The sequence below is a fragment of the Bacillus sp. SM2101 genome, assembly GCF_018588585.1.
In the GTDB taxonomy this organism is placed as follows: domain Bacteria; phylum Bacillota; class Bacilli; order Bacillales; family SM2101; genus Nanhaiella; species Nanhaiella sioensis.
The window spans coordinates 1-57,671 of the sequence record NZ_JAEUFG010000001.1 but is presented as its reverse complement, the minus strand read 5'-3'; the positions used below and the strand labels follow the sequence as shown (position 1 = coordinate 57,671).

General features: G+C 34.1%; 62 protein-coding genes (1 of these 62 running past the window's edge). 51 read left to right on the top strand and 11 right to left on the bottom strand.

Annotation, left to right across the window (positions count from 1 at the left end):
* The 22 genes from spoIVA to JM172_RS00205 form a co-directional block, all read left to right on the top strand.
* Positions 1 to 336 carry the 3' portion of a stage IV sporulation protein A gene (gene spoIVA / locus JM172_RS00310; RefSeq protein WP_214480050.1) on the top strand. It extends 1,143 nt beyond the left edge of the window, so the window shows 336 of its 1,479 coding nt (coding positions 1,144-1,479); the start codon falls outside the window, past its left edge; the stop codon is at positions 334 to 336.
* Between the two features lie 340 nt (positions 337 to 676).
* The gene (locus tag JM172_RS00305) at positions 677 to 949 is read left to right on the top strand and encodes an HU family DNA-binding protein (RefSeq protein WP_214480049.1); all 273 of its coding nucleotides are present in this window, start codon (positions 677 to 679) and stop codon (positions 947 to 949) included.
* A gap of 259 nt (positions 950 to 1,208) precedes the next feature.
* Positions 1,209 to 1,775, top strand: a complete 567-nt coding sequence (folE, locus tag JM172_RS00300; protein WP_214480048.1) for a GTP cyclohydrolase I FolE — start codon at positions 1,209 to 1,211, stop codon at positions 1,773 to 1,775.
* Between the two features lie 89 nt (positions 1,776 to 1,864).
* Positions 1,865 to 2,110: a trp RNA-binding attenuation protein MtrB gene (mtrB, locus tag JM172_RS00295; protein WP_214480047.1), complete on the top strand. Its 246-nt coding sequence runs from the start codon at positions 1,865 to 1,867 to the stop codon at positions 2,108 to 2,110.
* 423 nt (positions 2,111 to 2,533) lie between these two features.
* A complete protein-coding gene (locus JM172_RS00290; RefSeq protein ID WP_214480046.1) occupies positions 2,534 to 3,358 on the top strand; it encodes a heptaprenyl diphosphate synthase component 1 in 825 nt (274 codons plus the stop codon).
* 4 nt (positions 3,359 to 3,362) lie between these two features.
* Positions 3,363 to 4,064: a demethylmenaquinone methyltransferase gene (locus tag JM172_RS00285; RefSeq protein ID WP_214480045.1), complete on the top strand. Its 702-nt coding sequence runs from the start codon at positions 3,363 to 3,365 to the stop codon at positions 4,062 to 4,064.
* Positions 4,065 to 4,132: 68 nt separating this feature from the next.
* Positions 4,133 to 5,095 (top strand): heptaprenyl diphosphate synthase component II, encoded by a 963-nt coding sequence (gene hepT / locus JM172_RS00280; protein ID WP_214480044.1) that lies wholly within the window; start codon positions 4,133 to 4,135, stop codon positions 5,093 to 5,095.
* A gap of 102 nt (positions 5,096 to 5,197) precedes the next feature.
* The gene (gene ndk, locus JM172_RS00275) at positions 5,198 to 5,644 is read left to right on the top strand and encodes a nucleoside-diphosphate kinase (protein ID WP_214480043.1); all 447 of its coding nucleotides are present in this window, start codon (positions 5,198 to 5,200) and stop codon (positions 5,642 to 5,644) included.
* A 169-nt stretch (positions 5,645 to 5,813) separates the two neighbouring features.
* On the top strand, positions 5,814 to 6,587 hold the full coding sequence (locus JM172_RS00270) for a CheR family methyltransferase (RefSeq protein ID WP_214480042.1): 774 nt from the start codon (positions 5,814 to 5,816) through the stop codon (positions 6,585 to 6,587).
* A gap of 316 nt (positions 6,588 to 6,903) precedes the next feature.
* The gene (gene aroC / locus JM172_RS00265) at positions 6,904 to 8,076 is read left to right on the top strand and encodes a chorismate synthase (RefSeq protein ID WP_214480041.1); all 1,173 of its coding nucleotides are present in this window, start codon (positions 6,904 to 6,906) and stop codon (positions 8,074 to 8,076) included.
* A gap of 1 nt (position 8,077) precedes the next feature.
* Positions 8,078 to 9,163: a 3-dehydroquinate synthase gene (gene aroB / locus JM172_RS00260; protein ID WP_214480040.1), complete on the top strand. Its 1,086-nt coding sequence runs from the start codon at positions 8,078 to 8,080 to the stop codon at positions 9,161 to 9,163.
* Positions 9,164 to 9,165: 2 nt separating this feature from the next.
* Positions 9,166 to 9,534: a chorismate mutase gene (gene aroH, locus JM172_RS00255; RefSeq protein ID WP_214480039.1), complete on the top strand. Its 369-nt coding sequence runs from the start codon at positions 9,166 to 9,168 to the stop codon at positions 9,532 to 9,534.
* Positions 9,535 to 9,703: 169 nt separating this feature from the next.
* Positions 9,704 to 10,807: a histidinol-phosphate transaminase gene (hisC, locus tag JM172_RS00250; RefSeq protein ID WP_214480038.1), complete on the top strand. Its 1,104-nt coding sequence runs from the start codon at positions 9,704 to 9,706 to the stop codon at positions 10,805 to 10,807.
* A gap of 16 nt (positions 10,808 to 10,823) precedes the next feature.
* Positions 10,824 to 11,927: a prephenate dehydrogenase gene (locus tag JM172_RS00245; protein ID WP_214480037.1), complete on the top strand. Its 1,104-nt coding sequence runs from the start codon at positions 10,824 to 10,826 to the stop codon at positions 11,925 to 11,927.
* 23 nt (positions 11,928 to 11,950) lie between these two features.
* Positions 11,951 to 13,228: a 3-phosphoshikimate 1-carboxyvinyltransferase gene (gene aroA / locus JM172_RS00240; protein WP_214480425.1), complete on the top strand. Its 1,278-nt coding sequence runs from the start codon at positions 11,951 to 11,953 to the stop codon at positions 13,226 to 13,228.
* A 613-nt stretch (positions 13,229 to 13,841) separates the two neighbouring features.
* Complete coding sequence (locus tag JM172_RS00235) at positions 13,842 to 14,753, top strand: hypothetical protein (RefSeq protein ID WP_214480036.1); 912 nt, start codon at positions 13,842 to 13,844, stop codon at positions 14,751 to 14,753.
* A gap of 241 nt (positions 14,754 to 14,994) precedes the next feature.
* Entirely contained in the window at positions 14,995 to 16,251 is a 1,257-nt protein-coding gene (locus JM172_RS00230; protein WP_214480035.1) for a tetratricopeptide repeat protein, read from the top strand.
* 86 nt (positions 16,252 to 16,337) lie between these two features.
* A complete protein-coding gene (locus tag JM172_RS00225) occupies positions 16,338 to 16,874 on the top strand; it encodes a ReoY family proteolytic degradation factor (protein ID WP_214480034.1) in 537 nt (178 codons plus the stop codon).
* A 152-nt stretch (positions 16,875 to 17,026) separates the two neighbouring features.
* Positions 17,027 to 17,494, top strand: coding sequence for a YpiF family protein (locus JM172_RS00220; protein WP_214480033.1), 468 nt, complete (start codon positions 17,027 to 17,029; stop codon positions 17,492 to 17,494).
* A gap of 152 nt (positions 17,495 to 17,646) precedes the next feature.
* Positions 17,647 to 18,156 carry a Rieske (2Fe-2S) protein gene (locus JM172_RS00215; RefSeq protein WP_214480032.1) on the top strand — a complete coding sequence of 170 codons (510 nt, stop codon included), beginning with the start codon at positions 17,647 to 17,649 and terminating at the stop codon, positions 18,154 to 18,156.
* 3 nt (positions 18,157 to 18,159) lie between these two features.
* A complete protein-coding gene (qcrB, locus tag JM172_RS00210; RefSeq protein WP_214480031.1) occupies positions 18,160 to 18,834 on the top strand; it encodes a menaquinol-cytochrome c reductase cytochrome b subunit in 675 nt (224 codons plus the stop codon).
* A 49-nt stretch (positions 18,835 to 18,883) separates the two neighbouring features.
* Positions 18,884 to 19,660: a menaquinol-cytochrome c reductase cytochrome b/c subunit gene (locus tag JM172_RS00205; protein WP_214480424.1), complete on the top strand. Its 777-nt coding sequence runs from the start codon at positions 18,884 to 18,886 to the stop codon at positions 19,658 to 19,660.
* Between the two features lie 280 nt (positions 19,661 to 19,940).
* Here the strand turns inward: JM172_RS00205 and JM172_RS00200 are convergent, their stop codons facing one another.
* Both JM172_RS00200 and JM172_RS00195 read right to left on the bottom strand, forming a co-directional pair.
* Positions 19,941 to 20,408 carry a YkyB family protein gene (locus JM172_RS00200; RefSeq protein ID WP_214480030.1) on the bottom strand — a complete coding sequence of 156 codons (468 nt, stop codon included), beginning with the start codon at positions 20,406 to 20,408 and terminating at the stop codon, positions 19,941 to 19,943.
* 513 nt (positions 20,409 to 20,921) lie between these two features.
* A complete protein-coding gene (locus tag JM172_RS00195) occupies positions 20,922 to 21,140 on the bottom strand; it encodes a hypothetical protein (RefSeq protein ID WP_214480029.1) in 219 nt (72 codons plus the stop codon).
* A gap of 141 nt (positions 21,141 to 21,281) precedes the next feature.
* Here JM172_RS00195 and JM172_RS00190 point away from each other — a divergent pair, with 141 nt between their 5' ends.
* Both JM172_RS00190 and crcB read left to right on the top strand, forming a co-directional pair.
* Complete coding sequence (locus tag JM172_RS00190; RefSeq protein WP_214480028.1) at positions 21,282 to 21,662, top strand: fluoride efflux transporter FluC; 381 nt, start codon at positions 21,282 to 21,284, stop codon at positions 21,660 to 21,662.
* Positions 21,663 to 21,681: 19 nt separating this feature from the next.
* Complete coding sequence (gene crcB / locus JM172_RS00185) at positions 21,682 to 22,041, top strand: fluoride efflux transporter CrcB (protein WP_352222558.1); 360 nt, start codon at positions 21,682 to 21,684, stop codon at positions 22,039 to 22,041.
* A 119-nt stretch (positions 22,042 to 22,160) separates the two neighbouring features.
* Here crcB and JM172_RS00180 read toward each other — a convergent pair whose 3' ends face one another.
* A complete protein-coding gene (locus JM172_RS00180; RefSeq protein ID WP_214480027.1) occupies positions 22,161 to 23,024 on the bottom strand; it encodes a metallophosphoesterase in 864 nt (287 codons plus the stop codon).
* 204 nt (positions 23,025 to 23,228) lie between these two features.
* Here JM172_RS00180 and fadH point away from each other — a divergent pair, with 204 nt between their 5' ends.
* The 3 genes from fadH (at position 23,229) to JM172_RS00165 (ending at position 25,440) form a co-directional block, all read left to right on the top strand.
* A complete protein-coding gene (gene fadH / locus JM172_RS00175; protein ID WP_214480026.1) occupies positions 23,229 to 23,993 on the top strand; it encodes a 2,4-dienoyl-CoA reductase in 765 nt (254 codons plus the stop codon).
* Positions 23,994 to 24,155: 162 nt separating this feature from the next.
* On the top strand, positions 24,156 to 24,395 hold the full coding sequence (locus JM172_RS00170) for a hypothetical protein (protein WP_214480025.1): 240 nt from the start codon (positions 24,156 to 24,158) through the stop codon (positions 24,393 to 24,395).
* 520 nt (positions 24,396 to 24,915) lie between these two features.
* On the top strand, positions 24,916 to 25,440 hold the full coding sequence (locus JM172_RS00165; protein ID WP_214480024.1) for a DUF3993 domain-containing protein: 525 nt from the start codon (positions 24,916 to 24,918) through the stop codon (positions 25,438 to 25,440).
* 50 nt (positions 25,441 to 25,490) lie between these two features.
* On the opposite strand, the gene JM172_RS00160 is transcribed toward JM172_RS00165, so the two are convergent.
* Both JM172_RS00160 and JM172_RS00155 read right to left on the bottom strand, forming a co-directional pair.
* Positions 25,491 to 25,730 (bottom strand): glutaredoxin domain-containing protein, encoded by a 240-nt coding sequence (locus JM172_RS00160; RefSeq protein ID WP_214480023.1) that lies wholly within the window; start codon positions 25,728 to 25,730, stop codon positions 25,491 to 25,493.
* A gap of 186 nt (positions 25,731 to 25,916) precedes the next feature.
* Positions 25,917 to 26,888, bottom strand: coding sequence for an MBL fold metallo-hydrolase (locus JM172_RS00155; protein ID WP_214480022.1), 972 nt, complete (start codon positions 26,886 to 26,888; stop codon positions 25,917 to 25,919).
* A 177-nt stretch (positions 26,889 to 27,065) separates the two neighbouring features.
* Between JM172_RS00155 and JM172_RS00150 the strand changes: the two genes are divergently transcribed.
* From JM172_RS00150 to JM172_RS00085, 14 genes are all read left to right on the top strand, one after another.
* Positions 27,066 to 27,302 carry a YkuJ family protein gene (locus tag JM172_RS00150; RefSeq protein WP_214480021.1) on the top strand — a complete coding sequence of 79 codons (237 nt, stop codon included), beginning with the start codon at positions 27,066 to 27,068 and terminating at the stop codon, positions 27,300 to 27,302.
* 41 nt (positions 27,303 to 27,343) lie between these two features.
* Entirely contained in the window at positions 27,344 to 27,493 is a 150-nt protein-coding gene (locus JM172_RS00145) for a hypothetical protein (RefSeq protein ID WP_214480020.1), read from the top strand.
* Between the two features lie 323 nt (positions 27,494 to 27,816).
* Positions 27,817 to 28,335 (top strand): ribonuclease H-like YkuK family protein, encoded by a 519-nt coding sequence (locus JM172_RS00140; protein WP_214480019.1) that lies wholly within the window; start codon positions 27,817 to 27,819, stop codon positions 28,333 to 28,335.
* A gap of 87 nt (positions 28,336 to 28,422) precedes the next feature.
* On the top strand, positions 28,423 to 28,866 hold the full coding sequence (cbpB, locus tag JM172_RS00135) for a cyclic-di-AMP-binding protein CbpB (RefSeq protein ID WP_214480018.1): 444 nt from the start codon (positions 28,423 to 28,425) through the stop codon (positions 28,864 to 28,866).
* A 61-nt stretch (positions 28,867 to 28,927) separates the two neighbouring features.
* Entirely contained in the window at positions 28,928 to 29,794 is an 867-nt protein-coding gene (locus JM172_RS00130; protein WP_214480017.1) for a transcriptional regulator CcpC, read from the top strand.
* A gap of 97 nt (positions 29,795 to 29,891) precedes the next feature.
* Positions 29,892 to 30,602 (top strand): 2,3,4,5-tetrahydropyridine-2,6-dicarboxylate N-acetyltransferase, encoded by a 711-nt coding sequence (gene dapD, locus JM172_RS00125; RefSeq protein ID WP_214480016.1) that lies wholly within the window; start codon positions 29,892 to 29,894, stop codon positions 30,600 to 30,602.
* A 220-nt stretch (positions 30,603 to 30,822) separates the two neighbouring features.
* Positions 30,823 to 31,965 carry an N-acetyldiaminopimelate deacetylase gene (locus JM172_RS00120; protein ID WP_483297231.1) on the top strand — a complete coding sequence of 381 codons (1,143 nt, stop codon included), beginning with the start codon at positions 30,823 to 30,825 and terminating at the stop codon, positions 31,963 to 31,965.
* A gap of 78 nt (positions 31,966 to 32,043) precedes the next feature.
* Positions 32,044 to 32,286: a YkuS family protein gene (locus JM172_RS00115; RefSeq protein WP_214480014.1), complete on the top strand. Its 243-nt coding sequence runs from the start codon at positions 32,044 to 32,046 to the stop codon at positions 32,284 to 32,286.
* A 337-nt stretch (positions 32,287 to 32,623) separates the two neighbouring features.
* Entirely contained in the window at positions 32,624 to 33,166 is a 543-nt protein-coding gene (locus JM172_RS00110; protein WP_214480013.1) for a peroxiredoxin, read from the top strand.
* 322 nt (positions 33,167 to 33,488) lie between these two features.
* Positions 33,489 to 33,944 (top strand): TlpA family protein disulfide reductase, encoded by a 456-nt coding sequence (locus JM172_RS00105; protein WP_214480012.1) that lies wholly within the window; start codon positions 33,489 to 33,491, stop codon positions 33,942 to 33,944.
* Between the two features lie 200 nt (positions 33,945 to 34,144).
* Positions 34,145 to 35,899, top strand: a complete 1,755-nt coding sequence (locus JM172_RS00100; protein WP_214480011.1) for an ABC transporter ATP-binding protein — start codon at positions 34,145 to 34,147, stop codon at positions 35,897 to 35,899.
* Between the two features lie 12 nt (positions 35,900 to 35,911).
* Positions 35,912 to 37,732, top strand: coding sequence for an ABC transporter ATP-binding protein (locus tag JM172_RS00095; protein WP_214480010.1), 1,821 nt, complete (start codon positions 35,912 to 35,914; stop codon positions 37,730 to 37,732).
* A gap of 1,143 nt (positions 37,733 to 38,875) precedes the next feature.
* Positions 38,876 to 40,366, top strand: a complete 1,491-nt coding sequence (locus JM172_RS00090) for a S8 family peptidase (protein WP_214480009.1) — start codon at positions 38,876 to 38,878, stop codon at positions 40,364 to 40,366.
* Between the two features lie 302 nt (positions 40,367 to 40,668).
* Complete coding sequence (locus JM172_RS00085; RefSeq protein ID WP_214480008.1) at positions 40,669 to 41,325, top strand: potassium channel family protein; 657 nt, start codon at positions 40,669 to 40,671, stop codon at positions 41,323 to 41,325.
* Positions 41,326 to 41,410: 85 nt separating this feature from the next.
* Here JM172_RS00085 and rnjA read toward each other — a convergent pair whose 3' ends face one another.
* The 3 genes from rnjA to def all read right to left on the bottom strand — a co-directional run bounded on the left by rnjA (position 41,411) and on the right by def (position 44,604).
* Complete coding sequence (rnjA, locus tag JM172_RS00080; RefSeq protein WP_214480007.1) at positions 41,411 to 43,078, bottom strand: ribonuclease J1; 1,668 nt, start codon at positions 43,076 to 43,078, stop codon at positions 41,411 to 41,413.
* Positions 43,079 to 43,084: 6 nt separating this feature from the next.
* The gene (locus tag JM172_RS00075; protein ID WP_214480006.1) at positions 43,085 to 43,294 is read right to left on the bottom strand and encodes a DNA-dependent RNA polymerase subunit epsilon; all 210 of its coding nucleotides are present in this window, start codon (positions 43,292 to 43,294) and stop codon (positions 43,085 to 43,087) included.
* 755 nt (positions 43,295 to 44,049) lie between these two features.
* Positions 44,050 to 44,604 carry a peptide deformylase gene (gene def, locus JM172_RS00070; RefSeq protein WP_214480005.1) on the bottom strand — a complete coding sequence of 185 codons (555 nt, stop codon included), beginning with the start codon at positions 44,602 to 44,604 and terminating at the stop codon, positions 44,050 to 44,052.
* Between the two features lie 521 nt (positions 44,605 to 45,125).
* Here def and JM172_RS00065 point away from each other — a divergent pair.
* From JM172_RS00065 to lpdA, 5 genes are all read left to right on the top strand, one after another.
* A complete protein-coding gene (locus JM172_RS00065) occupies positions 45,126 to 45,812 on the top strand; it encodes a YkyA family protein (RefSeq protein WP_214480004.1) in 687 nt (228 codons plus the stop codon).
* 681 nt (positions 45,813 to 46,493) lie between these two features.
* Positions 46,494 to 47,600 (top strand): pyruvate dehydrogenase (acetyl-transferring) E1 component subunit alpha, encoded by a 1,107-nt coding sequence (gene pdhA, locus JM172_RS00060; RefSeq protein ID WP_214480003.1) that lies wholly within the window; start codon positions 46,494 to 46,496, stop codon positions 47,598 to 47,600.
* Between the two features lie 3 nt (positions 47,601 to 47,603).
* Positions 47,604 to 48,581 carry an alpha-ketoacid dehydrogenase subunit beta gene (locus tag JM172_RS00055; RefSeq protein WP_214480002.1) on the top strand — a complete coding sequence of 326 codons (978 nt, stop codon included), beginning with the start codon at positions 47,604 to 47,606 and terminating at the stop codon, positions 48,579 to 48,581.
* A gap of 53 nt (positions 48,582 to 48,634) precedes the next feature.
* Positions 48,635 to 49,930 carry a dihydrolipoamide acetyltransferase family protein gene (locus JM172_RS00050; RefSeq protein WP_214480001.1) on the top strand — a complete coding sequence of 432 codons (1,296 nt, stop codon included), beginning with the start codon at positions 48,635 to 48,637 and terminating at the stop codon, positions 49,928 to 49,930.
* A 3-nt stretch (positions 49,931 to 49,933) separates the two neighbouring features.
* Complete coding sequence (lpdA, locus tag JM172_RS00045; RefSeq protein ID WP_214480000.1) at positions 49,934 to 51,343, top strand: dihydrolipoyl dehydrogenase; 1,410 nt, start codon at positions 49,934 to 49,936, stop codon at positions 51,341 to 51,343.
* A 131-nt stretch (positions 51,344 to 51,474) separates the two neighbouring features.
* Here the strand turns inward: lpdA and JM172_RS00040 are convergent, their stop codons facing one another.
* Positions 51,475 to 51,873 carry a hypothetical protein gene (locus tag JM172_RS00040; protein WP_214479999.1) on the bottom strand — a complete coding sequence of 133 codons (399 nt, stop codon included), beginning with the start codon at positions 51,871 to 51,873 and terminating at the stop codon, positions 51,475 to 51,477.
* A 175-nt stretch (positions 51,874 to 52,048) separates the two neighbouring features.
* On the opposite strand from JM172_RS00040, the gene JM172_RS00035 reads away from it, so the two are divergent.
* Positions 52,049 to 52,297, top strand: a complete 249-nt coding sequence (locus JM172_RS00035; RefSeq protein ID WP_214479998.1) for a hypothetical protein — start codon at positions 52,049 to 52,051, stop codon at positions 52,295 to 52,297.
* Here JM172_RS00035 and JM172_RS00030 read toward each other — a convergent pair.
* Positions 52,268 to 53,353, bottom strand: coding sequence for an FUSC family protein (locus JM172_RS00030; RefSeq protein ID WP_214479997.1), 1,086 nt, complete (start codon positions 53,351 to 53,353; stop codon positions 52,268 to 52,270). The genes JM172_RS00035 and JM172_RS00030 overlap by 30 nt on opposite strands.
* A gap of 510 nt (positions 53,354 to 53,863) precedes the next feature.
* Here JM172_RS00030 and JM172_RS00025 point away from each other — a divergent pair.
* The gene (locus JM172_RS00025; RefSeq protein ID WP_214479996.1) at positions 53,864 to 54,733 is read left to right on the top strand and encodes a polysaccharide deacetylase family protein; all 870 of its coding nucleotides are present in this window, start codon (positions 53,864 to 53,866) and stop codon (positions 54,731 to 54,733) included.
* 183 nt (positions 54,734 to 54,916) lie between these two features.
* Here the strand turns inward: JM172_RS00025 and JM172_RS00020 are convergent, their stop codons facing one another.
* A complete protein-coding gene (locus JM172_RS00020) occupies positions 54,917 to 55,345 on the bottom strand; it encodes a DUF1885 family protein (protein WP_214479995.1) in 429 nt (142 codons plus the stop codon).
* A gap of 160 nt (positions 55,346 to 55,505) precedes the next feature.
* Here JM172_RS00020 and JM172_RS00015 point away from each other — a divergent pair, with 160 nt between their 5' ends.
* From JM172_RS00015 to JM172_RS00005, 3 genes are all read left to right on the top strand, one after another.
* A complete protein-coding gene (locus tag JM172_RS00015; protein ID WP_214479994.1) occupies positions 55,506 to 55,805 on the top strand; it encodes a DUF3055 domain-containing protein in 300 nt (99 codons plus the stop codon).
* 376 nt (positions 55,806 to 56,181) lie between these two features.
* Positions 56,182 to 56,301, top strand: a complete 120-nt coding sequence (locus JM172_RS00010) for a GapA-binding peptide SR1P (protein ID WP_214479993.1) — start codon at positions 56,182 to 56,184, stop codon at positions 56,299 to 56,301.
* 350 nt (positions 56,302 to 56,651) lie between these two features.
* Complete coding sequence (locus JM172_RS00005; RefSeq protein WP_214480422.1) at positions 56,652 to 57,431, top strand: alpha/beta fold hydrolase; 780 nt, start codon at positions 56,652 to 56,654, stop codon at positions 57,429 to 57,431.
* The last annotated feature ends 240 nt before the right edge of the window (positions 57,432 to 57,671 follow it).

Here is a 57,671-nt window from a genome sequence, read left to right as displayed (position 1 = left end):
ATCATTAGACAAGGGTCGAGATTTGGAGTAAGATTGAAAGCTGTAGCTCCTTCGATCCATATGATTAAAGTAGATGTCGAATCTGAATTTGCTCCAATCATAGGTACTGAAAAACAAAGTGAAGAGCTTGTTCGATATCTAATGCAGGATTTTGAAGAAGATCCATTATCAATTTGGAATTCTGATATATTCGGTAGGTCGTTAAGTTCATTAGTGAGAGAAGGGATTCAAGCGAAGCTTTCTTTAATGCCTGAGAATGCAAGATATAAATTACAAGAAACATTAGAAAGAATCATTAATGAAGGATCAGGTGGATTAATAGCCATTATTCTATAATTCAAAGACTCCATAAGGGGTCTTTTTTATTGTTGCTATTTGAAAATATGAAACAACCTAATTATTGGGAATGACTGAAATAGGTGGTCTTTAAGCTAAAATATGCTTGCTATGACTGTTCCAGTGTGATAATCTTTTAACAGTAAAGGCGCATTTTAATAGTGATTGTCTATCTAAAGATTATTAGTCAAACATATTGAATTCTGTCAATTTTTCATATAACATTATGCATGGTAAGAAAATGCTATTATTAAGATGTATAGAATTAGTTTAAAATGTGAAAAAATGTTGACAAGATAGCTTTTTATATAACATACATCTTTGGGAGGAGGTGAATGTCATGAATAAAGCAGAATTAATTAATACTGTAGCTGAATCAAGTGAACTTTCAAAGAAGGATGCAACAAAAGCTGTAGATGCTGTTTTTGATACAATCTTAGAGACACTTAAAACTGGTGACAAAGTACAACTAATTGGTTTTGGTAACTTTGAAGTACGTGAGCGTGCTGCTCGTAAAGGACGTAATCCTCAAACTGGTGAGGAAATCGAAATCCCAGCAAGTAAAGTACCTGCATTCAAACCAGGGAAAGCACTTAAAGACGCTGTAAAATAATATTTACATAGTTGGTAGAATCAATATAGCACACACAAAGAGGAACGACTGTTATGTAGTTCCTCTTTTCGTATGTCGTAAGATAAGAATCTGCTCTAAGGATGCCAAGTAGATTTGATAATGAATGTTAGCATCTAAAACAGTCGTTAGAGTAAGCACTTATTTTTTTGCGCTGGTTGCGCAATCCTTTACTTTAATGTTGTCGTTATGCTAGAATCTGATTACGACGATAGTATACAATCGTAGGAGGATTTATTGAATGGCAAATATTAATTATGAACAACTAGAACATGCAATGAAATTAATTATAGAAGCTGTTGGAGAAGACCCAAATAGAGAGGGATTACTCGATACTCCAAAGCGTGTAGCGAAAATGTATGCAGAGGTTTTTGCTGGCTTAAATGAAGATCCAAAAGAGCATTTTCAAACAATTTTTAGTGAGGATCATGAAGAGCTAGTACTTGTCAAAGATATACCGTTTTATTCAATGTGTGAGCATCATTTTGTACCTTTTTTCGGAAAGGCTCATGTTGCGTACCTACCTAGGGGAGGGAAGGTAACTGGGTTAAGTAAATTAGCTCGAGCGGTTGAAGCTGTTGCTAAAAGACCACAACTTCAAGAGAGAATTACTTCCACAATTGCAGATTCAATCATGGAAACCTTAGAACCATACGGTGCAATGGTTGTAGTTGAAGCCGAACATATGTGTATGACCATGCGTGGGGTAAAAAAGCCAGGATCTCAAACAATAACAACTGCTGCAAGAGGCAGATACGAAAACGATCATATTGCTAGAAATGAAGTATTATCACTTATTAAATCATAATAAGAAATGATGACTTTCTAAAAATTACTAACCATTCAAACGAGTAGTTTTATGTTATATAACATATAGAAAGTTCAGGAGGTTGTATTGTGAATAAAAATAACAATGGTGATTATATTGTGATTAAAGCCATTGAAGATGGTGTGAATGTGATCGGACTTACCCGTGGTACTGACACGCGTTTTCATCATTCAGAGAAGCTGGATAATGGAGAAGTTATGATTGCTCAATTTACCGAACATACATCTGCAATTAAAATTAGAGGAAATGCTATTGTTCAAACACAACATGGCGAAATGAAATCAGAGCCAACACGCAAAAACAGACAAGAATAATAAATGTATGTAGGAAATTACTATATAACATTATCCTTCTTGCTAGTTTTTTTGATAAGGCTCATTTTTGTTACTTATGTTAACAATTAGCTCAACTAGATTAGCTTAATTATGAGTGTCATCGTTATAAAGAGAAAGGTGCTTCGAACTAATGATAAATGTTTTTTTCATAGTTAGAAGAACACAATCAATAACGAAATAACTAAATTAAGCTGTTACCAAGTACATATTACAAAACATGTCGCTTCGCTGCTTCCTAGAAAGAACGATCTCTTTTTGGGAAAAAGGCGAAGCGATTGTCAATAAAGTCTATGTATAACTGTTTCGAAGAAAATAGTTATTTCTTTAAAAGTTATGTTATAATGGTCACTGGAATTTAGTAATTAGCACGGTGTAAATATATGGGAAACAAGGGTGATTTAATTGGAAGACATCTGGGGAAAAGTTGCATTATTTAAAGAAGAAATTACAGATATGATACACTATCCTTTTCTATTTAAGCATATTAATGCACCTATAATTGACGAGGATAAAATGTTGCTTCTATATTCAGTACTTCAAGAATTAGAATTATCTAATAAAACAGTTTCTGAATATATGATAGCAATCATGCTTGTACAAATTTCCCTTGATACCCATGATACGGTTACAAATGTAGAAGAAAAACATAGTGACCATCTTACTGAACGACAGCTAACAATTTTGGCTGGTGATTATTATAGTGGATTATATTACAAGATTTTATCACAAGCTGAGGATATTTCATTGATTTCAACGATAGCAAGCGCTATAAAAATGATTAACGAGCATAAAATTAAGCTATATGAAAATAAGCTAGATTCTTTAGATGAGCTGATGAATAGTTTAAAGGTTGTTGAGTCATCATTGTTTCAAAACGTATCAGAATTATTTGACAAACCATTTTGGAAAGAAATTTCTGCTCACTTTCTGTTATTTAAAAGGCTTCTGATAGAAAGAAAAAAATTCCTTAACAACGAACACTCTCTTTTCTTTGACTCATGTAAAAGAGTTATCTTTCAATTAAATCACAAAGATATACATGATAAAAGAGATGGTATAAAGTCACAGTTAATACATATGTGTGAAACTCAAATCATACAAACTAAGAATTTAATAGACAAAGGGTTAGAAGGAAATCCTATCATTAAACATATTATGGCTAATCGAATTGAGCAGCTAATGTATGAAAACTTTTTTACGGTAAAAAAGATAGTGGAAGAAGGGTAGGATTATGCAACAATCTAAAGAAGAACGTGTACACCATGTTTTTGAGAAAATCCATGATAATTATGATAAGATGAATTCGATTATTAGCTTTAAGAAGCATATTAAATGGCGAGTAGCAACGATGAAAAAAATGAATGTTCAAGAAGGTGCAAAAGCGCTCGATGTATGTTGTGGTACAGGGGATTGGACGATTGCACTTGCCGAAGCAGTTGGGAAAACTGGTCAAGTAACTGGCTTAGATTTCAGTAAAAACATGTTAAAAATTGGGCAGGACAAAGTTAATTCTTTAGGCTTAACTAATATTGACCTTATCCATGGCAATGCGATGGAATTACCTTTTGATGATAATTCGTTTGACTATGTTACAATTGGTTTTGGACTAAGGAATGTACCTGATTATATGCAAGTTCTTCATGAAATGTATCGCGTGGTTAAGCCAGGAGGGAATGTTGTCTGTTTAGAGACGTCTCAACCGACACTACCTGTGTTTCGTCAAGGGTATTATTTATATTTCCGATTCGTTATGCCGATATTTGGTAAGTTGTTTGCAGAAAGCTTCAAAGAATATTCTTGGTTGCAGGAATCTGCACGTGAATTTCCAGGAATGAAAGAATTAGCGAAAATGTTTGAAAAGACAGGATTTAACAAAGTTGAATATAAAGCATTTACTGGCGGCGTTGCTGCGATGCACTTAGGGTACAAGTGAAAAAGTTAGCCAAAAGATATATCATATGACATACATTTTAGATTTTTTCTATGAATAAGGTGAAGAGCATGAAGTTAAAAATGATGTATTCATTTTTAAATACTGATATAAATATTGTTGAAAAAGAATTAGAAAAGTCGATTAAGTCTGAACATCCTCTGTTGAGTCAGGCATCATTGCACTTATTACAGGCTGGGGGTAAGCGGATTCGCCCAGTTTTTGTCTTACTTGGGGGTAAATTTGGCGATTACCAAATAGATCAAATTAAATACGTTGCAATGTCATTAGAGTTAATTCATATGGCATCGCTCGTTCATGATGATGTAATTGACGATTCTACCTTACGAAGAGGAAAACAAACGATCAAAGCAAAATGGGATAACCGTATTGCTATGTACACTGGAGATTATATTTTTGCCAGGTCATTAGAACTGATGTCTAATGTTGAAAATATATCTGCTCAACAGATTTTATCGAAAGCGATAGTTGAGGTATGTGTTGGAGAAATTGAACAAATTAAGGACAAATATAATTTTCATCAAGACCTTCGCACATATTTGAGACGTATTAAAAGGAAAACAGCGTTGTTAATTGCAGTTAGCTGCCAGTTAGGAGCAGTTGCTGCAAATGCGGATGATGACATATGTGAATCATTATTTTGGTTTGGTTATTATGTTGGAATGTCATATCAAATTACAGATGATGTATTAGACTTCACTGAAACAGAGGCTCAGCTCGGTAAGCCTTCAGGTAGTGATTTACAACAAGGAAATGTGACACTGCCAGCATTGTTTGCAATGGAAAACAAAGAAATTTACAACGAAATAATAAACATAAATCCAAAAACGACAAAGGAAGAAATGAATCATATTATATCTCTTATAAAGCAATCAGGAGCAATTGAACGATCGATTGAAATAAGTGATAAATACTTACAAAAAGCTCTTGTTGTTCTTGATAGTTTACCGTCTGGTAAAGCAAAAACAGCCCTTTATAATATAGCAAAGTACATAGGAAAACGAAAAATCTAGGCCCAGAACTGTTGCTAAACTATAGAAACAGTGGTAATATTTTGATTGGTTGAACTATATTTGACAACCTATTTGACAATATTGTAGGGGTGGAAGAAAGTCATGGAAAGAACATTTTTAATGGTAAAACCAGACGGAGTACAACGCAATGTAATTGGGGAAATTATTTCACGATTTGAAAGAAAGGGCTTTCAACTTGTAGGTGCAAAATTAATGGCAATACCAACCGAACTCGCAGAACAGCATTACGCTGAACATAAGGAGCGTCCTTTTTTTGGAGAATTAGTAGATTTTATCACTTCAGGTCCTGTGTTCGCAATGGTGTGGCAAGGGGATAATGTTATTGCAACTGCTAGGCAAATGATGGGATCAACTAACCCTAAAGATGCTGTTTCAGGAACAATTCGTGGAGATTTCGGTTTGACAGTAGGTAAGAATATCATTCATGGTTCTGATGCACCTGAGAGTGCTGAACGTGAAGTCAATTTGTTTTTTACAGAAGATGAGTTAGTAGATTATAGTAAGTTAATAAATGAATGGATATACTAATTGATTGCCAGCTCACATAGGGCTGGTTTTTATATCATTTACCGTTAATCGATTTGCAATATTCACTTTTTAATGTCCAGCCGCTGATTCCCCTCGAAATTTCTTTACTATGATTTACATCGAAATTAATAGTACTATCCATTGAGTTCATGTTAGAGGAGTAATAAGTATGTCACGAGATTACATACAATTTATAGAAAATATTAAAAGGAAAACTGGAATTGATTTATCTCTATATAAAGAAGCACAAATGAAAAGAAGGTTAACATCTCTGTATGAAAAAAGAGGGTTTACAAATTTTCAGGATTTCTTTCGCGCCTTTGGAAGCGATGAAAAATTATATGACGAATTTTTAGATAGAATTACAATTAATGTTTCAGAATTTTATCGAAATGCTAACAGGTGGAGTATATTTGAAGAAAAAGTGTTGCCTAAAATATTGAATGGTCGCTCACGATTAAAAATATGGAGTGCTGCTTGTTCTACAGGAGAAGAGCCTTATACAATAGCTATGATTCTATCAAAATATTTACCCCTTTCCAGGTTTTCCATATTAGCAACTGATTTAGATGAAAATGTTATTCGAAAAGCTAAAATTGGTTTGTATCCTGAGCGATCTTTGATGGAGGTACCAGAAGAAATAAAAAGGAAATACTTTAGTAAAGATAGAGCATATTATAAGTTATCAGATGAAATAAAAAGTGCAGTCCATTTTAAAAAGCAAAATTTACTATCTGATCAGTTTGAAAACAATTTTGATTTAATTGTTTGCCGAAATGTGCTTATATATTTTACTGAGGAAGCAAAAGATCACTTGTATCAAAAATTTTCTAATTCACTTCAAACTGATGGTATTTTCTTTGTAGGCAGTACTGAACAAATTTTCACTCCTAATAAATACGGATTCGATTCTGAAAATACCTTTTTTTACCGTAAGGTTTAAGTTTGAAAACAGATAAGCAAGATAATAAAGAATTACTAGAAAAGAGTTCGTCAATTTGATGAATTCTTTTTTAAAAGATGGCTGTTTGTGCATTAATTACTGCCCGAACAAAAGCTATAAACTGTTACAACTAGATTTGTGGCATCTTTTCGCAGATGGGGTTCAGAAATAACCTCATCTTCCTTATTATAATGTTGTAATAATGACAACAAAGGCTACGAAATGAGCTTAACAGATAAAAAAGCTACCTTTTAACTACTGTATATGATATATTGTTACACATAAAAGCTTTAAAGGATTGAAGGGAGATAGAAAGATGAGGTATTTAACAGCAGGAGAATCGCATGGCCCACAATTAACGACGATATTAGAAGGCGTTCCGTCTGGTTTAGAGCTGTTAGTAGATGATATTAATATTGAACTAGCAAGAAGACAGAAAGGACATGGTCGTGGAAGAAGAATGCAAATTGAAAAAGACCAAGTTCAAATTGTCTCAGGTGTACGACACGGTAAAACACTCGGATCTCCAATAGCCTTAGTTGTTGAAAATCGTGATTGGAAACATTGGACGCATATTATGGGAGCTGAACCTCTTGTAGATATAAAAGAAGAAGATGTAAAGCGAAAAATTACAAAGCCCCGGCCAGGTCATGCAGATTTAGTAGGTGCGATGAAATATGGCCATAGAGATATGAGAAATGTGTTGGAACGATCTTCAGCAAGGGAAACGACTGTTCGTGTAGCTGCTGGTGCTGTAGCTAAAAAGTTGCTTGAAGCATTAGGTATAAAGGTAGCAGGTCACGTATTAGAAATAGGCGGTGTAAAAGCTTCTAATGTGAAGTATGATTCGCTTGAAGAATTACAACAGCTAACAGAAGACTCACCCGTTCGTTGTGTAGATAAGGAAGCAGAGAAGAAAATGATGAATGCAATTGATACTGCTAAAGAAAACGGTGACTCCATCGGTGGTATTGTCGAAGTGATTGTTGAAGGAATGCCTGAGGGAGTAGGTAGTTATGTTCATTATGATCGAAAATTAGATGCAAAAATAGCTGCTGCTATTGTAAGTATCAATGCATTCAAAGGTGTGGAGTTTGGAATTGGGTTTGAAGCTGCCAGAATGCCAGGAAGCAAAGTTCATGATGAAATAAATTGGGATCAACAGGAAGGTTATACACGTAAAACGAACAATTTAGGAGGATTTGAAGGTGGAATGACAACAGGTATGCCAATTGTCGTTCGTGGTGTAATGAAGCCTATACCTACATTATATAAGCCTCTTCAAAGCGTGGATATAGAAACGAAAGAAACATTTGCAGCAAGCATTGAACGATCCGATAGCTGCGCCGTTCCAGCTGCTAGTGTAGTTGCAGAGGCTGTTGTTGCGTGGGAACTTGCAAATGCAATCATTGAACAATTTGGTCAAGACCGAATAGACATTATTAAAGAAAATGTAGAGAATATGCGGAAGTATGCTAAGGAGTTTTAATATGGAAACTCTTAAAGTAACAACTGAGTCAAAATCATACCCTGTACATGTTGGACAAGGAATTATAACCCGTTTATTATCATGTATTGATGAAACAAATGTTAAACCAAATAAATTATTTATCATTACTGATGATACAGTAGCTAAGTTATATTTGCGACAAATTTTAAACATCATCGGGCAAAAATATGAATTGGGTCATAAAGTTATTCCAAGTGGTGAGGCTGCAAAATCATTTGATAATTATTTCGATTGTCATACAGAGCTATTAACATTTGGACTTGATAGGTCATCACTCTTAATAGCTCTTGGTGGTGGGGTTGTTGGTGATCTAGCAGGTTTCGTGGCTGCTACATTTATGAGAGGTATCCCTTTTATACAAATTCCAACAACTTTATTAGCTCATGATAGTGCTGTAGGAGGGAAAGTCGCAATCAATCATCCTTTAGGAAAAAATATGATTGGTTCTTTTTACCAACCTGAAGCTGTATTATATGATATAGATTTTTTATCTTCATTACCGGAGATAGAAAAAAGATCTGGCTATGCTGAAGTCATAAAGCACGCACTTATACATGATGCAACATTTTTTGAATGGTTAGTATTAAATGTAAATACGATTGGGGAATTGAAAGATGAAAAGCTTATTTATGCCATTATATCTGGTATAAAAGTAAAATCAGAAATTGTATCCTCTGATGAGAAGGAAAGTGGTGTACGTGCCTTTTTGAATTTTGGCCATACGCTAGGACATGCCATTGAAGCTGAACTAGGCTATGGGAATATTACGCATGGTGATGCAGTCGCAATTGGAATGTTATTTGCTTTATATGTAAGTGAGGAACGGTATGATATTGACTTACAAATTCCTAAAATAACAAGTTTGATGACGTCTATCGGATTTCCTACTGAAATACCGAGTAAACTTTCATTAGATGGTCTAATTAAACGAATGAAGAATGATAAGAAATCGGTCACTGGGATGGTTCGATTTGTTTTATTAAAAGAGATAGGCACACCAGCAATAGAGCCAATTGAGGACGAAACTTTACGTGCATTATTATCAAAATTTATGAAAGGAGAGTAGATATGATTCGTGGGGTAAGAGGAGCAACGACTGTCGAAAAGAATAATGCAAATGACATCATTAAAGCGACAGAAAAGTTATTATTGGAAATGATTGAATCTAATAAAATTATACCAACAGATGTAGCATCTGTTATGATATCAGTAACAGAAGACTTAACAGCAAGCTTCCCAGCAAAAGCATTACGGAATATTGACGGTTGGATGTATGTACCTGTTATGTGTATGCAGGAAATTACTGTACCGAATGCTCTATCACATTGTATTCGCGTGATGATGACTATTAATACTAGTTTGGAGCAAGAGGAAGTAAATCATGTTTATTTAGAGAAAGCTACTGCATTAAGACCTGATTTATTTGACAGAAAATAATTGTACTTTTTCTTCTGTTTGTTTTTGATCTGCCGAATTTCTGACAATTTGAGGTGGGGGCATAGACCAAACTGTTATAGGTGGTTTATTGTTTGCGCATATTTGTCATTATAAAGCAGGTCAATTGTGCTTTTAATATTAAATTTTACAATAAGAGGTGTGTAAAAAGATGGATATTAAGAAACAATTTCTTACTTTAAAGCCATATCAACCAGGTAAGCCGACAGAAGAGGTACAGAAAGAGTATGGGCTAGACAAAATTGTAAAACTTGCATCAAATGAAAACCCATTTGGTAGTTCAAATAAAGTAAAGAGTGCCATTCATGATAACTTAACTTCGCTTGCCATATATCCAGACGGATACGCTGCGAACTTACGAGAAAAATTAGCCACTCATTTAGGTGTTGCGGAGTCCCAACTCATATTTGGCAATGGCTCTGATGAAGTGATTCAAGTGATAAGTAGAGCATTTCTCGGCCCTGGTACAAATACGGTAATGGCAACACCTACATTTCCACAATATCGCCATAATGCTATTATAGAAGGTGCTGAAATAAAGGAAGTCCCATTAATTGAAGGCCATCATAATTTAGATGAGATGCTTAATGCTATTGATGATCATACGCAAATTGTTTGGCTTTGTAGCCCAAATAATCCTACAGGAACATATATCAATTCAGAAAAGCTATTGTCATTTTTAAACAACGTTCCAAATAATGTTCTAGTAGTCATTGATGAAGCTTATTACGAATATGTAACCGCAACCGATTATCCTGAGACGGTTCCATTACTTGATTCATTCGATAATTTAATAATTTTAAGAACCTTTTCAAAAGCACATGGTTTAGCTGCGCTTAGAATTGGTTATGGTATATCTCATCAAGAACTATTACAAAAAATAGAGCCTGGAAGAGAACCATTTAATACGAATAGATTGTCTCAAGCAGCCGCGTTAGCATCCTTAGATGACCACGCTTTTATTGATCAGTGTGTTCAAAAAAATAAGGAAGGACTTCAACAGTTCTATACATTTTGTGAGCAGTATCAATTAAGCTATTATCCATCTGAAGGAAACTTTATTTTAATTGATTTTGAGACTGAAGGTAATGAAATATTTCAATATTTACTTGAAAGGGGATTTATCGTTCGGTCTGGAAATGCCCTAGGATTTCCTACGAGTGTTCGTATAACCATAGGGTCAAAAGAACAGAATGAAGAAATTATAAATATATTAAGTGAAATGTTAAGTAATAAGACTGCTAACATGAAATAGCTATAGGTGATTAAATATGAATAAAAGAGTATTAATTATAGGTTTAGGTCTTATAGGTGGATCAATAGGATTAGCAATTAGTAAAGCACATAAACAAACAACAATCATTGGGTATGATATTAATACTCATAACTTAAAACTTGCTAAAACTTTAGGAATCATAGATGAAATTGGTATATCTTTAGAGCAAGAAGTAAATAGTGCAGACTTGATTATTCTTGCGACCCCTGTTAGACAAACAGAAATATTAATTGAACAAATGGCACAGTATAAGTTTAAGAAATCAGTTATCGTAACTGATGTAGGGAGTACTAAACAGTTTATAGTGTCAAAAGCGAAAATATTCCGTGAAAAAGGTGTTACTTTTATTGGTGGGCATCCGATGGCAGGATCTCATAAGAGTGGAGTAGTGGCAGCGAAAGCACATTTGTTTGAAAATGCATTTTACATTTTAACTACACCTGAAGATGTTGGTATTGAACATGTAAACGATTTGAAGGAGTGGTTAAAAGGTACAAATGCTAAATTTATTCATTTATCTCCACAGGAGCATGATAGAATTACTGGGGTCATTAGTCATTTTCCACATATTATTGCAGCAAGCCTTGTACATCAGGCGGAAACGTTTCAAAATGAACATGAATTTATAAGTAGACTAGCAGCTGGAGGCTTTAAAGATATTACAAGAATAGCATCAAGTAATCCGGAGATGTGGCGTGACATTTTACTCCATAATAAGGATGAGTTGTTACATCTATTCAACCACTGGACTAGTGAAATGGAAACAATTCGAAAAATGATTGATAATGAGGATGGTGAAGGAATCTTCTCTTACTTTTCCTCAGCAAAACGTTTTCGTGAATCATTACCAGCAAAGGCCAAAGGTGCCATACCGTCATTCTATGATTTATATGTAGATGTACCCGATTACCCTGGGATTATCTCTGAGGTAACAGGGTATTTGGCATTGGAGAAAATAAGTATTACGAATATACGTATTATCGAAATACGAGAGGATATATATGGAGTTCTTCGCCTTAGCTTTCAATCGGAGGAAGATCGAAATAAAGCAGTTTCCTGTCTTGCGAAGCATACCAGCTACGATACGTATTACGGATAGAACAAGGAGTGAACCTATTGAAAATGATAAAAACGAAGGTACCTAGCTTATTAGGGACCTTACATATTCCAGGAGATAAATCAATCTCTCATCGTGCAGTGATGTTTGGTGCAATTGCTAATGGTAAAACGACAATCAACAATTTTTTAACGGGAGATGATTGTTTAAGTACAATCGATTGTTTTCGCAAAATGGGTGTTGCCATTAAACAAAATGACGATCATGTAGAAATAGAAGGACAGGGTATCGAAAAGTTAAAAGAGCCTTCAGATATATTAAATGTAGGAAACTCGGGTACGACCACAAGGTTAATACTTGGCCTTTTAGCAGGCTGTGATTTTCATGCATGTTTAATTGGCGATGATTCCATAGCTAAAAGGCCGATGGGAAGGGTTACTATTCCATTAAAAGACATGGGAATTCAAATAGATGGGCGCTCAAATGGAACATTAACCCCGTTATCAATTCGTGGAGGGAATGTCAAACCTACACACTATATTTCTAAAGTTGCTAGCGCACAAGTGAAATCTGCCATTCTTCTAGCGGGATTACATGCTGATGGTGTGACATCTGTTACAGAACCACATAAGTCAAGAGATCACTCCGAGCGAATGTTACGAGCATTTGGAGCTGACGTAAAGGAAGATGGACTAACTGTATCTATTGAAGGTAAACAGCCTTTAACGGGTACGAATATTGAAGTTCCAGGAGATATATCATCAGCCGCCTTTTTTCTAGTAGCAGGAGCTATTGTTCCTAACAGCAACATCACGTTAAAAAACGTTGGGGTTAATCCGACACGAACTGGGATTTTAGATGTGCTACACATGATGGGGGCAAATATTAATATAACAAATGAGCGTTTGGAAAATTTTGAACCTGTAGCTGATATTAACATTACAACTTCTGAGTTAAAAGGTATAGAAATCGGTGGGGACCTCATTCCAAGGTTAATAGATGAAATACCGATCATAGCCCTGATGGCTACGCAAGCTAAAGGTGTAACAGTAATTAAAGATGCAGCAGAATTAAAAGTTAAGGAAACGAATCGTATTGATACAGTCGTTTCACAATTAATAAAGCTAGGCGCAGATATTACTGCAACTGATGACGGGATGATTATTAATGGCACGACTAAGCTGACAGGAGATCGTGTCGATAGCTATCATGATCATAGGATAGGTATGATGCTTGCAATTGCAGGATGTATTTGTGAAGGAGAGATGACTTTGCAAAATGATGAGGCTATATCGGTATCCTATCCAAACTTCTTTCATCATTTAAATAGTCTTATCAATTAAAGTACGGTAGATTTTTGTAAGAATTCCCCACCTAAAGAGGTGGGGTTTTTTATCGGAGTAGAGCTGGCATTTAGACGTTCATTTTTACTTTTCCGGGAGGGTTTAGTTATTTGTTGTGTAATTAATAACTAGGTTAATGTTTATTTAGAAGTAAGTAGGAGGGTTGCAACAAATCATATGTTTTTGGCTGTTTTCTCATTGGTTGTTCCTAGTCGTTCTTACATATAAAAGTGAAATATTTAACGTTCGTGGTACCTTTTTTACTTGAGAAAGATTACCTTACTGTCCATTATTAGTAACAAAGTAACAAGGTTAACAAAAGTGCCTTTGTTTTTTATTAGCAGATTGAACATTAAAGTGTCTATATGCTAACTAACGATGTTAATGATATGAAAGCTTATAGCTAGATTTTGTAAAAATAGTAACAATGCTAATCGACAGAGCATTATAAAAGAGCGGAATATATTTAATCGTATCTCGTCATAAAATACTATCTTAAGATATATTGATTGAGAGGAAGAGAGACGTTATTGATTTGATAATTTGTGTCATAGTTACCATGCTTCGTACATAGCTTGTCATAAGACCTTTTTATCATTTCAAGGGGGATATTATGGCATATATTATTGATGAAGCCAAAGTGTTAAAAGGTAATGGAGTCGAAGCATGTTCGATATTTGTAAAAAATAATAAGATTGACTTTATAAGAGAAAACGCCAACAGGTTTCGTTCGCTTAAGATGAACGTCAATAGTTTTATCGTTACGCCTGGTCATGTGATGCTTGATCTATCACTATCGACATCCCTCCCCTTTCAATTATTTAAACAACACCTTCGGACTCATTTCCTCATGAAGGGCTGTACAACAATACTTGTTATTTGTAAAATTCCTTATGAAAATCAGCTAATAAATGAACTCAATAAAGTTCGGGGAAATTTAGTTAACAGTCCGATTGATTATTACATTGGAGTGCAAATTTCTTTGAAAACATTAACCCCTTCTTTTGTACGAGCTTGTAAACGAAATAAAATACCAGTAATATTAGTTGAAATTGAACATGAAGATGATTTATTTGATGTACAGTGGGGATGGATTAGGGAAGCATTATTTTTATATCCAATTGTATTTATCCCTGTTTGGCAAAATCAAAATCGACCAAAGCAAGAGCAAAAAAAGCTTACAAAGATTTGGAATCATCATACATCAACACATAAAATTCCAACTATTGCAGAATGTCCACAAGAGGGAAGGCCGTTGTCAAAGGAAGTATTAACAAAGATAGGAATCTATCCGGCTAAAGGGGATATTCGAGTTGGAGGGGAAGTTGATTATAATTTGTATAACAAAGAAGATCAAGTAAAGAAAGTTGCTCAAAAAGCATTTGTCGATTATCATAATCATAACCCCGCTATAACGGTGCATAAGGGTGTAGTTATTAAATCAGGTGATAAAATCGACTTCCGACCAGGTTTTGGAAATGAATGTAGTGTTAAAATTCCTGGGTATTTTTCTGCACCTACATAAACAGAACATAATTAATACTTGATGTGATAATAAAATAAGAAGGCTCTTTTCGCAAACTTTGTTGCTCTCGAGATTTATATAGGAAAGCAACAAATAAATATATGCAGTTGACCACATTTAAAATGAGAAAAGTTTCCATGAAAGCTTGTTTTATACGTATTTTATTTCTTATAAAGAAATGCAACAATTAATGCGGAAACAGCCAGTAAAAATGAGTTTAAATAGAGAGGATTACTGTTATATGAGTACTATCGATAAAGCGTTAAGTTATATAGATAATGGAGATGTAGAGAGAGGTATTGATCTTCTAAATAGTTTAAAGCTAAACTGTACAGATGACGAAAAGTACCGGATTGCGGAGATATATTTCGATTTAGGGTTCGCAGATGACGCCAAAGTTGTGCTTGAAGAATTGTTACTACTTTATCCTAATGAAGGAGAGTTATTAACTTTCTTGGCTGACGTGCTAATCGACTTAAATCATGAAGATGAAGCTATTGAGGTATTAAATACCGTATCCAAAGAAGATCCAGCATTTCCTCAAGCGTTATTGCTGCTTGCAGATTTATATGAAATGCAAGGTTTAGAGGAAGTTTGTGAACAAAAATTACTGGAAGCAAAAAGTATTTTACCTAATGAACCACTTATTGACTTTGCCCTTGGAGAATTTTATCTAAGTCATGGATATTTTAATAAAAGTCTAGCGTACTTCATTCGACTCGTAGAAAATAGTGAAACAATTTCAGGAGTAAATCTTAATCAACGTATTGCAGAAGCATACAGTTCAAGCGGTGAATTTGAAAAGTCACTTCAATATTATCAAGCAGCACTAGAAGAAAATGTAGATATTAATTTATTGTTTGGTTACGGATTTACTGCTTATCAAGCTGAAAACTATCAAACCGCAATTAAGAAACTTACTGATCTTAAAGAGATGGATCCTGAATATACTTCATTATATTTATATTTAGCAAAGTCTTATGAGCATGAGGGTGCTACGACTAAAAGCTTGGAAGTAGTAAAAGAAGGACTTGCAGTGGACGAATATAATAAAGAATTATATTATTATGCAGGGAAATTAGCGATTTCTGCAGGTGAGAATACGGATGCCATTCAATATCTATATGAAGCCTTAGCATTAGATCCAGAATACGTCGAAGTAATCCATACGTTAATTGAGCTTTTCATGATTGAAGAGAACTATGACGAGGTTGTAAATACAATTGAAGAAGCAAAAAGATATGGATTAGATGATCTCCAGTTTGCTTGGCAAATAGCAAAAGCTAAAAGCAAACTTGAAAAGTTTTCAGATGCATTAAAACATTATCGTCTCGCATATACTTTCTTTAACAATGATATTGCATTTCTTGAAGAGTACGGTTATTTCTTAGTTGAAGAAGGCTTGAGAGATGAGGCGAAAACAGTTTTTTTACAGTTACTTGAACTAGACCCTGCCAATACGGAAATTGCTGATATGTTATTACAAATGGATTATTAATGATTAGTTGAATCATGTTGTCTAACTTGTATAGCTGTTAATTGTTTTGTTTTCCTTTTATAGTTGAAAAGGAGGGAAGGAAGAGTATGGCGATTCCTGTTTCTGTTAATGAAAAAAAAGATTTTATTCGTTGGTTCTTAAGTAACTATCAATTAAAAAGAAGAGAGTGTGTTTGGATTTTAAACTACTTAATGAGTCATGATCAACTAATGAAACACGTTCATTTTGTAGAACAATCGCAATATTGCCCTCGAGGAATTATTATGTCAACACATTGTGTTGATGATGTTCCCTTTCGTTTTTATAAAGAAAATGTGATGACAACAGATGCTGAAAAATCCTTTCATGACATAAGGTTAAACCGGGAAGAGGAGATTTATATACAGCTAAACTTTCGAGCATCCATACATTCTCCCAATTATGCTGCTGTTTTAGAGGAAAATCCATATATTCCAAAACAGATGCATATCAATGAGAAAGACCGCATTTTAGCTGAAAGGTTTTTAGAGGATTCTATACAATCGTTTCAAAAAGACAAACTGTTAAAGCTGATTGATGAGGCGCTTGACTGTGATGATAAAGATGAATTTAACCGATTAACTGAAATCTTAAAGAAAATATGAACATTTTATGAACTTTTTTTATTGTATGTAACCTTGCGTTATAATTTAGCAAGGTTTTTTTTTATTTGTAGTTTTCTTATGAATGTAATTATGATATGTTTTTTGCTAGTAAGGAAATTTAGTTTTTCAGACTGAATGATGGAGGGATAATTTTGAGATGGACAATCAATGATATTGACATGTATTTGAAATCGGCAGACTATGTTGATTCTGCTATCATTCCACTAATACCATTCGGTTTAGGTTCAAATATCAAGTCAACTGTAACTATGGGAGAATTCATAGGGATGATTACTTATGAGTTGGAGCGTCAGTTTAAAGGAAGGTTATTGCTATTACCACAGTTTACATACATGCAAGATGAGGAGATAGAAACGAAGAAAAATAAGTTGTTTACGTGGTGTAATGAATTAAAAGCTAATGGCATAAAGCATATCTTTATTTTGACAAGTGATAGTGAATGGAAGCAAATTGAATCTATAATGGAAGATATGTTAATCTGGTTGCCCGCCTTACCACTTGAACATTTAGATGACGAAGCCTACAATACAATGATGAAAGAACAAGTAAATCAATTAATTCCACTTTTTATTAATACGTGGAGAGAAAAAAACAAATAAATCTCTATAGTAGGACACATAGTTGACATGTTTTAAGAGAATGATAATATTGACCTCATTGGCATATTGATATATCATGAGTATGTCCTAGTTTTATATGTGTATAATGTATGTCCGGGAAGGACCTAGCAATGTTTAGAGGGGGGAAAAATATGAGCGAGAAAAATCACCGAGTTTCTAGACGACAATTTTTGAACTACACTCTTACTGGTGTCGGTGGATTTATGGCGGCAGGGATGCTAATGCCGATGGTTCGCTTCGCAGTTGACCCTGTACTTAGACCATCGGAAGAACAAGAAATGCTTCCTGTTGCACAAGTTACAGATTTAACAAACGCGCCGCAATCGTATTCTTTTAAAGTCGATCAAGTTGATGCATGGTATGAGTCAGAGGTTCCTTATACAGCTTGGGTGTATAAAGATGAAAAGGATGAAATCGTCGCATTATCACCTATATGTAAGCATTTAGGCTGTGTTGTAGACTGGAATACAGATGATAGCAATCCTAACCACTTCTTCTGTCCATGTCATCTTGGTCTTTATACGAAGGATGGAACCAATGTACCTGGTACACCACCTTTGGCACCGCTAGATGTGTATGATTTTAAAGTAGAGGACGGGACGTTATATCTAGGAAAAGCAAAACCACGAAAGGAGGCGTAATTAATGTTAAACAAGATTTATGATTGGATTGATGAGCGATTAGACATTACGCCTTTGTGGCGAGATATAGCTGACCATGAAGTACCTGAGCATGTTAACCCAGCCCATCATTTCTCAGCATTTGTGTATTGCTTTGGTGGCTTGACATTTTTTGTTACTGTCATTCAAATTCTATCTGGTATGTTCTTAACGATGTATTATGTTCCAGATATTGAAAATGCATGGAAATCGGTTTATTACTTACAAAACGAAGTAGCCTTTGGGCAAATTGTTCGCGGAATGCATCATTGGGGTGCTAGCTTAGTTATTGTTATGATGTTTTTACATACGCTACGAGTATTTTTCCAAGGGGCATATAAAAAGCCACGTGAACTTAACTGGGTTGTTGGAGTTTTAATATTCTTTGTAATGTTAGGATTAGGATTCACAGGCTATTTATTACCTTGGGATATGAAAGCGCTCTTCGCTACTAAAGTAGGACTAGAAATAGCAGTACAAACACCGTTAATAGGTGAACAATTAAAAACACTATTAGCTGGACACAGTGAAATTGTAGGGGCACAAACATTAACCCGTTTCTTTGCTATTCATGTATTCTTCTTACCAGGAGCTTTACTTGGATTGATGGGAGCCCACTTCTTAATGATCCGTAAGCAAGGAATTTCAGGTCCACTATAAAATATATGAATAATTGTATATACCTTAAACAAAGGAGGGAGAATTGAATATGCATCGTGGAAAAGGGATGAAATTTGTAGGTGATTCCCGCGTGAAAGCGGTAGAAATGCGTAAACCGAATATCCCGAAAGATTATTCGGAATACCCAGGGAAAACCGAGGCATTTTGGCCAAACTTCTTATTGAAAGAATGGATGGTAGGAGCAGTCTTTCTTACCGCATACCTAATCTTAACAGTAGCCCATCCATCGCCTTTAGAGCGTATGGCGGATCCGACTGATACTGGGTATACTCCACTGCCTGACTGGTATTTCTTATTCTTATATCAATTACTTAAATATACTTATGCGTCTAGTCAGTATACAGTATTAGGTGCATTTATTATGCCAGGATTAGCATTTGGTGCATTATTGCTCGCGCCATTTTTAGACCGAGGACCAGAGCGCCGTCCTCTTAAAAGACCTTTAGCTACAGGATTCATGCTATTATCAATCGCGGCAATTACTTTCTTAACTTGGGAATCTGTAGATCAGCATGATTGGGAATTAGCTAAAAAGCAAGGAGAAATTGTTATTGTACCTGATGTTGAGGTAGATACTGATGCTGAAGGTTATAAATTATTAGAGGCAAATACTTGTTTATCTTGTCACGGTAATGACTTGTTAGGTGGATCTGCAGCACCAGCACTTATTGATACAGGCTTAACTGTTGATGAAATTACAAATATTGTGATTAACGGACAAGGGGCAATGCCTCCAGGCATTTTTAATGGAACTGATGAAGAACTTCAAAAGGTTGCAGAGTTTATCGAAAGCTTGAAGCCTTAAAAAAAGCTGACTAAATGTCAGCTTTTTTTTATTAAGAATGTTTTTGCATTTGATTGCTACTATTTGTTTTTAGATATAAACACGTATACATCTAGCGCTAGTGGCATTTTTTGTTTCGATGACTAACGTATAAAACCACATATTAAGATACTAATTTAATAACAATAGCAACAGAGTTTGCGATAAAAGCCTTTGTTAAAATAGATAAAACTTGTATAACACCTCTTCAACTGTGTTCTACAATCGTACAAATAGTAACAAAGTTTACTGAAAGAGCTGTTTAAAAATAACTTTGTCCAAGTTTTTTAAAAATTGGTTTATTACGTCGTTGAGAAGATGGAGGTGCTTTATCTGTATGATCTTCTTTAACACCGACGTAGGCTTGAAGTAGCATTTTTGCCTGGGACAATGGCATATGCGTTTTAGGGTTACGATATGATTGATTTAAATCCCCAAGATGTGGAAGTTTTGAAAAATCATCTTTTGTAGGGGGCATATGGAAAAAATATTCACCAGCAGACACGAGTACATCTGATTGCTGAATGCTGTTACGAGGATTTCTAGAGAAGTGAAGGCCAATCTTTTCCGCCTTTTTTTCAGCTACCAGTTTTTGCAGAGCCTTCCGCTTTAGCAGATACAAAAATTTAGGGTTTGTAGCTGTTTTAGCATGACGGTTTACAATGAAGATAGCCTTAGTGAGGTTATTAATAGTAGGTTTCAGTGGAGGAATTTCATTTGAGTTATTCATGGTCATCACCTTTCATTTATCTTTTAAAAATAGCTGTTTTAGCATAGATTGTTGAATATTCAATACGGCTAGAATTTGTCGTCATTTCTTCTTTAAAAACGAAGACTGTTTCGTAAAACGACATATTTGTCTTCTAGTTTACGAAAAGAGCATTTAAAATTAATTAGCTTGTATATATATACCATTATACATTTTGTGTATGAATTTGCAAAAAAAAAGATATATCGAGAAAGTTGTTTATGCTTAATGGTAAAATAAATTACTCACATTGTACACTATTTATAGGAATTTATCTTTCTGCTTATCGTTTGAGAGTGTGGCTGAACAAGTCCAGAGGACACTTAAGTCCTCTTGGATATTGGTAAATAGGCAGCAATTGTTTGAGAGTGTTAATTAAAGGCTCTTTTCGTAAACTTAATTAATCTCTTTTAGTTTTATGATTATGATTAACTGATGTGTACGATGTGATTTTTATAGTCTTTAACGAAAAGCAACATTTAATGCGAAAACATCCTAATTTAAAGGGTGCTTTCTATACGAATAAGGATAATTATAACCAAAACTGTAAGGGTTTCCGTAACCTCCCCCATAATAATATCCTCCGCCATAGGGATAGCCGCCGTAATAAGGAGGATAATATGGTGGTCTAAAAACATAAGGGCTTATTGCAAGTCCAGCTAAAAAGGGGAGAAATGGGAATCTTTGATAACGTTGAAAATGATGTGGATACATATTTCATCCGCCTCCTATCGTTCATTCTTTTCATCATATGGGAAAAAAGCGGAAGTTGAGCTTGATTACTTACAAGCTGTGGAGGAGGATTAAGCCTATATTTTATCTGTCTACAAGTTTTTATAATATAGGAGTGATTAGATGTTCGTCTATTTAACACAAATATTGTCTGTCGGAATTGGAGGGGCATTGGGTGCAAGTGTACGTTATTTATTGCAAGTTGGTCTTGGGAATGACTTTTTTCCAATTGCCACTTTTATTGCAAATATGGTAGGCTCCTTCTTATTAGGCTTGTTATCAGGACTAACGGCAAGATATGAAATGAAAAGCAATATCAAACTATGTCTTGGAACAGGTTTTTGTGGAGGTTTTACAACAATGTCTGCTTTCGCAGCAGATATATATATTTTAAATACTCAGCAATATTCAAGTGTAATGTTTGTTTATATAAGTTTAACGTTATTGCTAGGCTTAATATTATCTTTTATCGGGATAGTAATTGGACGAGGAGTAAAAAGATAAGTGATAGGAAGGTGATGTGGTGTTGACTATTTTGTCAATCATGCTTGGGGGAGCGATAGGAGCAATGAGCCGATATAGTATCGGTTTACTCATTTCAAAAAAAAAGAAACATTTAGGGTTTCCGGTTTCAATGATCATTGTTAATTGGATTGGCTCTTTCGGTCTAGGTATCAGTGTTCATTTTATAACGGGCTTATATCCTTATGCTCAATCGTTCATAACAATAGGTTTTTTTGGAGCGCTTACTACGTATTCAACTTTCAGCGTGGAGGCAGTAGAATTAATCTTAGAGAAAAAGTATGTAAGTAGCTTATTATATATAGTACTAACGTTTATAGGGAGTATTGGTTTATATTCTTTAGGGGTCAACTGGTTTTAGAATGTTATCACTCCTATCAATTAGTGAGAACACGTCAGGATAGGAGTTTTATATATAACAGTAAAACATTATGTTACTCATATTAGAATACAATACTAACAACTGACTCTAGCCTATTATTAAGCATTAAGATGGAAAACAGTTATTTCCGGCTTTGATAAAAAACGGAATGGGAGTCGTGTTGTGCCAATACCGCGATTTACATAGACACTCAAATTGCTTTCTTCTACTTCATAAAAACCCTCAACATATGTTGTTGCTAGTGGAGGGGTAATTAGTGGACCAAAAAAAGGTAGCTGTACTTGCCCTCCATGGCTATGGCCAGATAGTTGAAGATGAATTGGGTATTTTGATGTCACTTGAGCAGCATCTGGTTCATGTGCTAATAATATCGTGAAGAGCTCTTGTGGAACATTTTTCAAAGCTTTATCGTAGTCAGGATGTCCTAGTAATAAATCATCAACTCCTACTAAACATATTTGACTACCATCAGGTAAACTAATAATAGTTGATTCATTTACTAGCAATGTAAACTCTGCTTTGTTCATAATTTCAAGATAAAGATTTGATCCATATCCACCATGGTCGTGATTGCCGTATATAGAAAATTTACCTAGTGGAGCTTTAATACTTTTTAAAATTGCTGGTATTTTATCAGCATCTTTAAACGTCATAGGACTATCAATTAAGTCACCTGTAAATAATACTATATCTGGTTTTTCTTCGTTAATTTTATTCACTGCACTTTGAAGTTGCTGCAAATTATAGTTATATCCAATATGTAAATCACTAAATTGAACAATTTTTAGACCTTCAAAATTGTTTGGAATGAGTTGATGGGATATATTTTGATGAACTATAGACAGTTGTTTCGGCTCAATATACCTTGCATAATAATAACCTAATGAGGTTGCTAACAAACTACCAACAGTGATAGAAAATGAGCGTTTTAAAAATGTTCTTCTCGTTTGCTTCTGTGTCATTTTATTTCTCAACCTACCTATAAATACAAATAAAATCTATATAAATCTTATGTTTATTATACTTGTTAGCAGGGAGAATAAAAAGATAGAATAGTAACATACATTATTTTCTAAAAACTTAATTAAAAGATTAGAAAATTTAGAAAAGACGTGGTATGATTAAAATGAATGGACATTCATTCATTTTAAAAGGGGGTTCACATGATGAAAGATAAGGTAGTTATAGTAACTGGCGGTTCTAGTGGAATGGGTAAATACATGGCAATGAAATTTGCTCAAGAAGGTGCGAATGTTGTCATTACAGGGCGAAATGTGGAAAAACTTAATGAAGTTAAAAAAGAAATAGAAACCTTTGACGGACAAGTGTTGACAGTACAGATGGATGTCAGGAATATTGAAGATGTTTCACGAATGGTAAAAGAAACTGATGAAAAATTCGGTAGAATTGATTCACTAGTAAATAATGCGGCAGGTAATTTTCTAGTTCCAGCAGAAAATTTATCTGTAAATGGTTGGAATGCAGTCATTGATATTGTGTTAAACGGTACATTCTATTGTAGTTCAGAGGTTGGAAAGTATTTTATAGATAAAGGGATAAAAGGAAGTATCCTAAATATGGTAGCCACATATGCCTGGGATGCAGGTCCTGGAGTTATTCATTCTGCATGTGCAAAAGCTGGAGTTTTGACAATGACAAGAACTTTAGCAGTTGAATGGGGAAGAAAATACGGGATTAGAGTGAATGCTATCGCACCTGGTCCGATAGAAAGAACAGGTGGAGCTGAGAAATTGTTTATTTCTGAAGAAGCAGCAAAGCGTACACTCCAAAGTGTTCCATTAGGTCGATTAGGAACACCTGAAGAGATAGCTAGCTTGGCATACTATTTATTATCAGAAGATGCTGCATATATTAATGGTGAATGTGTGACAATGGATGGTGGCCAGTATTTAAATCAAATTCCATTTTAAGAAAAAAATAACAAAATAGATGTAAATATAAGGGATATACCGAATAATTTCTTTGGTATATCCCTAGTTTTATTTAGTAAATATCACCATAAAAAATACGTCTGAATATAGATAACTTATTTGTGAGAAAGTAAAAAAAGGATGTGTGAAGGTGGTGATGCAGTGAATAATTTAACATTTATACTGATGATTATTTCGATCCTTATATTAACGATCGGTCTAATCAATACCTACAGGTTAGGAAGGGCATTAAAATTGCAACAAGATGAGTATGACCCGGAATTAAATGAAAAGGTCCAAGATCACCCAGTTATGAGAAATCCTATTTTTATTGCATATTTAATAGCACTTGGATTGGTTGTTGCCTATATGATTTATTTAGCTGTTAACTCAAATTGGTAGCCAATCCAATTTGAGTTATTTTGTTGTTAACATAAATTGGTAACCAAGCCAATTTGAGTTATTTAGTTGTAAACACAAATTGGTAACCAATCCAATTTGAATTATTTAGTTGTAAACACAAATTGGTAACCAAGCCAATTTGAGTTATTTAGTTGTAAACACAAATTGGTCAGCCAAGCCAATTTGAGTTATTTAGTTGTAAACACAAATTGGTAGCCAATCCAATTTGAGTTATTTAGTTGTAAACACAAATTGGTAACCAATCCAATTTGAATTATTTAGTTGTAAACACAAATTGGTAACCAATCCAAGTCTTCTATTAACCCCTATTCTTAATAAGGTTTTCAAGAATAGGGTGTTTTTGTGTGCACCACTATAGTTTATGTAGAAAAAAACAACACTAGTGTAGAGAAAAATGTCAAAATATTATGGATATTTACGAACGATTTATGCTAAATTAAGTCATATTTGTTGATACAATGATATTAACTATAAAATCTAGTTAAGAAAGGAGAATTATTTGGTCAATTACTTCACCCAACTGTTGCTGTCTATCGCCTTGTTATACTGTTCTGTAGAAGATACGCAATTATATACACTCCCCTCTAAGGAAAACATAATAAATCATCTACAAGATGCCTTTAACACACAAGTCTCCTTAAGTGAAGATTATCGTACACATGAAGAAATCACTGAATTACTCTCACCGTATTTTAATGATGAATTTATGAATAAGTTTATTAGTGAGAATGTTGTTCAAGAAGAAGATGGTTACATAACTCTTGGAACCGATATTGCACGTTATTACATTCCATTCTTTTCGTATACAGATCAAACAGTAGTAATATACGACATACAATTGCAGCAAATATATATTTATGAATATTTTTTAGAAGAAAATAACATCTTATTTACAAGTCCTGACCATTATGAAATTGTCACACTTAGCAAGGTAGAAGGTGAATGGAAAATTGCGGAGATTGAAAGTAGCGAGAGTAAACCGTATCGAATTAGCGAAATTGAAAGAACAAACAAGGTGGAGTAGACTCTCCACCTTGTTTGTTTTGTATAACCCACGTTAAAATAGACTCACGACTATTCTTCTATATTAAGTATATTAGCTAATTTTGTGAGATCAAAACCTTTTACAATTTCCTCATCAATAATAATTGTTGGTGTAGAATAGGCTTTATATTCATTAATTAAACGTTCTCTTTCACGTTTATTTTTTGTAATATCGATCTCTTGATATGTTATCTTGTGGTGTGCCAAAAATTTTTTAACAACCTCACAAGGTGGGCAGTCTGGTTGGCTATATACAGTGGTGCTTTTCATAACAAATCATAGGCCTCCTGACGTATTGTTATAAGCTGTGCTCAGGTTAAGATATAGGGATCTTGGTTTCTTATACTTTAGCAATGATGATAAAACTATTCTAATTGTTTAGAAATAGTTTAACAGATTGCTAAAGTATGTAAACAGCTTTGTCGACCTCTATTGTAACATATGTACACATGTAGCTCATCCTTCATGGGACATATCTTCAATCAAATCATTCTTACCTAAATAATCTACAATTCCCATTGCACAGACTGACATATCCATAGGTATAATATTGTAAATCGGATGGCTTTCGGGAACTCCTTGCTCGTGAAGATAAGCAGAAATCATTGAAAATAGTTCCTCAGTTACTGCTTGAACTTTATGTTCATTATTTTTGTTAATACCTTTAGTTCCTGCATCAATAAATTTTGGTATCCAATAATGAAGTTGATTGAATACTTCCTCCACATTTGTTGTCATGCCATAATGTCCAAAATAAATGGCTTTTATATCTAGTTGCTTAATCACTTTTGCAGAATGTAACATTTTTTTTGGGTCAAATTGATTTGGAGATGTTGAAGGTAAGAACAGCAAGATATTTAGCTCACTTAATTGTTTGTAATAAATGCCTAGAGTATCACCTGTAAATATTCCCTTACTAATTGGGTCATAAATGCTGAAATGATGATTTGCATGGCCAGGTGTATCGTAAAAAGTTAACATTCGATCTTTGCCAATTTGAAGTTGTTCTTTATCTTTCATAATTACAATTTTGTTTTCTTCGATGGGAACAATTGGGTCAAATAATGTATTGAAATTTATACCGTAGACTGCTTTAGCGCCCGCTATTAATTTGGATGGATCAACTAAATGTCTTGCGCCTTTAGGGTGTACGATAACTTTAGCATTTGGACAATGTGATAATAATAATCCAGCTCCTCCTGCATGATCAAGATGTATATGGGTAACGATTATATAAACAATCTCTTCAGGTTCAACGCCTATATCAGCCAAACCCTTCAATATGTATGGTATCGATGGACTAGCACAAGTTTCTATTATCGTTGGCTTATCGGTTTTAATTACAAAAGTTCCAGTCCTTTCCTGCATTCCTAAATCAAAATCGTCAATTAAAAAAATGTCATCAAAAATTTGAACAGGCGTACTCAATTATATATCTCCCCTTTGCAAAAAGAGTATTTAATACCTTTTATTGTATGTGCTTTATTTATATAAGTAAAGTAATGAACAGAAAATTCAGAAAGATAAATCACGAAAAATAGTGATGAAAATTTCATTGATAGTAAAACATATATAATAACTCATGTAGTAAAGGAGAGCGATATGATGTCACAATTACAAGCAATCATAAATCGTCTCAATAGTTTGCGCGAAAATACGTTGCAGGGAGATTTATCCCAGCGATTTTTTGAAGTGGAAGGAGAAAAAAAATGCAGTGTTAAATTCTTTCAAAATAATAATGCTTTTGAGCTGGAGGTTTATGAAAAAGGAGAGCAGTCTAAGCGATACCAATTTGATAATATTGACATGATTGCAATAGAGATATTTGACTTAATTCAGTAATTGAAAAAAATTATCGTTAATATATTCAGGGAGGTGGTTGATTGTTTCCAGATATTTTTGTCGTTTGCCCACAATGTAAATCAACATCAACGATAGCTTCTGTTTTAACAGCCCAATCAAATCAAAATGTTATTTATACATGCCCTAAATGTAATTTTATTGCACGCAATATTGAAACAAGTAAAGGATGAGCCCTCTTTTAAAGAGGGTTCTTTTTTTGCTGTAGTCGCATTCATTGTTGCTTTCGTAATAAGAGTCTAAACACGAATACAGCAAACGTTCGAGTCATCTTTTCTACTCTATAGACAATAGAAATATTTCGTAGACATCATTTACTTAAATATACGTAAAAATCGAATAAAACCTTATTTTGTAGTTTTCAAGAAAAAATGCAGGAATACTACGAAAAGAGTTTTACGAAATAAACCATTCTATTTATAAGCATTAATTTATAGAACTATTTCATCCAAGACTACGTATATTATAGTAAATAATGCCAGGGGTGGGATAACAAATGAATGATAAGCTCATGTTTTACAATATATCGGAAACGAATATGTCATTTGAAACAGTTATCTGTAGAATCACTGAATTCATGAAAAGTGACCCCCATTCGCTTTATGTTTTGTCGATAGGCACAGATTCACATATTCATAAAGAAATTACTCGTTTTATTACGGCTATTCACTTACATAGGGTGGGTAAAGGTGCTTGGGGATGTTTGAAAAACTACAATTTATCTCGCCCGGTTCGAAGTTTGCGGGAAAAAATATCTTTAGAAACTAGTTTAAGCCAAGAAATTGCTTATGATTTTACGACAAAGTATGTAACAGAGTTATCGGAGGTTATTTTACCTTATATTGATAAAGGGGCTGATTTTCGATTAGAAGTTCATTTAGATATCGGTAAAAAAGGTATGACAAAGGAATTGATACATGAAATGACAGGGAGAATTACTGCAATGGGAATAGAAGCAAAAATTAAACCAGATTCTTACGCTGCTTTTTGTTATGCAAACCGCTATACAAAGTAGTTAAGCAACAGCCCTTACATAAAGTATTATTGCTAATAGTGTGATACAATAAAAAGGAAAATGAATAGTTAAAGGGGAAGATCAGCAATGATAAGCTTACACAGTAGTGAATTCTTAGAAACAAACATTAAGGATTTACTTATTCCAGCTGATAAAGTGGCCCATGTACAAATAGGGAATAGTTTAGAGCATGCCTTGTTAGTATTAACAAAGTCTGGATATACAGCAGTACCTGTATTGGACCCAATGTATCGTTTACATGGCTTAATAAGTTCTACGATGATATTTGATGCTATTTTAGGCTTAGAAAGAATTGAATTTGAGCAACTTGAAAATATGAAAGTTGAAGACGTCATGAATAGTGATATTCCAAGATTATATGTAAGTGATTCCTTAACAAAAGGTTTAAATTTGGTCGTTAATCATCCGTTTGTGTGCGTACAAAATGATGATGAGACGTTGGAAGGAATATTTACCCGAAGAGCTATTTTAAAACAATTAAATCGCCACGTTCACAAATTAAATAAATAGCATTGTTCGCTGATATTTCATCTATTGAAGCGATAAGAAAAACTGAGTTAGAGGTATGAACATGCAATTTTCAGAGTTTCAATTATTAGTTGTGTTAGCTCAAGAATTAAATATGCGTAAAGCTTCAGAAAAGTTATTTGTATCTCAACCTGCGCTGTCACAAAGGCTTCATTCTATAGAAAAAACATGGGATACTCAAATCTTTCTTCGTTCCCAAAAAGGATTAACATTAACACCGGCTGGTGAAAAAATTGTAAACTATGCAATGGAAGTAGTGAGAAATGAAGAAAAGGTTCGAGAAGAGATCAACAAGTTAGACCAAGAAATACACGGAACTTTAAAAATAGCAGTTGCAACGATTATCGGACAGCACTGGTTACCGAGTGTGTTAAAACAGTTTGTCAATACTTATCCACATGCAAAAATATCGTTAATAACAGGGTGGAGTAGTGATATTTTAAAAAGCTTGTATGAGGATTCAGTGCATATTGGTATTATCCGAGGTAATCCAGAGTGGAAGGGTGTAAAAAAGCATCTACTGTCGGATACTTTATATTTAGTTGATACAGAAATTAATAAAATTGAACAAGTTTTAGAAACTGAAAGGCCTTTTATCCAATTTAAAAGTGACTCTACTTATTATCAAGAAATACAAAATTGGTGGCATCGTCAATTTCAGACAACTCCTAAAAGGACAATCGTTGTAGATCAAATTGAAACTTGTAAACAAATGGTTTTACATGGAATTGGCTATGCCATCCTACCATCTGTTACTCTAGATGGGGATTCTAACATGTATCGAATTCCATTATTAGATGAAAATGACCGTCCAATTACTAGAGATACATGGTTACTTGGTTATGAATCTGCATTTCAGCTAAAACAAGTACAAGCATTTATTGATATAATAAAGAACTCAAAGCAGTAACTTTGTAGAGTTCTAAAACAGTTGTCACATATTCTTTTGTCTGTTAAAGTATAACAGAATAACTAATTAAACAAGTAAAGTTGTGGAGGTATAAGCTATGAAAATGATGGATGCTAACGAGATCATATCTTTTATTTCAAATAGTAAAAAATCAACCCCTGTAAAAGTATACATAAAAGGTGAGTTGGAAGGTCTTGAGTTTGGTGCTAATTCTCAAACATTTATAACTGGAGATACAGGAGTAGTTTTTGGAGAATGGGAAGACATTCAATCTGCTCTAGAGAGTAATAAAGAAAAGATCTCTGATTATGTAATTGAAAATGACCGTAGAAACTCTGCTATTCCAATGCTAAACCTTAAAAATATAAAAGCACGAGTTGAACCAGGTGCGATTATTAGAGACCAAGTGGAAATAGGAGACAATGCTGTAATTATGATGGGAGCTTCTATTAATATTGGTGCAGTTATAGGTGAGGGAACGATGATCGATATGAATGCTGTTCTAGGAGGACGAGCAACAGTAGGGAAGAACTGTCATATCGGAGCAGGTGCAGTACTTGCTGGTGTGATTGAACCACCTTCAGCAAAACCGGTTGTAATTGAAGATGGTGTTGTCATCGGAGCAAATGCGGTCGTTCTTGAAGGAGTTACTGTTGGACAAGGAGCAGTAGTAGCCGCTGGAGCTATTGTTATTGATGATGTGCGTCCAAATACGGTAGTAGCAGGCACCCCAGCTCGTGTAATAAAAGAGATTGACGACAAAACAAAATCAAAAACTGAAATTATGCAAGAGTTAAGAAAACTGTAAATGTGATAACAGAAAGGCCTTTTTCGTATCTTTTTTACCGTATTCTCAAAGAATGGACAGCATGAAGAGTTTTGTTAGAACTCAAAAATGTTAAAAGTAGAAAAGACGCCGCTGTATACGTGCTTAATCTAAGTACGAAAAGAAACAATCATAAAAATAATGCTAAGCGTGGACGAATAAGTCCACGCTTATGTTTTAAGGAGGTATAAATTTGAGTGAAATGGACCGTTTTATAAAAATCCGCAGAGATTTACATAAAATTCCTGAATTGGGATATAAAGAAAATAAAACCCAACAATACTTAATTAACTACTTATCTACTCTAAATGCTGAACGCTTTGTTATGAAGAAATGGAAAACTGGTTTATTCGTTAAAGTTGCAGGAACTAATCCGCAACAAACGATAGGTTATCGGGCTGACATTGATGGGCTTCCTATTACTGAAGAAACTGGGTATGAATTTTCAAGTAAACATAAAGGCAATATGCATGCGTGTGGACATGATTTTCACATGAGTATTGCGTTAGGCGTGCTAACTCACATTGTAAATCACCCTAAACGTGATGACGTTCTTTTTTTATTTCAGCCTGCTGAAGAAGGCCCTGGAGGAGCGTTAGAAATGCTTAATAGTGAGATAATGAAAGCGTGGAAGCCAGATGAAATATTTGCTCTACATATAGCGCCAGAATATCCTGTTGGAACGATTGCAACAAAAGAAGGGTTGCTTTTTGCTAATACGTCAGAATTATTTATTAATTTGAAGGGGAAAGGTGGCCATGCTGCTTATCCGCATCTTACAAATGACATGGTTGTAGCAGCTTGTGCACTTGTTTCTCAATTACAATCTATCGTTTCGAGAAATGTCAATCCACTTGATAGTGCCGTTGTTACCATTGGCAAAATTACCGGAGGAACAGTACAAAATATTATTGCAGAAAATGCAAGGTTAGAAGGAACGATTAGAACTTTGTCTGAAGAAGCAATGAACGATGTAAAAGGTCGAATAACATCTATCTTGAATGGGATTGAAATAGGGTATCAATGTGAAGTAGAAATCGACTTTGGATCGAACTATTACCAAGTGAATAACCATAGCGATAAAACTCGTGAGTTCATGCAATTTGTTAACGACCAGACAGACGTAAAGATGATTGAATGCACCGAGGCTATGACAGGTGAAGATTTTGGTTATTTAATTAAGGATATTCCTGGCTTCATGTTTTGGTTAGGAGTCGACTCTCCCTATGGCTTACATCACGCAAAGCTCATGCCAAACGAACAAGCCATACCAGTAGCCATAAACTTAATCACACAATATATTAACTACAAGCAGGGTTTGACCCCCACTATATTACCGAGTTAAGTGGTAGGGGGTTAGACCCTTTTATAATGAATATTTTATTGGATGTTAGCCAAATTAAATGTGAGGAGGTGGTTTTTGATGGCAAAAGTAGGAGTTGAGCAATCGTTAACCCAAGTACAACAGGCACTTGAAGAGAAGGGACATCAAGTAGTTCAGTTACAACAGGAAAGTGACGCTCAAGGATGTGATTGTTGTGTTGTAACTGGGCAAGACTCCAACTTTATGGGAATGAATAATGTAGCAACAGCTGGCCCGGTTATCGAAGCGAGTGGGTTATCTGCAAATGAAGTGTGTCAGAAGGTGGAAGATAAATTAGGCTAAGGTGATTAAAGAAATAAAAAGAGGACTAGGAAATCAAACTATTCCTAGTTTTCTTTGTATGGAATAAAGACCATTTATGTTAGAAAAAACAACTCATTTGTCATGATAGTACTATTATCGGGGCGTAATATTTTTCATCCGTTAGTTTGTTTGATAAACTATTATGTGTAGAAAATAAATGATGCACCAAAAAATATAATAACTATCTATTTAAATTAATTATAATTTAATATTGACTAAAAACACATTGTATATTATAATTTTTTTTGTTAAGATATTCATTAATGAGAATTCAACATATTAATTCTCAATTACAATAATATTGGAGGTAATACATATGGCAGAACGTCTAGTAGGTAAACAAGCACCACGTTTTGAAATGGACGCGGTTTTAACAAATGGAGAATTTGGTAAAGTAAGTTTAGAGGAAAACATGAAAAATGATAAATGGACTGTGCTTTTCTTCTACCCAATGGATTTTACTTTCGTATGTCCAACTGAAATTACTGCTATTTCAGATCGTTATGAGGAACTTGAAGATCTAGATGCTGAAGTAATTGGTGTTTCAACTGATTCAATTCATTCACATAAGGCTTGGATTAACACACCAAGAGACAGCAACGGCTTAGGACAATTAAACTATCCATTAGCTGCAGATTTAAATCACGCTGTATCAAGAGATTATGGTGTTTTAATTGAAGAAGAAGGAATTGCTCTTCGTGGATTATTTATTATTAGCCCTGAAGGGGAATTAATGTACCAAGTAGTACACCATAATAATATTGGACGTGAGGTTGAAGAGGTACTTCGTGTACTACAAGCTCTTCAAACTGGAGGTCTTTGTCCAGCTAACTGGAAACCAGGTCAAAAGACACTTTAATTCACTAAGTATTAACAACACTTTAAATGCAAATAGACATGTGCATACAACTGCAACATATAGAAGAAAGGGTCTAACGAATATGTTAGACCCTTCCTTAGCATCATCGTTGTAATTATATTAATATAGGCTGTTCAAAAAGTCTGGATGAAGGATGTAATATTTCACGGTAAGTGACATTTTGAATAGTACTTCCTGGACTTGGTACTCGTAAATATTAATTTGTAGTATGTGAGACTACAAGTTACTCGGAGAAATCAAAACACTTATCTCAGCACTACGCCTTTTATCTTTTGAACATGCTCTTATAGGAGTGAATTTAATGAAATTAAGAGAACAAATGCCAGAGTTAACTGGAGCAACAACTTGGCTAAATGGTGAAGTAACAAAAGAGCAACTTGTAGGTGATAAGCCAACGTTAATTCATTATTGGTCAGTTAGTTGTGGGTTATGTAAAGAAGCGATGCCTCAAATAAATGAATTCCGTGACGAATACAAAGATAAATTGAATGTTGTAGCAGTCCATATGCCACGATCAGAAAAGGATTTAGATATTGAGAAGGTAAAAGAAGTTGCTCAAGAACATGATATATCGCAGCCCCTTTTCGTAGATAACGATCATAAGTTAACGGATGCATTTGAAAATCAATATGTTCCAGCATATTATGTGTTTGATAAAGAAGGAAAATTGAGACATTTTCAAGCAGGTGGAAGTGGTATGAAAATGTTGACAAAGCGTGTAAATCGTGTTTTAGAAGAGTCGGAAAAAGCTGAATAATAATAACCATGTAAGAAGCCCAAAGTGAAGTATATTTTGGGCTTTTTGTTTTGAATAGCTTCCAGTTTTATTAATTGGTTTTATTGTCATTATTGGGAATAGAATTTTAAAAATAGAAAATAGTAGAAAAATATGATGAAACACGGTATATTTATTTATACGTCTAAAAAAACAACAATAGTTAGTTAGGAGGTCATAAGATGGAAACTTTTCGTAAACTTAAAAGCTTTTACTGGCCATACAAACATATGTTCTTATGGTCATTATTTTTTTCATTGTTTGTAACGGGAATTATTGTAGTGTATCCAATCATTTTACAATATACAATTGATGAAGTTTTTATTGGTGGTAAACACTCAGCTGTTCCGTATTTGGCTTTAGGCTTTGTTGGAATTATGATTATAAAAGGTATTGCAACTTTTTTTCAACAGTACTTAGGTGATATGTTTGGCATAAAATCTGTGTATCATCTTCGAAATACACTGTATGAAAAACTGCAATATTTGCCTTTTCGTTATTACGACAACGCCAAAACAGGAGATTTAATGTCAAGATTAACTGCAGATGTTGAAGGTTTTAGATTTTTCTTATCATTCGGTATTTCAGAATTTATTCGTCTCATACTTTTAATTACAGTAAGCTTATCTGTTATGTTTTATTATTCTATTGAATTAGCAATGATAACGATTGCTGCTTTACCGTTTTTAGCAATTGTGGTTTATAAGTTTGATAAGCAAGTTCATCCAGCCTTTAGAGGAATCCGTAAATCATTTGGCCGCTTAAATACTAAAGTGCAAGAAAATATTAGTGGAATTAATACAGTGAAATCCTTGTCTAGAGAAGGATTTGAAATATCAAAATTTAATACAACGAATGATGATTATAAGGATAAATATTTGCATACAGCCAATGTATGGGCTAAATTTTTCCCGTTAATGGAGTTTATAGGTAATCTATGTGTAGTAGCGTTATTAGCATATGGTGGGAACTTGGTTATTAATGGAGAGCTAAACCCTGGAGAATTAGTAGCTTTTTTCAGCCTTGTTTGGTACATTATTTGGCCGATAGCAAACTTAGGGTTTGTAATCAATTTGTTTTCACAGTCAAAAGCCTCTGGTGAAAGACTGTTGGAAGTTCTTGAGGCAGAAGAAGAAATTAAAAATGCTGAAACACCTATTACTACAGCAAAGCTTGAAGGTAATATAGAGTTTGAGCAAGTTACATTAGAATATAGTGATGAGGATACAGCTGCAATAAAGAATATTTCTTTTCATGCAGAAAAAGGGAGAGTTATTGGTCTCATTGGGTCAACTGGTTCAGGAAAGACGAGTGTTACGCAATTATTAACAAGATTTTACGACCCTGCAGCTGGTTTTGTTAAAATCGATGGTAGGGATGTAAAAGATTACGCTCTCCATACTTTGAGAAAAAACATTGGTGTTGTATTGCAAGAATCATTTTTATTCTCATCTACAATAAAAGCGAATATTGCCTATGGAAAGCCTGGGGCGACCATGGATGAAATCATTGATGCTGCGAAACGTGCGAATGCACATGAGTTTATAATGGATCTGCCTGATGGATATGATACGTTGTTAGGTGAAAGAGGTATGGGCTTGTCTGGTGGTCAAAAGCAGCGTATTGCCATTGCTCGAGCAATTTGTATTAATCCTAGTATTCTCATTTTAGATGATGCGACAAGTGCTGTTGATATGGAAACTGAATTTAAAATTCAGCATGCACTTCAGGAAGTAATGAAGGACAGAACTACGATTATTATCGCTCATCGTATTTCTTCATTAAAACATGCAGATGAAATATTAGTATTAGAAGAAGGTAGAATTGTAGAACGAGGACTTCATAATGAGCTATTGAAGAACAATGGGATGTATAAAAGGATATACGATATTCAATATAAAGATCAAAAACGTATTCTTGCTACTCAGATCGGATAAGGTGGGGTGAACATGAAAAAAGAAAAACTGAATGAGTTAGTAAAAGAGAGATTTCACTATTCCACAGATCAAGCTATCGATAAACCATTCAATTGGAATCAAATGGTTCGATTGCTTAGTTACATGAAACCATATGTTAAATCATATTTACCGTTAGCGATCCTGACAGTTATTATAACTACAGCTGTACGTCTCATTATTCCGATCTTAATAGGAATCTACACGCTAGACCAAGCAGTGAAATATAAGGATACAGACTTATTGATTAAACTGGTTATCATTATCGCTGTTTTATATACGGTCTCGTATGTAGCAAATATGTTGCGTATTCGCTGGATGAATTTACTTGGTCAAAATATTATTTATGATCTACGTAAACATCTATTTACCCATGTTCAAAGGTTGTCACACAAGTTTTTTGATCAACGATCAGCGGGTTCAATATTAGTTAGGATCATGAACGATATTAATTCATTACAGGAATTGTTTACAAATGGTGTCATTAATTTATTAATGGACTTAATTATTTTAGTAGGTATTGTTGTTATTTTATTCTCAAATAGTCCATCATTAACGATTGCCATCATGGTCATTTTACCAATTATGTTTATCATATCGACAAGCTTACGTAAAAATATACGACGTTCATGGCAAAATGTGCGGATGAAGCAGTCGAAAATGAATTCACACTTAAATGAAAGTATTCAAGGGATTCGTGTGACGCAGGCATATACACAAGAGCCTGAAAATATTACTTTTTTTGATGGTATAAACACTGAGTCCTATCTTTCATGGAAAGATGCAACAAAAAAGAACGCTCTTTTTAGACCATTTGTTGAAATGTCTAATGCGATTGGTACAGCGATCTTAATTTGGTATGGATCAATTTTAATTACAGGTCAAAGCTTGAGCGTCGGGGAGTTTGTTATGTTCGCCTTTTACTTAGGTATGTTTTGGGAACCTATTTCAAGATTAGGCCAAGTTTACAATCAATTATTAATGGGTATGGCATCTAGTGAAAGGATTTTTGAATTTTTAGATGAGAAGCCACTCGTTTCAAACAAAATAGATGCAAATCCACTGCCAAATATGAAAGGTGATATTGATTTTCGTGATGTGACTTTTTCATATGACGACAAGAGAACAGCACTTGACAAAGTTTCATTATCAATTAAACAAGGTCAAACTGTTGCCCTAGTTGGGCATACTGGGTCAGGTAAAACTACGATTGCAAATTTAATAGGTAGAAACTATGATGCTACAAGTGGAGAAGTAATAATAGATGGTTATAACATAAAAGATCTGTTATTGGACAGTGTTAGATCACAAATTAGTGTAGTTCTACAAGATACATTTATATTTTCAGGTTCAATTATGGATAATATTCGTTTTGGAAGACCTGATGCAACAGAAGATGAGATTATTGAAGCAGCAAAAGCCGTTGGTGCACATGATTTTATTGAAAAACTAGCTAACGGCTACGAGACAGAAGTAGAGGAAAGAGGCAATGTCTTATCTGTCGGAGAGAGACAACTATTATCTTTTGCAAGAGCATTGCTTGCTGACCCAAAAATATTAATACTTGACGAAGCAACAGCAAGTATAGATACAGAAACAGAAGTGAAAATCCAACAGGCTCTAAAAGAACTATTACATGGTCGAACTGCAATCATTATAGCCCATAGATTATCCACGATTAGAGATGCTGATCATATATTTGTCCTTGAACAAGGTAAAATTATTGAAGATGGAACACATGAACAGTTGATGGAACATCATGGAGAGTACTATAAGTTGGTTGAAGCACAATTTAAAATGCTTGAAGTAGGATAGTAACAAACCACCGAAAAGGTGGTTTGTTTTTTTGTAAGGTTCTTTTCTTACTTTGTATTTATTACTATCAAGATTTTAGTAAATAAAATGTATTATATGATTTTATAGTCTCTAAAGAAGAAAAGATACCCCTAGCGTTATTAAGATTCGTGTGTTGTTGGTATTACGAAAAGCAAGAAGTAATGAGGAAACAAGCATTAGTAAGGTTCTTTTCTTACTTTGTATTTATTACTATCAAGATTTTAGTAAATGAAATGTATTATATGATTTTATAGTCTCTAAAGAAGAAAAGATACCCCGAGCGTTATTAAGATTCGTGTGTTGTTGGTATTACGAAAAGCAAGAAATAATGCGGAAACAAGCATTAGTAAGGTTCTTTTCTTACTTTGTATTTATTACTATCAAGATTTTAGTAAATGAAATGTATTATATGATTTTATAGTCTCTAAAGAAGAAAAGATACCCCGAGCGTTATTAAGATTCGTGTGTTGTTGGTATTACGAAAAGTAAGAAATAATGCGGAAACAAGCATTAGTAAGGTTCTTTTCTTACACTTTGTGTTATTGTTACCAAACTATATCCATGAAAAATGGTTTTATATATTAGTCATCGTTTTACAGAAGAAAAATAACCCCGAAAGTTTGAAATTTTTCGAGTTTACTTCATATTACGAAAAGCAACAATTGATCCGAAAACAAGGATTAGTTAGGTTCTTTTCAAGACTTAGTATTTATTATTATCAAGATTTTAGTAAATGAAATGTATTATATGATTTTATAGTCTGTAAAGAAGAAAAGATACCCCGAGCGTTATTAAGATTCGTGTGTTGTTGGTATTACGAAAAGCAACAATTGATCCGAAAACAAGGATTAGTAAGGTTCTTTTTGAGACTTAGTATTTATTATTATCAAGATTTTAGTAAATGAAATGTATTATATGATCTTATAGTCTCTTAAGAAGAAAAGAAGCCCTGAGCGTTATTGACAATATTTATAGTCAATTCTTACATAGCGTATATGAGAAGATTGATACAGTGCTTTTTACCTATATTATTAATACAAGGATATAGTCGATAAGTAGCAAGGATTTTATCTAAAATTATAGAATATTTATAATTGTACAAAATATAAGGGAGGAAAAAAGATGAAAAAATTTATAAGTTTGTTATTTACTGCATTACTAATAGTAGGTGTGACGCTACCTACGTCTGCTTCAACGAAATCAGAAGAAAGCATCTCTTATACGATTGTTTTTAAGAAAGAACAACTACCAGATGATGTCTCTTCAATCGTTGAGGAGCTAGGTGGTACAATAGTTAAATCCATACCGGAGATTGGTGTCATTCAGGTCAAAGCTCCTACAGATTTTGCTAAGGAAGCAATAAAACACGCTGACATCTCAGCTGCAAACCCTTCGTTAGTCGTAAATGCACCTGATTTACATTCAATCGATATAGAAGATACATCAATTGATGTAAATAATGCTTCCTTATATGATTTACAATGGGACATAAAAAGGGTGACAAACGATGGTGCTAGCTATGATATTAACACTGGAAATCATGATGTTGTCGTAGGTATTATAGACTCTGGGATAGATGTCAATCATCCTGATGTTATAGAGAACTTGTTGCCAGGTTCTAAAAACTTTGTACCTGCTGGAGGATTCACTGGTGTAGATAAGTCCGAAACGGGTGATTTATACGATATTCAAGACCGTAACGGACATGGTACGCACGTTGCTGGAACAATCGCTGGGAACGGCGAAATTTTAGGTGTTGCTCCGAATGTAGGCTTCCGTTCATATCGTGTATTCGCAGCTGAAGGCGGAGCTCATGACACTTGGATTGTAGAAGCAATTATTGCCGCTGCCAATGATGGAGTTGATGTAATTAACATGAGCTTAGGGGGGATCATGGCTAAAGGGCAAGTGTACTTCACTGATCCTGAAACTGGTGAGAGAACAAAACTAGGTGATGATGTTGCTGAATTTGTAGCATATTCTAGGGCGATGAAATATGCAGAGAAAAAAGGAGCTTTAGTTGTGACCTCTGCAGGAAATGATGGTATAAATGCATCAAATCATAAAGAAGTTACAGAACTCGCAAATATAAAATATGGTCCAGATGGGTATGAATTTATAGGTGCTAGCTTTTATGCTCCAGCGAGTATTCCAAACGTAGTGTCGGTATCAGCAACAGGTCCTTTTGATGAATTAGCTCTTTACTCTAATTACGGAAATGGGTTTGTTGATGTTGCAGCACCTGGTGGAAATTATGAATTGTATATGGAATATTTAAATGCAGGAATCTTTGACGAATATATCGCTAATCGTTTATTTGAGGGCGAGTTTAATCTTAGTTCAGTACCGGATGTATCTTATGAATACGATGCCGATGGTGTAATTGTTGACTATAGTTATATCGGCCCTTCATACTCTTGGCAAGTAGGTACATCCATGGCTGCTCCAAAAGTATCAGCAGTAGCGGCACTTATTTATGCCACAAACGATGATATTACACCGAAAAAGGTAAAACTGCATTTACAAAAATCAGCTGAAGATTTAGGTAAAAATGGGCATGATGAATCCTATGGACAAGGTTTAGTTAATGCTTACTATGCCTTAATGAGATAAGTACGTTAGTTAACTAAGTGAAAATGGTTAGATAAGTAATACATGCTGAGATAAGCTTGATTGCTTATCTTTTTTTTGTTTTGGCTCATTTCGTAAACTTTGTTGTTTTTCACTTTTATTTGAGTAGCAAATATGTATAATATGATTGTTATGGTCTATAGAGAAAAAAAGAAGCCTAGAACGTTAGCTATATAAGTGCACTTATATCTAAGAACGAAAAGCATCAATCAATGCGAAAACAGCTTATATTTTATGGTAAAATCAATTTGAACCATTTTCTTCACTATATTGGAGGAGTTAACGTGAAAAAAGAATTTGCAGTAATTGGACTAGGAAGATTCGGAGGAAGTATTTGTAAATCTTTAAGTGAACAAGGTATGGAAGTATTAGCTTTTGATATTGATGAAGATAAAGTAAATGAGTATGCTAATATCGCTTCCCATGCAGTAATAGGAGACTCTACAGATGAGTCAATATTAAAAAATTTAGGGATTAGAAATTTTGATCATGTTATTATCGCAATTGGTGATAACATTCAAGCTAGCATTTTAACTACACTCATTTTAAAGGAGCTCGGAGTTGAAAATATAACAGTCAAAGCACAGAATGATTATCATGAGAAAGTACTTTCTAAAATAGGTGCTGATCAAATCGTCCATCCCGAACGAGATATGGGAAGAAGAATAGCGCATAATATTATTTCAAATAACGTATTAGACTACTTAGAATTATCAGATGAGCATAGCATTGTCGAAATTGTTGCAAGTGAAAAAATTGATGGTAATTCATTAATTGATTTAGACATACGGGCTCAATATGGAATAAACATTGTTGCAATTAAACGAGGTAAGGAGATCATTGTTTCACCTCAAGCAACAGAAAACATACATGAAGGGGATATTTTAATTGTTATCGGGGCAGATACAGATATCAATAGATTTGAAAAACATGTGATATAAGAAAGAAAAAGGGCTAACCTCGCTGTTATGTATTTTCTATTTATAGAAAATACATTTAACAAGCGAAAAGCCCTTTTTGCTTAAGTTATACTTCCATGATGATTGGTAAAATCATTGGACGGCGTTTTGTCTTTTCATATAAAAATGGTGATAAAGTATCTGTAATTTCATTTTTAATTTCAGACCATTGACTTGTGCGACGTTCCATGACTTTATTTAAATGCTTTGTTATTAAATTCTGAGCATCATTTATTAAGTCTCCAGATTCTCTCATATAAACGAAACCTCTAGATATAATGTCAGGTCCAGCTGCAATTTTAAAGTCTTTCATGTTAATGCTAACTACAACAATAACCAGCCCTTCTTCTGATAAGATACGACGATCGCGCAAAACGATATTACCAATATCCCCTATACCATTACCGTCAATATAAACTGATCCTGAAGGGATTTTTCCTGCAACAGATGCTTCCTTTTTGCTTAAAGCAAGCACTTCTCCATTGTCCATAATAAAACAATCTTCTTCCTCTACACCACAATCAATAGCAAGCTTTGTGTGCATTTTTTGCATGCGATATTCACCATGAATCGGCATAAAGTACTTAGGCTTAATTAATCGTAGCATTAGTTTTTGTTCTTCTTGTCCACCATGCCCAGAAGTATGAATGTCATTTAATTGACCATGAATAACTTCAGCGCCTGCTCTTGAGAGCCTATCTATTGTACGGCTAACGCTAATTGTATTTCCAGGAATAGGTGAAGATGAAAATACAACTGTATCACCAGGGATAATTTGAATTTGTCTATGTGTGCCATTTGCAATCCTGGATAAAGCTGCCATTGGTTCCCCTTGACTACCTGTACATAGAATTGTAGTTTGATTAGCTGGCAGTCTGTTGAGTTGAGCCGTATCTATAAATGTATCTTTCGGACATTGAATGTATCCAAGCTCTTGGCCTATTTCGATAGCACCTTCCATGCTTCTCCCAAATACAGCGATTTTACGATTATTAGCAACCGCTGCTTCAGTAACTTGCTGCAATCGATGAATATTTGATGCAAAAGTTGCAAAGATAATTCGACCATCAACTTTCCTGAAAATATCGTGAATGCTATCACCTACACGCCTTTCAGACATAGTGAAATCAGGATTTTCACTGTTTGTGCTATCTGAAAGTAAGCATAACACTCCCTCTTTCCCTATTTCTGCCATCTTTGTTAAGTTTGCTGGCTCTCCAACAGGAGTAAAGTCGAATTTGAAGTCACCGGTATGTACAATTTGTCCTGCAGGAGTTTTTACAACAATACCATAAGAATCAGGGATACTATGAGTAGTCCTGAAAAATGTAATTGCTGTTTTTCTAAATTTTATAATATCGTCTTCTTTAATTTCATGAAAAGTTGTTCTTCGTAATAGTCCATGCTCTTCTAATTTATTTCTAATAAGGCCTAATGCTAATTTACCACCGTATATAGGAATATTAAGCTCACGTAATAAATACGGAATTCCTCCTATGTGATCTTCGTGTCCATGTGTTATAAATAAACCTTTTATTTTATTAGCATTTTTGACTAAATAGCTATAATCTGGTATTACGTAGTCGATACCTAAAAGTTCATCTTCAGGAAATTTAATTCCAGCATCAATTAAGATTATTTCATCTTGATATTGAACACCATACGTGTTCTTTCCGATTTCACCTAATCCGCCTAGAGCGAAAACCGCTACTTGATCATTTTTTACAAATTTCATTAGTTATCAATTCTCCAATACTTTAAAATCTTCATTTCTTTGTTCGAATTCTAAATATTCACCACTTACTAGCTGAACAAACTCAATATTTAGATTTCGATCTTTTAATTTTTCTCTTACATCCTGTTCTGAATCAGCGTTTATGTACACAGTTTGCGTCTTTTCTCTCACTGGTACTTCAAGTACATCTTCCTGAAAATAAACTTTAAAAATCATTCCTATCTCTCTCCTTAACCTCCGAAATTACAATTCACTTGTTTTATTATAAATAAAATAACATATATTTCATTTTTTTGCTGAAGTATATGAAAGTATATATTTATAGTAGTTACATTCACTTATTTTACAATAAAATGGTCCATGGTGCTAATTAAATAATGAGCCCTTCAGTAGAAGGGCATAAATGCATTTATATTATTATGCAATAGATTTTTTTCCTACAAGATCCCGCCACTGTTTCAACAATTTTTTTCTGAGTTTTTTTAGCATAGCTATGTCAACTCCTTATATATTTATTGTAAACGAACTTTAGTAATTGTTAAAGGGTATTTACAATCTTTATTACTAGTATATGTGTTCAAGATTAAAGTTCTCATGGGTAAAAATGGAACAAAAATTTTGATCTATACACGGTAAAGATTTTTTTTAGCAGTGATATAAACGATCGCTGAGTCAAACAATAATATTTTTTTAAAAAAATAGGTGGATTATATAATAGTTATACATAACTAAATTTCTTCTACTATTAAAATTTAAAAGTCCCAGATGTTTAGAAATGAAGTGATATTCGTAATTCAAGAGTGGGGGAGGTCTGGTATGGTTATGATGAACAAAGATAAAGGATTATATTAGAACAGTAAGATATTTGCGAAGCACTTTAAAACGAAAACGATCACAGGTAATACAAATGAAACAGTAGGTGAGAATAGCAAAGGATCAGATCCAATTTAATTAGGGTCTGATCCTTTTAGTCATCTATCAAGAGGTGTGGCTTCTTCTAACAATGTAAACGGCTCTTTTTCATTGATATGGTCATAAAACATGATGCCGTTTAAATGGTCTATTTCGTGCTGGAAGACGATGGATGGAAGTCCTTTCAGGCGTATAGAAATATTTTCACCTTCTAATGTGGTTCCTTTTACTGTGATTCGAGCATATCGTGGAACGTACCCAGGAACTTCTCGGTCAACTGAAAGGCAGCCCTCACCTGTTGTTAAATACGTTTTTTCTACAGAATGACTAACAATCTTTGGATTGAATAATGCGTAGCTAAATAATGTGTCATTGGCGTCATGAACATGAATTGCAATCATTTTTTTAGATACATTTATTTGAGGTGCAGCTAAACCTATACCAGGTCGTAAGTCATATTTTTCTGCCAATTCTTCATCTTGACTCATCTGGACATATTCAATCATGCTTTGTAAAATATTTATATCTTCCTTTGATGGAGGCATTGCTACTTCTTCAGCGACTTTCCGAAGTGCAGGATGGCCTTCTCTAATAATGTCTTCCATTTTAATCAAGAATTTTCACTCCTATTTAAATCTTCTAGTTATTTTAGGCTGGTTTCGCATAGATTGTTGCTTTCTGTACTAAGATATAAACAATTAGTGCTCGAGGCAACTTTTCGACTTTTAACATTTTAGGTTTCGGATAATTTTCATCTAATAGCCTTAATAATAATATTAGCAACAATGTTTAAGAAAAGAGCCCTATTTTATTATAGTCTATCAAATACATATGAAATTGTTAACAAAATCAATTATTATTTTGAACTATAATTATGCCTAGTAACAAATATGCACGTATTCGAGGTATCTATTCATGTTAATAGACTACTTTGAACAGATGTGCTCATGTTTATTTTCTTTGTTTATAAAAAACTTTTAAGAAAGCTCGATATATGTAAATTATTCAGTCATTTTCAAGTAGACAAGCTCATAAATATGTATTGTACTAATCGATCATTATTTTTCTTGTACATATTGTCAAATATCATAGATATCATTATAGTAGAAAGTGTTAGGTTGTGAGGGGGATTATTGTGTATAAACAACAGAAAATATTAGGGGTACTCAGTATGCTAGTGGCGTTACTGCTTGGAACAGCCGCTTGTAGTGGTACTAGTCCTGAAGAAAAAATTTACAATACTCTAGAAGAGGTCGTTTCGCTTGAAACTGATTTTGAAGAACAACAAGAGCCTTTGACGGGGTTAGAGCTAAAGGATAAAGAATTATTTGATCAAATTATATCATTAAGTATGGATGATTTTGATCAGATCGTAACCCTTTCTAACGAAGCTCTTAATGTTGTTGCGAAGAGAGAAGAACATCTGAAGAATGAATATGAGAGCATAGAAGCAGGGAAGAAGCATTTCGAAACAATTCTGTCAATTACTGATAGCATGAAGGATGAAGACTTAAAAAAATCAGCAACAGCTTTATTTGAGTTAATGAACGAACGTTATACTGTATATGAAGATCTTCACCAACGGTATGTTCAATCACTGTCATTAGATAAAGAACTATATGAAATGCTTCAAATTGAGGATTTACCATTAGAACAATTGGAATCTCATATCACGAAAATAAATGAAAGCTATACTAACGTCATGGATACAAATGAAAAATTTAATCAATTGACTAACGAGTTTAATGAATCAAAATTGTCTTTCTATAACAATGCAGGATTTGAGATTGAACATTCAGATGACTCTAATGTGAGTGAATAAAAGAATAAATTTAACTACAAAAAGTGAGGATATTATACCTCGCTTTTTTATTATGGGAAGATTTTTTTGTGAAAATTGCTACTTTTTTTGCGAAGAGTAACAATATGATGCGTTGTACGAAGGTTCATCGGCTTTAAAGTAGAAAAGATACCACGAAAGCTAGTTGTAAACGTGCTTATTTCTAAGTAGGAAAAGCAACAATCAACACAAAAGCTTATTGAAAAGAAAAGTTGCCACAACCGCTAGCTATATATATGTTTTTAACTTAAGTGCAAAAAACAACAATCAATCTAAAAACAGCCTATGGGGAAAATGAAATATATTATAACAGATGGGGTATTTGTAATATAACAGATTGTTTTTTTGAAGAGAAATATAAATGCGGTTAACAATACAATTAACTTGAAAAAACTATGAGCATAGAGATTGACGACTCCTGTTTTGATGGTGTAATATTTTTATGTAATAAAAATTGTATTAATCAATTACTTTGATATGAATGATACAGATTCTATTATCCATATAACCATAAGAAACTTATCTTATTATCTACCCTTAATATGGCTTGTTAAAGTCAAAATTGGATAATCTAATAAGTAAGCCAAAGGGTTCCAAGTTACCACTTATTGTGTAATTACCCTGAAAATAACTAATTGGAGAAGAAAGGAAGAGGTGAAGCAGATGGGAAAAACTACCCAAACTGACACTAAAGAACAACTTTCAAAAGTAGAAGAGCATTTTCAAACACTTCAAATTTTGAATGAAGAAGGCGAAGTTGTAAATGAAGACGCTATGCCTAAGCTATCAGATGACCAATTAAAAGAGTTAATGACAAGAATGGTTTATACACGTATCTTAGATCAACGTTGTATTAGTTTAAATCGTCAAGGTCGTCTAGGATTTTATGCTCCGACTGCAGGTCAAGAAGCTTCCCAGTTGGCTAGTCAGTTTGCTTTAGAAAAAGAAGATTTTATTTTACCTGGATATCGTGATGTGCCACAAATTGTATGGCATGGTTTACCATTATATCAAGCATTTTTATTTTCAAGAGGACATTTTCATGGAAATCAAATGCCTGAAGGAGTAAATGTGATTTCACCGCAAATTATTATCGGTGCACAAATTACTCAATGTGCTGGTGTAGCGCTTGGGATGAAAAAACGTGGTGAAAAAGCAGTAGCAGTTACTTATACAGGTGACGGTGGTGCGAGCCAAGGAGATTTTTATGAAGGTATGAATTTTGCAGGAGCATACAAAGCACCAGCTATTTTCATTGTTCAAAATAATCGATTTGCAATTTCTACGCCAGTGGAAAAACAATCTGCAGCAGGTACTGTTGCTCAGAAGGGTGTAGCGGCTGGAATACCTGGTATTCAAGTTGATGGGATGGATCCTTTAGCTGTTTATGCTGCAGTAAATGAAGCTCGTGAGCGTGCGGTAAACGGTGAAGGACCAACATTGATCGAAACCTTAACATATCGCTATGGCCCTCACACAATGGCTGGAGACGATCCTACTCGTTATCGTTCTACAGAACTTGATGATGAGTGGGAAAAGAAAGATCCACTTGTACGCTTCCGTAAGTTCCTAGAAAGCAAAGGCTTATGGTCTGAAGAACAAGAAAATAATGTAATTGAAAAAGCAAAAGAAGATATAAAAGAAGCAATTAAAAAAGCTGACGAAGCACCTAAACAACAAGTATCAGATTTTATTAATAATATGTTCGAGGAATTACCATACAACTTACAAGAGCAATTGGAAATTTATCAAGAGAAGGAGTCGAAATAAGCGATGGCCCAAATGACATTGATTCAAGCAATCACCGATGCGTTACGTACAGAGTTGCGTAATGACCCTAATGTATTGCTATTTGGAGAAGACGTAGGATTAAACGGTGGGGTTTTCCGTGCTACTGAAGGATTACAAGCAGAATTTGGTGAAGATCGTGTATTTGATACACCTTTAGCTGAATCGGGTATTGGTGGCCTTGCAGTAGGTCTAGGTTTACAAGGTTTCAGACCTGTTCCTGAAATACAATTCTTCGGTTTTGTATATGAGGTTATGGATGCGATATCTGGACAAATGGCTAGAATGAGATATCGTTCTGGAGGACGTTATCATTCGCCAATTACAATACGCTCACCATTTGGTGGAGGAGTGCATACACCTGAGTTACATGCAGACAGCTTAGAAGGATTAATGGCTCAGCAACCAGGATTAAAGGTAGTCATCCCTTCAACTCCATATGACGCGAAAGGTTTATTGATTTCTGCTATCCGTGATAATGATCCAGTTATCTTTTTAGAGCATATGAAATTATATCGTTCATTTAGAGAAGAAGTACCTGAAGAAGAATACACAATTGAAATCGGTAAAGCGGATGTAAAGCGTGAAGGCAGCGACCTATCGATTATCACATATGGTGCAATGGTTCATGAATCTTTAAAAGCTGCAACAGAACTTGAGAAAGAAGGAATTTCAGCAGAAGTAATTGATTTACGTACAGTAAGTCCATTAGATATTCCTACAATTATTTCATCTGTTGAAAAAACTGGGCGTGCAATTGTTGTACAAGAAGCACAAAAACAAGCTGGTATAGCAGCGAATGTAGTAGCGGAAATTAATGATCGTGCTATATTAAGCCTAGAAGCACCAGTATTACGTGTAGCAGCTCCAGATACAGTATATTCGTTCTCTGCAGCTGAACCTATATGGTTACCTAACTTTAAGGACGTTATTGAAACTGCGAAAAAAGTAATGAACTTTTAATTTAAAGTTCCCAAGATAATGACTTTATGCAAAAGGACTAGGAGGTCGACAACATGGCATTTGAATTTAAACTGCCTGATATCGGAGAAGGTATTCACGAAGGTGAAATTGTTAAATGGTTTGTAAATACAGGCGATGAAGTCAATGAAGATGACGTACTGTGTGAAGTACAAAACGATAAAGCTGTAGTTGAAATTCCTTCACCTGTTAAAGGAAAAGTGTTAGAAGTTCTTGTTGAAGAAGGAACGGTTGCTGTTGTAGGTGACACTCTCATTAAATTTGATGCACCAGGATATGAAGGCTTAACATTTAAAGGTCAAGAAGAGGAAGAAAAAGAACCTGAGCAAGTAGAGAGTGTGGAAGAGGTAACTGCAGCAGTTCAAGCGGATATCCCTGAAGTAGATGAAAATCGTCGCGTAATTGCAATGCCGTCAGTTCGTAAATATGCACGAGAAAAAGGCATAGACATTCGTCAAGTAGCTGGTACTGGAAATAACGGGCGTGTACTTAAACAAGATATCGATACGTTTGTAGCTGGTGGAGCTGTACAAGAAACGGAAACAGTAGAGATCGTTGAAGAAATCTCAGCTGTACAAACACCTGTTAAGGAAGAAAAGCCTGCTAAGCAACCAATCCCAGCTGGAGAGTATCCTGAAACTAGAGAAAAAGTAAGTGGAATCCGTAAAGCTATTGCAAAAGCAATGGTAAATTCAAAACATACTGCTCCTCATGTAACATTAATGGATGAAATTGATGTAACTAAGCTTGTAGCACATCGTAAAAAGTTCAAGAGTGTTGCAGCTGATAAAGGTATTAAACTAACATTTTTACCTTATGTCGTAAAAGCTTTAACATCAGCTTTACGTGAGTATCCTGCTCTAAACACATCTATGGATGATGCAACTGATGAAATTATTCATAAGCATTATTACAATATCGGTATTGCAGCTGACACAGAAAAGGGCTTACTTGTCCCAGTAGTTAAAAATGCTGATAGTAAATCTGTGTTTACAATTTCTAATGAAATTAATGAGTTGGCAACAAAAGCTCGTGATGGTAAACTTGCACCTCAAGAAATGAAAGATGCTTCATGTACGATAACGAATATCGGGTCTGCAGGTGGTCAATGGTTCACACCAGTTATTAATCACCCTGAGGTTGCCATTCTGGGCATTGGCCGTATTCAAGAAAAACCAGTTGTTCAAGATGGCGAGATTGTAGTAGCACCTGTCTTAGCATTATCATTAAGCTTTGATCATCGGATGATAGATGGAGCTACTGCTCAATATGCTTTAAATCATATTAAACGTTTATTAAACGATCCTGAATTATTATTAATGGAGGGGTAATCGATGGTAGTAGGAGATTTTCCAATTGAAACAGACACTCTTGTCGTAGGAGCTGGCCCTGGTGGTTATGTAGCAGCAATTAGAGCAGCACAACTAGGGCAAAAAGTAACGATTGTTGAGAAATCTAATCTAGGTGGAGTATGTTTAAACGTTGGTTGTATTCCATCTAAAGCTTTAATAAGTGCAGGGCATCGTTATGAAACTGCATTACATTCTGAAGATATGGGAATTAAAGCTGAGAATGTTACTGTTGACTTCTCAAAAGTACAGGCTTGGAAAGCTGGAATAGTTAAAAAACAAATCGGTGGAGTAGGGACTTTATTAAAAAGTAACAAAGTCGACATCGTTAGTGGAGAAGCTTATTTTGTTGATGCAAATACAGTCCGCGTGATGGATGAAAATTCTGCACAAACTTATAAGTTTAAACATGCAATCATTGCTACGGGTTCACGTCCAATTGAATTACCGACTTTTAAATATAGTAAACGTGTTATTGATTCTACTGGAGCTTTAGCATTGGAAGAAATTCCAAAGTCATTAGTCGTTATCGGTGGAGGATACATCGGTACAGAGCTTGGTACAGCTTATGCTAACTTTGGTACGGATGTAACAATATTAGAAGGTGCGGATGAGATTTTATCTGGCTTTGAAAAACAAATGAGCAGCATTGTAAAGCGTAAACTTAAGAAAAAAGGCGTTGAAATCTTTACGAATGCTTTAGCACAAGGTGTAGAAGAACGTGAAGATGGGGTTACGGTTACTTTTGAAGCAAAAGGTGAAACAAAAACAATTGATGCTGATTACGTGTTAGTAACAGTAGGTCGCCGCCCAAATACCGAGGAGTTAGGTCTTGAACAAGTTGGTGTTGAATTAACTGATCGTGGTGTTATTAAAATTGATAAGCAATGTCGTACATCTGTGGATAATATCTTCGCCATCGGTGATATCGTCGAAGGACCACCGCTTGCACACAAGGCTTCTTATGAAGGAAAAATAGCTGCTGAGGTCATTTCAAACCATCCGTCTGAAATAGACTATCATGGAATTCCAGCAGTTGTATTTTCAGACCCTGAGCTAGCATCAGTTGGTTACTCAGAAAAAGAGGCGAAAGAGAATGGGCTAGAAATTGTAGCTGCTAAATTTCCTTTTGGTGCAAACGGAAGAGCGCAGGCGCTTAATGCAGCTGAAGGTTTCCTAAAGCTCATTACGAGAAAAGAAGATGGGTTAGTGATTGGTGCACAAATTGCTGGTCCAAATGCATCTGATATGATTGCTGAGCTTGGTTTAGCAATTGAAGCAGGAATGACTGCTGAAGATATTGCTATGACAATCCATGCACACCCAACATTAGGAGAAATTACGATGGAAGCTGCAGAGGTTGCCATCGGAAGTCCAATTCACATTTTGAAATAAATTTAAGAATGCTTACGTTACTGATAAACATGTTAGTGATATAACTAAAAAAGATGTCACTGTATAACCTAGGTAACGTAAATACATGTAATAAAAAAAGGCTGTCATGAATATATAATGACAGTCTTTTTTTATTCTTTATTGCCTTCTAAAGCCTCTTTTATCGGATTCATAATCTCATCCTTACTTATATGACCTTCTACTTGTGCAATAATTTCGTTATCGTACATCATCACTAGTGCTGGATATTGGTTAATATTAATATTTATATTAAGTTCTTCTGTTTGTGATGAAATAATGACCATATTTGAAATTTCATGTGGAAATTCTTTTTTCAATTCGAGTAAAGCATCATAGTAATTTATTTCATTTTGCACATTGTTTTCATCTGAGAAAAACATCAACTGTAGATCATCTTTATTTTTTGGGATGCTAGAAGTGTCATTCTGTTGGCAAGATGCAATGAAAATGAATGACAGTAAAAAAAATGTAGAAAGACGCTTCATTATTTGTTCACTTCTTTCAGTCAAAATGAGTGAATGTCTCTTTTGTGATTTGAATCGAAATACTTATAACATGTAGTACTATTTTAGCATGTGAGAGTCTGGGAATAGACTATGTCATCTATTTGTTACAAAAATGAAAAATAGATGTTGCTTGTCTTGCATAAGTATTAAAAAGAGGTTAAGAGAAGGGGAATAATATATGAAGACTTTAACTGTTTTTATGGTCCAATTTATAATATGGAGTGCATACAGTATTATAGAATGGTTGTCTCAGCATGATGGTCGCGTGTCAAAGTCAATATTACTAGCAATATTAATTTATTTTGCATATATAATCGCACAAAAAGCAATGCAGTCTAAAAAGAGAGGTGTAATAATTACGATCATTAGCCTCCCTTTATATTTTTTATGTCGTGAGCTATTCTGGGCTTTTGTTGCTATTTATTGACGTATATTCTTTATCTCGCTTTGATTGATTTCTAGTCAGGTGCTCAACTTCTTCTAACACATCATGTATAGACAATAGTTCAAACAACAACACTGTTTCTTTTGGAAAATGATGATAGTATTTTGTGTGTGTTTCCCCTATTTGTTCTTTACATTTTCTGAAATTTTCATCAAGATCTTTAATTAAGTCGTAATGATCATCAGAAATACGGTGCTTAGGATCCTTCAATATAGTATTTATAGATATAAATGCTTGGTGAAGTTTTTCTTTATCTATATTAGTTACAATACTATAATTTGACAAATGTTGTAAATTTCCGATGTGAAATAGTATTTGTTGCAGCAATGTTAATTTTTTATGTTCAATTTGAAAATCTCTCATTTCTTTCGTAGTATGCCTATGGAACTTCCACTCAGCACGTTGATAGTGACATAGTTGTAAAGTTTTTTCGTAGCTTTTAGTTATAGCTTGAAATTGTTGAACAGTTTGTGTCTTTTTGGTGTTTGTAAGGCCCAAAATATCATGACCAATTACTTCAATTGTTTGAGCTGTCTCTATAAACAGCTTATCAATTGATTTATGTATAATAGGAGAGAATTTTGGCGGTAATATGATCAAGTTTACTAACGTAGATACGAACAATCCAATGGATGTTGTTAGTAGTCTTGTAAAAAAAGCAAGTATAAAATTATCACCTGTCACTGGGATCATTGCAACAGCTGTTAAGGTTGCTACTAAGATGCCATCATCCAGTTTTAATCGATGGCATAATAAAATCGTACTTGTTGCTGCAAGGGCATAGGAAAGAGGATCTTCACCAATAAAAGCCGTAAAAGTTAATGAAAATGCTGCTCCAATAGCTGAAGCTGGGAAGCGAACAACACCTTTTTTAATGGATTCTGCAGCTGTTGGCTCAATTGTAACAATAGCTGTTATAACGGCAAAAATAGCTGGAAGGCTAAGTAGCTCGCATATATAAGCGGTAATAAAAACAGCGAGTCCCGTCTTAAAGACACGTCCCCCAAATATTTTAAATTTATTTACAAATCTTTTCATTTCTTCAAACTCCGTCTCATAGTTTACCTTATTTTGTTAAATTTTTGCTGTTGTCACCACTAAGTTTATACGCGAATATAACTAGTTTCATAGCATGTTTGCTACTTCTAATAAAACCTTTCTTGTTGTATTTATGTAGTAGAAATAGCTATGTAGTTTTTTACATAATTTGTTATTTTTATAATAAGGGCTAAATACGTTTATGACTAACGTTTGGGGTAACTTTTTTCTCTAAAGGCTATAAACATTATTTCATTCATATCAGTTACACAACTATATGTGAAAAAAAGCAAAATATTTTACCAAAAGAGCCTTTTTTATGTCATCATTACAGTTGGGATAAATTGATGAGATACTTGTCAAGTTTACTTGAAAGACCTCACTGGATGTTATCATTAATATTATAATATCAATGGTAAGAAATAAGGTAATCATTTTTATTTTTTTAGAAAAAAAAATATAACTATATTATAATTAATGAGTATTTTTAATAAATGGAGGATTATACGAATGAAAATCATCACAATTGCAATTTTATCGATCCTAGCTGCTTACATAACTGGCTGTAGCCAAGGTGATGTTACTAAGGAAACTGTCGCAATCGACAATGAAGAAGTAAACATCGAGGAGATGACGGAAGTAGAAGATAGTAATTCAACAAACATAAACACTACAACGAAATCTAGTGTGGAAGAGCAATTTAATAACACTGAGGAATTGGAGATAGTAGAATTAGAGCCCCAATATATAATAAACCCGAATCATTGGGGAGTTGAACCAATTGGTGACGCTAATGAAAATGTATTATTATTAACAATTGATGATGCCCCAAATAAATTCAGCTTGCAGATGGCTCATACTTTACAGTCCTTGAATGTAAAAGCGATCTTTTTTGTGAATGGACATTTTATTGATAGTGAAGAAGAACAAGAGGTATTGAAGCAAATATATGAACTCGGCTTTCCGATAGGCAATCATACATGGTCTCATAATAATTTAAGTGAATTATCTGAAGTTGAACAATATGAAGAAATTGTAAAATTAAATGATGCAATAGAAGAAATAACTGGAAAGAGGCCGCAATTTTTTCGAGCTCCATACGGGGTAAATACTGAATACTCAAAACAACTAGTTGCTGAAGAAAATATGGTGTTAATGAATTGGTCATATGGATACGACTTTGACAAAAAATACATGACTGAAGAGTCAATTTTAGATATTATGGTAAATACGCCACTCCTTCGTAACGGTGCGAATTTATTAATGCATGATCGTGAATGGACAAACGATGCGTTAAAGGAAATTGTTATTCAGCTACAAAAGAACGGTTATGACATGGTTGACCCAGTGTTAATCAAAATCAATCCACATACAGATTAAGTTGACTGTTAAGTCACCTTAATTAATCATTATTGACATAATGTTCTTTCGGTTGTAGCTAAGCTCGTATTTTGATAAACTTAACTCTATAGGTAATTAGGTGGGTGGATCCACCTGATTACCTATAAATCTAGCTTACCTAATAAATTCATTTATATTTAGATGTAAATGAGCATGGATATATTAATAATAATAGATCGTTCTGCCGTTAAATAGGTGCAATTCACCAGAAACCTTTTTAGCTAAAAATTTACAAAATTCATTAGCTTTGCCCTTGTCTCCATGTGTGGATTGCTTTAACAAACTTACTTGTATATATTGTTGTTGGCGTACCTCTTTAGAATCCATGTCTTCAATGCTTTCGTTACCTATACCAACAATGATTGATTTATATTGTTTATGTTCAGACTGTAAGTGGAATAAATCATTGTTGCCATCATTAATCTTTGTTATCCTGTAAGGAAACGCTGAATCATCATATTTCCAGTCAAGCTGCTTACCTGTTTTGTTAGTGATCTCTTTATAATATTCAAACAGGTCTTCTACATCATCTAATGTAATATCATGTTTCTTAGATTTTGGCACTAGTTTTATGTATGCGTTGTTTGCCATTCTCTTCACTCCCAATTCTGAATATGCACGTTCGATTACATTCTAGCATTCTCATTGAGATGTTGACAACTTCTTGAACAATTAATCCATGAACTTGTCAAAGGTTTAGAATTGATTTATAATAATATTCTGAATATTATTTTGCTGAAGGAGGTTGTTTATGAACCTATTTGAAAAATTATACGATGAGCAAGAGACGGTTAAGGTACGTTTTGTGGGTTTTACAACAACAGAAACGAGATATGATTTTGGCATCATTTATACAAGTATGTTTTTTGGAAAACCGTTAGTCGTATGTATGCAAACTGGGCGTTCAACCCTTCTAGATCCTAAAGATGTTGAGGATCATGATCATTTACACCATGTCTTCCGCCTAGACTCTAAAGATGAAGCAGCAGACCTCGCTGAATTCTTCAAAGTAAACTTACCTGTATCTCCATTCCAATCCCAATATGAATAGTGCTCATTTAAAAGATGACTTTAATGTCATCTTTTTTTCTTAATGTTATGGCTGTTTTCGCATTGATAGTTGCTTTACGTTCTATCATGTAAGAACGTAAGCATGTAGCGTTCCTTGCATCTTTCCTACTTTATTAAAATCTCCCTTATATTAGTCCAATATTAGTCAAAATAGCCCCTAATTTACGATAAGGGTCCATATTATATAACAGATATTAAAAGTTATAATTATTTTTATGTGACATACTAATTGTGCTTGACTAAATATATGTGACATATTATTATTAAGTTAAATAAAAGATAACGCTTTCAAAAATTCAATTTTGTGCAGTTGTCGAGGTCGTTTGAGTGGTCATAAAACGAAAGGGGTTTGATGAATGGGAACAATCGTATGTCAGTCGTGTAACAGTACAATTGACCATTATGAGGATGAAAAAGTTACGATACTGTATGGAAAAAGTACTGAGTGTTGTTGCGAAGATCACAAAGAGAAATAAAAAACAAGCATGTTCGGTTTTTGGATAGAAAACATTAAAAAAACAGCGTTATTGGGGACACAATTCACATATGAATTGGTGTCTCCTTTTTATTGTTATATAATAGGTATGCAGAATTATGATACGATCTCTACATAAGTTAGATTACTAAATATAAACTTCTATTAAAGTGATATCATTTTCTAAGGTAGTTCGCTTAATGCTAAGCGAACTTACTTTTTGAAAGGAACTAGAATTTTTATGTTAATATAAATTTATAAATTGTGAAATGATTTGCTTATACTATGGGCAGCTTGTTTTTTAATTACAAAAAACAGTAGGAGAAACTAGCATAAAGAGAGGTGGATTTTCTGGATTTACATTATCAAGAGTATGGGGATAAGAATGCTTCATTAATGGTATTTTTGCACGGTGGTGGAGTAAGCAGTTGGATGTGGGAAAAACAAATTCAATACTTCAGTCATTATCATTGCATTACAATAGATTTACCAGAACAAGGGGAAAGTAATTATACAGAAAGCTTTTCAATTCAATTAAGTGCGGAAAAAATAAATGACTTAATAGAAAAATTAGCAAACGGTAAAAAAGTAATTGTTATTGGTTTCTCATTAGGTGCACAAGTAACTATACAAATGTTGAGCATGAATCCGAATTTGATAAATTATGCGGTCATAAATAGCGCATTAGTAAGACCTAATTCATTTGTTAGAAAAATGATTAGACCGTCTATAAAATTAACTTTTCCATTAGTTAAAAATAAATCTTTTTCAAAACTTCAAGCGAAAACATTGTACGTTGGTAAAGAATACTTTGAAACATATTACAAGGAAAGTTCTGAAATGAAATTAGATACACTTATTAGAATACTAGAAGAAAATTTGTCATTTGAAATTCCTAATAATTTTTATAAAGCAACAGGAAAAATATTAGTTTCTGTCGGTGAAAAGGAAAAAACAGTAATGAAAAAATCAGCAGCAGATATAGTTTCAAATAATACAAATTGTAAAGGGATCATTATACCTAACGTCGGTCACGGAATATCCTTGTGGAATCCTAAATTCTTTAATCAAATGATTGAAAAGTGGATACAGGAAGATGCTTTGCCACAAGGTATTATAACAATAAAGTAACAAATGTTTGTTGTGCTAACGTGAGCTTTAGTACAATAAGAATGGTAAACATAATACATTAAAAAGAGGCTGGGACAAAACCCACCTCTGAGATGAAAAAGCCGGTGAAATTTTACAAGAAGTAAAATTTCACCGGCTTTGTTTATTTTGGAATTAAAATAAGGACCACTTCTGATAAAATAAAGTTACCACACCAAATTTCATCGGAAAGAAGGGTCCTTATGTTTAAAAATTATATCA

Coding starts and splice junctions, on each gene's coding strand:
- JM172_RS00305 (WP_214480049.1), top strand. CDS start 677: ATGAATAAAGCAGAATTAATTAATACTGTAGCTGAATCAAGTGAACTT.
- folE (WP_214480048.1), top strand. CDS start 1,209: ATGGCAAATATTAATTATGAACAACTAGAACATGCAATGAAATTAATT.
- JM172_RS00285 (WP_214480045.1), top strand. CDS start 3,363: ATGCAACAATCTAAAGAAGAACGTGTACACCATGTTTTTGAGAAAATC.
- hepT (WP_214480044.1), top strand. CDS start 4,133: ATGAAGTTAAAAATGATGTATTCATTTTTAAATACTGATATAAATATT.
- ndk (WP_214480043.1), top strand. CDS start 5,198: ATGGAAAGAACATTTTTAATGGTAAAACCAGACGGAGTACAACGCAAT.
- JM172_RS00270 (WP_214480042.1), top strand. CDS start 5,814: ATGTCACGAGATTACATACAATTTATAGAAAATATTAAAAGGAAAACT.
- aroC (WP_214480041.1), top strand. CDS start 6,904: ATGAGGTATTTAACAGCAGGAGAATCGCATGGCCCACAATTAACGACG.
- aroB (WP_214480040.1), top strand. CDS start 8,078: ATGGAAACTCTTAAAGTAACAACTGAGTCAAAATCATACCCTGTACAT.
- aroH (WP_214480039.1), top strand. CDS start 9,166: ATGATTCGTGGGGTAAGAGGAGCAACGACTGTCGAAAAGAATAATGCA.
- hisC (WP_214480038.1), top strand. CDS start 9,704: ATGGATATTAAGAAACAATTTCTTACTTTAAAGCCATATCAACCAGGT.
- JM172_RS00245 (WP_214480037.1), top strand. CDS start 10,824: ATGAATAAAAGAGTATTAATTATAGGTTTAGGTCTTATAGGTGGATCA.
- aroA (WP_214480425.1), top strand. CDS start 11,951: ATGATAAAAACGAAGGTACCTAGCTTATTAGGGACCTTACATATTCCA.
- JM172_RS00235 (WP_214480036.1), top strand. CDS start 13,842: ATGGCATATATTATTGATGAAGCCAAAGTGTTAAAAGGTAATGGAGTC.
- JM172_RS00230 (WP_214480035.1), top strand. CDS start 14,995: ATGAGTACTATCGATAAAGCGTTAAGTTATATAGATAATGGAGATGTA.
- JM172_RS00225 (WP_214480034.1), top strand. CDS start 16,338: ATGGCGATTCCTGTTTCTGTTAATGAAAAAAAAGATTTTATTCGTTGG.
- JM172_RS00215 (WP_214480032.1), top strand. CDS start 17,647: ATGAGCGAGAAAAATCACCGAGTTTCTAGACGACAATTTTTGAACTAC.
- qcrB (WP_214480031.1), top strand. CDS start 18,160: ATGTTAAACAAGATTTATGATTGGATTGATGAGCGATTAGACATTACG.
- JM172_RS00205 (WP_214480424.1), top strand. CDS start 18,884: ATGCATCGTGGAAAAGGGATGAAATTTGTAGGTGATTCCCGCGTGAAA.
- JM172_RS00200 (WP_214480030.1), bottom strand. CDS start 20,408: ATGAATAACTCAAATGAAATTCCTCCACTGAAACCTACTATTAATAAC.
- JM172_RS00195 (WP_214480029.1), bottom strand. CDS start 21,140: ATGTATCCACATCATTTTCAACGTTATCAAAGATTCCCATTTCTCCCC.
- JM172_RS00190 (WP_214480028.1), top strand. CDS start 21,282: ATGTTCGTCTATTTAACACAAATATTGTCTGTCGGAATTGGAGGGGCA.
- JM172_RS00180 (WP_214480027.1), bottom strand. CDS start 23,024: ATGACACAGAAGCAAACGAGAAGAACATTTTTAAAACGCTCATTTTCT.
- fadH (WP_214480026.1), top strand. CDS start 23,229: ATGAAAGATAAGGTAGTTATAGTAACTGGCGGTTCTAGTGGAATGGGT.
- JM172_RS00160 (WP_214480023.1), bottom strand. CDS start 25,730: ATGAAAAGCACCACTGTATATAGCCAACCAGACTGCCCACCTTGTGAG.
- JM172_RS00150 (WP_214480021.1), top strand. CDS start 27,066: ATGTCACAATTACAAGCAATCATAAATCGTCTCAATAGTTTGCGCGAA.
- JM172_RS00140 (WP_214480019.1), top strand. CDS start 27,817: ATGAATGATAAGCTCATGTTTTACAATATATCGGAAACGAATATGTCA.
- cbpB (WP_214480018.1), top strand. CDS start 28,423: ATGATAAGCTTACACAGTAGTGAATTCTTAGAAACAAACATTAAGGAT.
- JM172_RS00130 (WP_214480017.1), top strand. CDS start 28,928: ATGCAATTTTCAGAGTTTCAATTATTAGTTGTGTTAGCTCAAGAATTA.
- dapD (WP_214480016.1), top strand. CDS start 29,892: ATGAAAATGATGGATGCTAACGAGATCATATCTTTTATTTCAAATAGT.
- JM172_RS00120 (WP_483297231.1), top strand. CDS start 30,823: ATGGACCGTTTTATAAAAATCCGCAGAGATTTACATAAAATTCCTGAA.
- JM172_RS00115 (WP_214480014.1), top strand. CDS start 32,044: ATGGCAAAAGTAGGAGTTGAGCAATCGTTAACCCAAGTACAACAGGCA.
- JM172_RS00110 (WP_214480013.1), top strand. CDS start 32,624: ATGGCAGAACGTCTAGTAGGTAAACAAGCACCACGTTTTGAAATGGAC.
- JM172_RS00105 (WP_214480012.1), top strand. CDS start 33,489: ATGAAATTAAGAGAACAAATGCCAGAGTTAACTGGAGCAACAACTTGG.
- JM172_RS00100 (WP_214480011.1), top strand. CDS start 34,145: ATGGAAACTTTTCGTAAACTTAAAAGCTTTTACTGGCCATACAAACAT.
- JM172_RS00095 (WP_214480010.1), top strand. CDS start 35,912: ATGAAAAAAGAAAAACTGAATGAGTTAGTAAAAGAGAGATTTCACTAT.
- JM172_RS00090 (WP_214480009.1), top strand. CDS start 38,876: ATGAAAAAATTTATAAGTTTGTTATTTACTGCATTACTAATAGTAGGT.
- rnjA (WP_214480007.1), bottom strand. CDS start 43,078: ATGAAATTTGTAAAAAATGATCAAGTAGCGGTTTTCGCTCTAGGCGGA.
- JM172_RS00075 (WP_214480006.1), bottom strand. CDS start 43,294: ATGATTTTTAAAGTTTATTTTCAGGAAGATGTACTTGAAGTACCAGTG.
- pdhA (WP_214480003.1), top strand. CDS start 46,494: ATGGGAAAAACTACCCAAACTGACACTAAAGAACAACTTTCAAAAGTA.
- JM172_RS00055 (WP_214480002.1), top strand. CDS start 47,604: ATGGCCCAAATGACATTGATTCAAGCAATCACCGATGCGTTACGTACA.
- JM172_RS00050 (WP_214480001.1), top strand. CDS start 48,635: ATGGCATTTGAATTTAAACTGCCTGATATCGGAGAAGGTATTCACGAA.
- lpdA (WP_214480000.1), top strand. CDS start 49,934: ATGGTAGTAGGAGATTTTCCAATTGAAACAGACACTCTTGTCGTAGGA.
- JM172_RS00035 (WP_214479998.1), top strand. CDS start 52,049: ATGAAGACTTTAACTGTTTTTATGGTCCAATTTATAATATGGAGTGCA.
- JM172_RS00030 (WP_214479997.1), bottom strand. CDS start 53,353: ATGAAAAGATTTGTAAATAAATTTAAAATATTTGGGGGACGTGTCTTT.
- JM172_RS00025 (WP_214479996.1), top strand. CDS start 53,864: ATGAAAATCATCACAATTGCAATTTTATCGATCCTAGCTGCTTACATA.
- JM172_RS00020 (WP_214479995.1), bottom strand. CDS start 55,345: ATGGCAAACAACGCATACATAAAACTAGTGCCAAAATCTAAGAAACAT.
- JM172_RS00015 (WP_214479994.1), top strand. CDS start 55,506: ATGAACCTATTTGAAAAATTATACGATGAGCAAGAGACGGTTAAGGTA.
- JM172_RS00010 (WP_214479993.1), top strand. CDS start 56,182: ATGGGAACAATCGTATGTCAGTCGTGTAACAGTACAATTGACCATTAT.